The sequence below is a fragment of the Bacillus sp. L_1B0_5 genome (assembly GCF_000836715.1).
GTDB lineage: Bacteria > Bacillota > Bacilli > Bacillales > Bacillaceae_G > Bacillus_A > Bacillus_A thuringiensis_S.
On record NZ_JXIS01000024.1, the window covers coordinates 1 to 57,671 of the forward strand.

The window sequence follows — 57,671 nt, forward strand, 5'->3', positions numbered from 1 at the left end:
TCCGGTTTCACTTCTGGTTCCTTCGGCTCTTTCGGATCCTCCGGTTTCACTTCTGGTTCCTTCGGGTCTTTCGGATCCTCCGGTTTCACTTCTGGTTCCTTCGGCTCTTTCGGTATCTTAAAATCTTCTTTTGTTTTCGGTAAAATTGTAACTGTAGGCTCAAGTGGTGGATTTATTCTATCGTCCACTACTGCTTTATTTGTTATCCCTTTACTTGGTGCTGCTTTTACCTTCGCTTTAAAAATAATACTACGTTCTTTCGTATCTGTAATTTCTAGATACTTCGCTATTACTTTTCCAAACTCCATTTTTAACTCTACTGGATTTGGCTCAGCCCCTTCAAATCTAATGCTATCTTGCACGTACTCTAAACCGGCTGGAATTTCATCTTCTACCTTTACCTCAGCTAATTTTCCGTTTTCTACTGTATTTTCAAAGCTAATTCGGTATTCGATTTCTTCTCCTAGCTTCGGTTCTTTATTACTTACTGTCTTCGTTGCTTTTAACTTACCAGCTTTATATTCTGGCTTTATTGTCGCTGTCGGTTCCATAACTGGATGATTTGGGTCATCTACGTGAATAATCGCTTTATTTGTTATTTCCTCTCCAACTTTTACTGATTCTTTTACCCTTACTTTAAAGATGATACTTCTTTCTTTCGTATCCGTAATTTCTGGATACTTCACTGTTACTTTTCCATTCTCAACTTTAAGTTCTGTTGGTACAGGCTTATCACCTACGGCCTTCAGACTATCTTTCACATACTCTAAACCAGACGGAATTTCATCTTCAATCTTTACATCAACTAACTTTCCGCCATCTACTGTGCCGTTAAAAGTAATTCGATATTCGATTTCTTCCCCTAGCTTTGGTTCATGATTACTTACTTCTTTCCTTGCCTCTAGTTTCCCATCTTTATATTGCGGTGTAATTGGTATAAGTGACTCAACTGGTGGATTTGTCGGATTATTATCATCCACAACCGCCTTGTTTATAATTTCTTTTCCTACTTGTACCGTTTCTTGTACTTTCGCTTTAAAGATGATACTTCTTTTTTTCGTATCCGTAATTTCTGGATACTTTGCTGTTACTTTTCCATTCTCAACTTTAAGTTCTACTGGATTTGGTTCCGGCCCATCAGACTTTATACTATCCTGTACGTATTCTAAACCGGCTGGAATTTCATCTTCTACCTTTACCTCAGCTAATTTTCCGTTTTCTACCGTATTTTCAAAACTAATTCGATATTCTACTTCTTCTCCTAACTTCGGTTCATGGTTGCTTACTGTTTTTTCTGCTTGTAATGCACCAGCTTTATATTGAGGCTGTATAGCGACATTCGGTTTCTCTGGTGGATTTATAGTATCTTCCACAACCGCCGTATTCACAATCGCTTCGCCAATTTTAGCTTTTTCTTTCACTTTTACTTTAAAGACGATGCTTCTTTCTTTCATATCCGTAATTTCTGGATATTCTGCGAGTACTGTGCCGTTTTTCACTTTTACATGCAACGGTTTTGGATTATCCCCCTCAGCTCTTTCGCTACCTTCTACAAACTCTAAACTGTTTGGTAATTCATCCTTAATTTTCACCTTCGCTACTTTTCCATGCTCTACTACGTTACGGAACGTAATTCGATACTCTACTTCTTCTCCTAATTTTGGAGCTGGGTTATTTACTGTTTTCTCCGCTTTTATTTTTCCATTCTTATACTCCGGTGTAATAATCGCTTCTGGTTTTTGCGGAGGATTCTTTGGATTATCATCATCCACAATTGCCGTATTCACGATTTTCTTACCGACTTTTACTGCTTCCGTTACTTTTACCTTAAAGCGAATACTACGCTCAGTTGTATCAGTAATATTTTCATACTTCGCTGTGATTTTTCCAGCCTCTTCTTTTAGCTCTACTGGATTCGGTTCATTACCTTCTGCTTTTAAACTGTCCTTTACATACTCTAATCCATTTGGTAGTTGATCCTCGATTTTCATCTCGGCTAACTTTCCGTTTTCTACCGTATTTTTAAAACTAATTCGGTACTCTACTTCTTCTCCTAGCTTTGGATCTTTTTTGCTTACCTTTTTATTAGCTTTAAATTTACCAGCTTTATGCTGCGGTGTAATATCTACTTCCGGTCGCTCTGGTGGATTTTTTGTATCATCAACAATTGCTTTATTTACAATTGCTTTGTCCACTTCAACAGAATCTTTCACCTTCACTTTAAAGATAATACTTCTTTCTTTCATGTCAGTGATATTTTCATACTTCGCACTAACCTTACCAGCTTCTTCTTTCAACTCTACTGGGGCTGGCTTATCACCTTCTGCTTTTAGACTATCTTTCACATACTCTAATCCAGACGGAATTTCATCCTCAATTTTCACCTCTGCCAGCTGTCCATCTTTCACCGTATTATTAAATGAAATTCGGTATTCGATTTCTTCCCCTAGCTTCGGTTTATGATTATTCACCTTTTTATGAGCAGCAATTTTACCGTCTTTATATTGCGGTGTAATTTTCGCTGTCGGTTCAGTTATAGGGTGGTTCGGATCATCAACATGGATAATTGCCTTATTTGTAATGTCCTTCCCTATTGCAACTGAATCTTTCACCTTCACTTTAAAAACGATACTTCTTTCTTTCGTATCCATAATCTCTGAATACTTTGCCATTACCTTACCATTTTCTACTTTCAACTCCACTGGTTTTGGCTCTTCACCTTCAGCCTTTTCGCTTCCTTCTACAAACTCTAATCCAGCTGGAATTTCATCTTCTATTTTTACCTCTGCTAGTTTTCCATCTTTCACCGTATTATTAAAAATAATTCGATATTCGATTTCCTCACCTAACTTCGGTTCATGATTACTTACTTCTTTTCTCGCCTCAATTTTTCCATCTTTATATTGTGGTGTAATCGGTACATAAGGTTCTTCTGGCAAATTCTTTGTATCATCTACAATTGCCTTATTTACGATTTCTTCGCCCACTTTTACGATTTCTTTTACCTTCGCTTTAAAGACAATGCTTCTTTCCTCTGTATCTGTAATTTCTAGATACTTTGCCATTACCTTATTATTTTTCACCTGTAGCTCTACTGGTTTCGGTTTAGAACCTTCTGCTGTGATGCTGCCTTCTACATACTCTAAACCATTTGGTAATGCATCCTGTATATTTACCTCTGCTAGTTTTCCGTTTTCTATCGTGTTTTTAAAACTAATTCGATATTCTACTTCTTCTCCTAGTTTCGGTTTATGATTATTGGCCACTTTCTGCGCAGCAATTTTACCATCTTTATATTGCGGAGTAATTTCCACGTGAGGCTCTTCTGGCTCATTTTTTGTAGCTACTACGATTGCTTTATTAACAATCTCCTTGCCTATTTCTGCTTCTTCTTTTACTTTCACTTTAAAGATAATACTTCTTTCTTTTGTATCCGCAATTTCTAGATACTTTGCCATTACCTTGCCGTTTTCAAATTTCAATTCTACCGGACTAGGCTTAAATCCTTCTGCTTGTAAACTGTTCTCTACATACTCTAATCCAGCTGGAATTTCATCTTCTACTTTAACCTCTACTAGTTTTCCGTTTTCTACCGTGTTTTTAAAACTAATTCGGTATTCTACTTCTTCTCCTAATTTCGGTTTTTTATTGTTTACAAATTTCTCTGCTTTAAGCTTACCGTCTTTATATTCTGGCGTAATTGTTACTTCTGAAGTTGTTGGATCTTTTGTATCATCAACAACTACTTTATTGACAATGCCTTCACCAACTTTTACTTCTTCTTTTACTTTCGCTTTAAAGACGATACTTCTTTCTTCTGTATCCATAATTTCTGGATATTTGGCGATTACTTTTCCATCTTTCACTTTCAGTTCTACCGGATTCGGCTTAGAACCTTCCGCTCGTAAACTATCTTTCACATACTCTAATCCATTTGGTAAATCGTCTTCTATTTTTACCTCTGCTAGCTTTCCGTTTTCTACCGTGTTTTTAAAACTAATTCGGTATTCTACTTCTTCTCCTAACTTCGGCGTTTCATTATTTACCGTTTTCTTCGCTTCTACTTTTCCATCTTTATGCTGCGGAGTAATTTCTGCCGTCGGTGTTTCTGGTTCATTTTTCGTATCATCAATAATTGCTTTATTGACGATTTTTTTACCGACTTTCACTTCATCTTTTACTTTCACTTTAAAAGTGATACTTCTTTCTTCTGTATCCGTAATCTCTGGATACTTCGCCATTACCTTACCATTTTCCACTTTCAATTCTACTGGATCCGGCTTAGATCCTTCTGCTTTCACACTGTTTTCTACATACTCTAAACCTTCTGGTAAAGTATCTTCTATTTTCACCTCTGCTAGTTTTCCGTCTTCTACCGTGTTTTTAAAACTAATTCGGTATTCTACTTCTTCACCTAACTTCGGCGTTTCATTATTTACCGTTTTCTTCGCTTTCACTTTTCCGTCTTTATGTTGCGGAATAATTTCTGCTATCGGTGTTTCTGGCGGATGTTTCGTATCGCTCACAATCGCTTCATTAACAATCGAATCGCTCACTTTACCTTTTACTTTCACTTTAAAGGTAATACTTCTCTCTTTCGTATCTGTAATCTCAGGATACTTTGCCATTACCTTACCGTTTTCAAATTTCAATTCCACTGGATCTGGCTTAGAACCTTCTGCTTTTACACTATCTTTCACATACTCTAATCCATTTGGTAAATCATCTTCTATTATTACCTCTGTTAGCTTTCCATGTTCTACCGTATTTTTAAAGCTGATTCGGTATTCCACTTCTTCTCCTAACTTAGGCGTTTCATTATTTACCATCTTTTTCGCTTCAAGTTTTCCAGCTTTATACTGAGGAATAATTTCCGCTGTCGGATTAACTGGCTTATTTTGCGAATCATCAATAGTTGCTTTATTAATGATTTTTTTACCGACTTTTACTTCTTCTTTTACTTTCACTTTAAAAACGATACTTCTTTCTTCTGTATCCGTAATCTCTGGATATTTTGCCATTACCTTACCGTTTTCAAATTTCAGCTCTACTGAATCTGTTCCAGTACCTTCTGCTTTCAAACTATTTTCTACATACTCTAAACCTTCTGGTAAAGTATCCTCTATTGTCACATCTGTTAGCTTTCCGTTCTTTACCGTATTTTTCATACTAATTCGGTATTCTACTTCTTCTCCTAACTTCGGTGTTTCATTATTTACGATTTTCTTCGCTTTAATTTTTCCATCTTTATGTAATGGTGTAATTTTCGCTTCTGGTTCTTTCGGATGTTTCATATCATCAACAATTGCCTTATTGATGATTTCCTTACCCACTTCCGCTTCTTCCTTCACCTTTACCTTAAAGACAATACTTCTTTCTTTCATATCCGTAATATTTTCGTATTCAGCAATAACTTTTCCATCTTTCACACTTAACTTTAATGGAGCTGGTTTATCACCTTCAGCCTTTTCACTGCCTTTTACATACTCTAAACCGTTAGGAATTGTATCCTCTATCGTTACCTTTTCTAGTTTTCCGTTTTCTACCGTATTCTTAAAGCTAATTCGGTATTCTACTTCTTCTCCTAGTTTTGGTGATGGATTATCTACTGTCTTCGTCGAATCAATTATTCCATCCTTATATTGCGGAGTAATTCTTTCTTCCGGCTCAATCGGTGGGTTTTTCGTATCATCAACAATTGCTTTATTGACAATCTCTTTATCTACTTTTGCTTCTTCCTTCACCTTTACTTTAAAGACGATACTTCTTTCTTTCATATCCATAATATCGATATACTTAGCTTTGACTATCCCATTTTCAACAGCTAATTCTACTGGTCCAGGTGCTTCTCCTTCAGCCTTGATGCTATTTTCTACATATTCAAGACCTTTTGGAATTGTATCTTCCACTCGCACCTCTTCTAGTTTTCCGTTCTCAACCGTATTATGAAAACTAATGCGGTACTCGATTTCCTCACCTAGCTTTGGTTTCTTATTATTAACTACCTTTGTAGCAGCAATTTCACCTTTTTTACTTTGTGGTGTAATAACAACCTTTGATTCAACAGGCTCATTTTTCGGATCTTTTGCAATTGCTTTATTTACAATTGCCTCCCCTACTTTTGCCGAATCTTTTACTTTCACTTTAAAAACAATACTTCTTTTTTCTGTATCCATAATTTCTGGATACTTTGCCATTACTTTTCCGTCTTCCACTTTTAGTTCTACTGGCTCTGGTTTTATGCCTTCAGCTTTCAAACTATCTTTCACGTATTCAACACCTTTAGGTAATGTATCTTCTACTAGCACCTTTTCTAGTTTTCCATTTTCTACCGTATTATAAAATGTAATTCGGTATTCCACTTCTTCTCCTAGTTTTGGTGTTTGATTCGTTACGCTTTTTTCTACATCCACTTTACCGTATTTATAATCCGGCGTAATCTTTTCTTCTGGATGCTCAGATTGTCCATTTGGCTCACTCACAACCGCTTTATTAACAATCGTTTCTCCCGCTTTTGCCTCTTCTTTTACTTTCACTTTAAAGGCAATGCTTCGCTCTTTTGTATCCGTAATCTCTGGATATTTTGCTATTACCTTACCATTTTCTACTTTTAACTCTACTGGATTTGGTTCAGCACCTTCAGCTCGCTCACTACCTTGAACAAATTCTAAGTTAGCTGGAATTTCATCTTCTATTGTAACTGCATCTAGTTTTCCGTTTTCCACCGTATTTTTGAAGCTAATTTGATATTCAACTTCTTCTCCTAGCTTCGGCTTCTTATTTGTTGCTTTTTTCTTTGCAGCAATTTTACCGGCCTTATGCTGTGGTGTAATCTTCTCTTCTAGATCCTTTGGTGGATTTGTTTTATCACTAACGGTTGCTTTGTTAACAATTTCTTCACCAATTTTTGCAGTTTCTTTTACTTTTGTTTTAAAGACGATACTTCTTTCTTCCATATCCATAATTTCTGGATACTTTGCAATTACTTTGCCATTTTCAAACTTTAGCTCTACTGGCTCTGGTTTTATACCTTCGGCTTTCAAGCTATCTTTCACGTATTCAAGACTACTTGGTAATTCGTCTTCAATTGTCAATACATCTAGACGTCCATCTTTTGTCTTATTTTTAAATGTAATACGATACTCTACCTCGTCACCTAGCTTCGGTGTTTTATTAGAAGCTATTTTTCTCGCCTCTATTTCTCCCGGAACTTCTTTTGGCAGCGTAACCGTAACATTTGCATCATCTGCAGTTTCATAATTTACCTCGGTACTATCTTTTCCCTTTACAGCAACGATATTTTTTATTGTTGTATCTGATTGTACAGAAGCTTTCACTTTTACTTTAAATGTAATAATGGCACTTTCACCAGGCTTTAAAACACCACCGTCTTTAGCATCTGCCCCTTCACCAATACGGAAATCAATTTGATTATTTACAAACTCTGCTTCATCGTCGCTTGCATTATCTGTTTTATTTCCTTTATTACTTCCAGAAACATATTGAATAGACCCCGGAACATACTCTAAACGATCATCTAATTTATCAAAACCTTTTACATTAGATACAGGTGCTTGGTTATTTTTCGTATCATTTTTCACTTCAATTTGATACGTAAACTCTTCACCGGCTTTAATTTCCTTAACTTCTTTACCAGCACTATCTAATGCCTTTTTATCAACTTGTAAGTTTGGAGCATTATGTTCTGTTACGAATGTAGCATTGTTTAATACGTAAATATCACCAGTACCACCATTTGCTCTAAAACGCATTTTTGCTTCTTTTAAATCATTTTTTACTTGAGTAGGTCCTTCAAGATGATACGTATGAATGTCAGTACTGAATGAATTTGTCCAATCCGGGTTATATCCTGGATATTTTTTTGTAACAAACTCGTTAGTACCGTCTACTTGTACTTCTGTCATAGACGAATCATTCGCATCATTATCTTTACCGTTAATATTTTTTATCTTTATATATCCAGCACCAAAATCATATTCTCCATAATCATATGCATATCCATCTTTCTCAGCTGGATCACCTTGCGATGAAAAATAACTAAATTTCGCCTTAAAAGCACCTTCTTTTGGTGTGTTTATTTTATTAACACTAATATCTGTCCAAGCTGTGCTTTTTTGAGAGACTAGCCCTTCCCAAATCTTCATGTCTTTTACTGTTTCTTTATAGTTTTCATAAACTAATATAAGATTCCAGTTACCCCAGTAATAGCCGCCACCTGCTACATCTTTAATTTGTGGCACATTCGCAACTGTCAACGTTTGAGAAATGCCTTGCTGTGCAATTACATTTGTTACATCTGCATACGCAACATAACCAGCACCACTACCTGAGTAATTAGAAATATAAGGTAGGTAATCCGCTTTTCGTATGCTATCAGCACTTACCTCTGCATATTCTTTATTTCCCATTTTCATTTTGACTGGTTGTCGTACATCATTATCACTAACTCTTTGATTAACATTTGTACTAGTTACAGTTCCCATTGCAGCTGTCCAAAACAAATACGCCTTTTTCACTTTACTTCCGGCAGGGATGTTAGGAAATGCACCTGTTGACGAATTAAAAGTACTATCATCGTTATCAACGTTCACAGTCATTTTATTCGTTTTATAACCCATACTTTGTCTTCCATAATGATCCGTAGTCAAACCAAGCGTCACATTACCAGTTTGTACTAAATTACCGGCAGTAATAATAGAATACAGTGGGTCTCCAAATCCTTGTTTATCTCCTGTTTGGATTTGAACCTTCGAAGCATTTTCTGATGCAGCTTGTACTTCTGCATCACTCTGCTTTACTGCTAAAGGTGATTGCTTTTTCTCTTCTTTTAGTTGCTCCTCAGCTTCAGGTTGTTGTACCTTCTCTATTTCTGTTTTTTGTGTAGGTTTATTTTTATCTTCTACAGATACTTTTAATTTTCCATCTACTTCTTTAGTTTTTGAATCAGTTGTTGATCCGATAGCTTTCTTACTACTGTCAACCTCATCATCTGTATTAGCTTCCAACTTATCTTCAGAAGGAAGCCCTTCAACATCTACAGACATGCTCCCTATTTGTAGTTGATCCTTTTGCACACTAATTTTTTGCTTATACTCTTTATTAAAATGTTGTGCACGACGAGCTTTTATTAACACAGTCATTTTTTCATGTGATTTTAAATCTTGAATTTTAAGATTAGAAGAAAGAATCTTTCCTCCCTTATCTTTTTCCTCTACATAGAAATCCGCTACCTTATTTTCAGGTAACTTCTCTCCGTTTACTTTCACAGATTGCGAAGGGAACGTGATTTCATTCTCATTATTTTGTTTAATTACCAATTCTTGAATTGGTATATCTCCCGTATTTTCAATCGTATATTGAAATACGTGCTCCCTCTCCGCTACTTCTCCCTTATATATTTCAGCATTTACTTGCTCTGCCTTAATTTTCACATCATTTCCTTGTAACTCATCCCAGCTTTTTTTATTTATCTCTGTAGCAAAAGCACTGGGTGAAGGCAATATGATGGATAGGAGAAGTGTGATCATCGTTACGACATTAAAACACTTCAATACTTGCTTCATATTTTCTACCTTTCTCCTTTCTATATACTTGCTATCCGTCTACTTAATTTCAGTAACCCTTTCATTTAGTAGCCGGAGGCATAGCAATATATATCCACTCGCAACAATCCGCCCTACGAAAATGTATCGTTGAAATCCCAATTTCAACAATATAAATCTCATAGAATATTACTATTTCAATTTATCAAAAATAATATATATATCGGACACTTATACAAACCTTTACCATTTTTTAATATAGTAAAAACGCTCTACTGTATAGGTTTATATAACAGTTAAAGGATACATAAAAATCTTAACATACTCCCTAACCTATTCATACATACAATAGAATTTTTACCATTTTTTAGTTATTTCAGTTTGTTGTTTATGATTAAAATTTTCAAAAAACAATAACCGTTACATGTAAAAATATGTTACATTATAAAGGAACGTACGTTCTTATTTTGGAGGAGGAATTGTTAATGATAAACGAACCCATTATCGTAAAAAAAGAAGCTTTCCAAGCAATCGGCGTTTCGATTAAGACGACTAATGAAAAAGAGGCATCTACTCAAGGAAACATTCCCGAGCTTTGGAACCGATACTTTCAAGAACAAATGATGCATCACATCCCAAATCAACAAACGAAAGAAACATTCGCTTTCTACTCAAACTACGAATCAGATGAAACCGGTACATATACATTTACAATCGGTATGCCCGTTTCTTCATTAGAAGACGTTCCTGAAAATATGACAACTTTAACAATACCTGCCGCTACGTATGCGGTATTTACAACGAGAAAGGGACCAGTTGCTGAAGTCGTTTGCGAAGCTTGGGAATATATTTGGCAATGGTCGAAAGAAAATAAACGTGCCTTCACAACAGACTTTGAACTTTACGCCGAAAGAGCATTAGACCCAAATCATGCACAATTGGATATTTATATTGCGTTAGCCTAAAAAAAGATGCCCATTCGGCATCTTTTTTTGTCGTTAAATAGCTACTGGGCAAATCCATTATTATTGTCTACAATGAGAAAGTGCAGTATAGAAATATTAGAAACTGTATAAAGTGAAACTATACTCAGCGGAGGGCATCTCCCATTGAGTATTAGCCCTCACCAATCGGGCGTTTACTGGTTTTTCAGTTTAAATTTGTCACATAGAAAGGAAGCAATATGGAGGAACTACAACAAAATAAAACTGCTTTAGAAGGAAGCGGAAAACCGTTATTAAAAAATACGAATTTCCTTTTTCTTTGGGCAGCTACTCTTTTTTCAAGCTTTGCTTTAGCCTTTTTTACTTTTTCACAAACGTGGTACATAGCAAAAACATTAAACCTTGAAGCTTCACTCGGTGTTGTTTTCGTAGCTCTTAGTGTTCCAAGGCTTATTTTTATGATTATCGGCGGCGCTGTAGCTGATAAATTCCCGAAAAAAAACATTATGTTTTACTCCAATATTATTCGAGCGATTCTTGTCGCAACCATTCTCACATGGTTTATCGTTGGTGATGTAACACTATATACATTTGCTTTATTCGCTTTATTCTTTGGACTTGCTGATGCTTTTTTCTGGTCAGCTGACGGATCAATCTTACCTGAACTTGTAGAAAAAAGCCGTTTAACACAAGCAAACTCACTTACACAAATGACGAACCAAGCATCGGTCATCTTAGGCCCTGTACTTGGTGGAATTCTGATCAAATTTACAAACTACGAGACAATATTTTCCATTACAATTTTATTACTGATTGTCGCAGCCATACTCGTTCAAAAAATACAATTTACGATGCCAGAACTAAAAGATACAGATAAAGGTATGTTCACTTCTATTAAAGAAGGAATCTTATATGTAAAGGAATCGCCATTCCTTTCAACTTTCCTTCTTTGTAGCGCCTTTTTAAATTTATTTTTAATTGGTCCGATGCAGGTCGGTTTCCCGCTTTTCGTTAAAAATGTTCTGCACGGTGACTCGCTCCATTTCAGTTACTTAGAAGCATCTGTAGGCGGCGGAATGGCAATAGGCGCTGTCATTGTCGGTTTAAAAAATATTAATCGTAGACGCGGACTATTTTGCATTATCATGATGCTACTGTCTGGTGTATTCTTCTTATCCATCAACTTTAGCACCGTACTTTGGCAAGCATTATTAGCCGGCATGTTTTATGGTATTACAATTGCAATGGCTATCGTTCCGCTTATGGCGATGATTCAATCGACAGTAAAAGAGGAAATGATGGGACGCGTAATGAGTTTACTTATGTTATCATCAATGGGCTTTATCCCGCTCTCTTATGCATTCACATCACTCGCACTTGCAATGGGAATTCCAATCGTAACCGTTATGAAAAGCGGTGCAATTGCTGTTATCGTCTTCGTACTATTTGTAGCGATTCGTGTTCCAGTTGTAAGAAAGTTCGACTAGCTACTTGGAGTCATGTATTATACGCATGGCTCTTTTTTAAATGGATCAAATAACACTATCCCCTTACTTCTTCTCACAGCTGCTCCCCATTCTAACCCCACCTCTAAAAATAAATCTCGCACTGTACTATATAAAAGTGCCTTCACATTTTTACGGATTTCCCCGTATTTATAAGCTCTCACGACACTCTTCACTCGCCAAATGAAATTTCCATACACTTCTTCATCAGCTAATATTTGCTCTAGTAAAACACCTTGCTCTAGCAATCCGCTCTTTTTATATGCAAGTTCCACCTTACTCCAAAATATATTAATTTTCTTCGGATTACTCGTCATCGATACCAGTGCGTATATAAAAGGCTTCGGTATATCATGACGGCAATACGTCTCATCAAGCTCGTACGTTATTTTTCTTTTCTCTTTTATTTGTGGAATGTTTTTAGAAAGAATTGTTTCCCCCTCACTTTTTTGCTCCTTTCCGCTACAACCAGCTGCATAATCCTCACTTTCACATGCGGACATTTTCATACGGTCATCCATGCGGTCAATTGCAGACGCAAGAAATACATATAAGTTCGCACTATACCCACCGCGCTTATGTCTTTCTTTTGTTGCAACACGCTTTATAATTCCTAGTTCCTCTAACTTTGCAATTGAACGGCGTACTGTACGAATACTCTTTCCAACATTCTTCGCAATCGTCTCCATTAACGGACAGGCGACTCCTACTGTTTTTTGTTTCTCATTCACCGCATACTTTCCTAAAAAATGAATAATGATAGAATCAGTTTTATTCAATTGAAATCGATAGCACTTCAAAACTTGTTTTTGATATGTATTAAACTCTTCTTTACTTCGAAATTCACTGTATGGTTTCATTAAATTATATAAGCTTCCCATTTATATCACCTCATTTATAAGTAAGAGGCAGGAAGCGAAATTGGCGTGATAATTAATATTTTTTTAATGGAGATGAAAATATGATCGTAATTAGCGCTTGTTTAGGTGGTATTGCTTGCCGTTATGATGGGAATGACAATCTCGTTTCAAAAATAGAGGAGCTTCTGCAACAAGAAGATACAGTCCTCATTTGTCCTGAAGTATTAGGGGGACTACCAACGCCTCGTCCCTCAGCTGAAATTATTGGTGGGAATGGCGACGACGTTTTGGACGGAAAAGCGAAAGTGATGACAAGAAATGGTGAAGATGTCACAGAAGCTTTTGTAAATGGTGCTTATAAAGCATTAGAACAAATTAAAGATTTACAACCAGAATATATTATTTTAAAGGAACGCAGCCCATCTTGTGGCAGTTCTACGATTTACACTGGAGAATTTAACGGCAATAAGCAAGTTGGTTACGGAGTAACTACTGCTTTATTTAAAAGACACGGATTTAAAGTCATTTCAGAAGAAGAATTTGAAAACAAAAAAAGGAATTGACCCTGTTCGTCAATTCCTTTTTACCTGTCTTATTTCACACTTAATTTTTCTTTCACTTTCGCTGGAAGCTCGTCTTTCTTCACTTCTTCCCAAGCTGATACACCTTTTTTATCTGAATGATATACACGTAGAAATGCTTCTTTACGAAGATTTTTTTGTGCATTAAATTCTAATTCTTTCTCTTTACCGTCTTTATCAAATCCAGTTAGTTTATATTGATAATCTTTATATGGTTCACCATTACTAGACTTACCATTATACTCTTTTCCATCTACTGTAATTTGAACGTAATACTCATCTTTACCCATACGGTTTAAATCACAACCAACTAACAAGCTTGCGAATACAACTAAAATACTAAACAGTGCAATGTACCTTTTCATTTCCTTCACCTCATATGTTTTTTCTTATATTCTTATCTTAAAGCCCAGAGCTTAAAGAAGAAATTCAAAAACATGACATGAACATTACACTTTTGTAAGATAATAATTATTTCTTCACTTTAGAAATTGTCATTCCATCACCAATTGGAACGAGTACAGATTCTAAATGCGGGTCGTTTGCTATCATTTCATTAAACTTCTTCATAACTTCTGTATAACGTTTTTGTTTCACACTCTCATCAGCTACACTACCGCCAATAACGTCTTTCACGCCAGTTTCGCCACTTATCACGTAATTTCCTTATACCGTTTATTACGCCTTCTATTATGCCTTCAATTATAATCTCTATTACAAGATATCTTACTAAACTAATAATAGGTTTAATTACGTATCTCCCTATGAATTCAAAAATATCCTCCATCATATTTTCCTCCTTCTTTCAAAAGAAAGCTGCTACTACTCCGCGTCCTTTTACGTCCAGTTACAACTGCTGCCCTACTGCGGTATATACCAACAAGAATAATACGACAACATCCACAATAACGCTATTGAATTTGGAAGAGACTTCGGTAAATACTATAGTTAACATGGCTAATAAAATTATTTTTCCATCTATATTCGGGTATGCTCCCAAAAACTTTATAAAATCAACGACAACTTTACTACAACTCTTCCCATAACTAATTTATTATCGTGGTAAACCATCTTCCACTACATCCGTAACAGTTCCATTCGGTTCAAAGATTACACGTAATGATCCTTCTCCACCATAACCAGTATAATCATATACTGAATAAGATTTATATTTCTCAATCACATGTGGCTGTCCAATTGCAGCTTTTACCTGATTCGCGGGCATACCTTTTTTTATTTTCAAATAGTGATTGTAACTTACTGCTGCCGAATTGTTATTTACATCTTTATACCACGGTACACGATCGTTTTTTTCTTCATATTCCTTTACAGGCTCTTCAATACGTTTCGTAGATACCCGATTCTCTTTATCTTTATCTGTATCCTTTATAGCAGTACGTTCAATATTCACAACGTAACCATATGTATTTAATTCAACTATAATTTCATATGTACCATCCGTATCTTTTTCAGTATAAAATACGCGTTTTTCATTGTTATTATAATGTTTTACGTTCTCACCACCGTAGTCAATCGTATTAAGAATATCCGTATACGTCATACCTTCCTCAATCTTTTGAGATTCATCATGAGAAATATAACGCTTCTGTGATGATGAAGCGTCCTCATTTTTAATACTTTCACGTTTACTCGTAGTCATAGGTGTTTTCTTCTGATCTTTTAATACGTCACCTTCCGCCTTCACTGGTTGCTTTGCTCCTACTTTTGTTAATACGTCTGTATCGCTAGAACAAGCTCCCAAAATCGATACTGTAGTCAACGCCATCCCTACTATAAGTACTCTCTTAAATGACTTCACTCTAATCCCCCCGGTATTTTTTAATATCTAGTAATCAACGTATTTTAATTAATACGGAACTATTCAGTTCTATACAAATTGCTATAGCCTTCTCCCTCATGCACCTTTTTTATATAAAATGAAACTTTAATCAGTGGGGCTCTTACTGCCCGTTAATGCGGGATAAATCTACCTAGCAGTAATAACCGATGCAGCTACAGCTAGTCCGAACATAATCCCCAATCATCTTCGTTACAAATATTAATATTAAATATAACTAATAAATAGTATGATTCTGCTATTTATTTACATTTCTGTTGCATAATCTTGTCTTAAACGAACAATATGAAAGTCGAATTCACAACATTTATCATACATTCTATATATAATAACATTCAAATAAAATTCTAAAGTAACTTTGCACTCTTCTGGCTTACCAGCATTCGTCGCTGTACGGAAAGATGATCCAAATCTGCATGATGCGATTGCGTTTAGATAATCAATCGTGAATTATGCGTTCAATTTAAAGCAGGTTAAAAAATAATAACTCCTTATTCAATTAACATATGCATTAGTTTAACAACCTAATGCTGCTGTACCAACTGATAGTTTAGTTTTTAATATGTGAAAAGGGATTTCTAAATGATGAATTGAATATATATTTATTGTTTACTCGTTTTTAAGAGGTTCCTTTATGGGAGATAAGCTTTACTATATTCCTGTACTTCGCACAGTTCTATAATAACTAATAGTGATGCTATGACAAGATTTTCTATTAGTGAGATAAAGTATTTTTCAATTCATTTATTATAAATTGCAACTCTCGTCCTCAAGAATTATTTCTTTTGGGTGAAAGTTTTTTTATTATATAAGTTTCATTCTGTCCTAATTTAAAGGTTTCGAGAGGAGAAATGATATGAACCCTATTTTATTAGATGTTCCGTTACAAATAGAAACAGATAGACTCATTCTTCGAGCACCACTTCAAGCAGGTGAAGGGAATGTAGTACACGAAGCTATTAAAGATTCAATTAGTGAATTAAAGCAGTGGTTGTCTTTATTCCAGTCCATTCCTACTGTTGAAGAAACGGAAATTCTCCTGAGAAATGCGCATATAGATTTTTTGAAAAGAGAAAGCTTTCGCTATCTTATCTACCATAAGGAGACGAAGGATTTTATTGGAACCGCTAGCCTTCACGGAATTGATTGGAAGGTTTCTAAATGTGAAATTGGATACTGGATTAGCACGCAATTTAGTGGCAATGGATATATGACAGAAGTAGTAAATGCGTTAATAAACCTTGGATTTCAGTTATTCAAATTTAGAAGGATTGAAATACGATGTGAACGTAATAACACGAAAAGTCGTGCGATTCCTGAAAAACTAGACTTTGAACTTGAAGGGATATTACGTAATGAAGATTTTTCAGCTGACGGCAAACAACTAACTGATACTTGCATCTATGCAAAGATAAAGTGAAACTTTAATTAGCCCGTACTAATCGCACTTTTACGACAAAAAAAAGACCTTTTTAACGATTTCATCCATCGTTAAAAAGGCCTTTTTCTATTTCGGCTAAAACCTTAGCACTCTTCTGGCTTACCAGCATTCGTCGCTGTACGGAAAGATGATCCACATCCGCATGATGCGATTGCGTTTGGATTGTCGATTGTGAATCCGCCGCCAAGCATAGATTGTTTATAATCAATTTTTACTCCTTTAACAATTGGAGCACTTTCTGTATCGATAACAAATTCAACACCGAAAAACTCAAGAACTGTGTCGTCTTCTTTTGGTTCTACTTCAAATCCTAAGCCGTAAGAAAGGCCAGTACATCCGCCGCCATGTACAGCAAGGCGCACGTACTTCTCTCCATCTTCAGCATCTTTTAACATATCTTTAATTTGAAAAGCTGCTTGTTCTGTTACTTCAATCATGAAATACACCATCCTTTCTGTTCTCATTCTATTATACATCTTTACGCTTCTATCTTGTACTCATACACTCCGCGGCAAATTACTTCCGCAGGTCCTTTCATTAACACGTTTCCTTCTTCTGTCCAAGCAATCATTAAATCGCCGCCAGCTAAATGAACGGTAATTTCTTTACCACGTTCCATCTTCCCATTCAAAATAGCAGCTACAACTGCAGCGCATGCCCCTGTTCCGCAAGCTTGCGTTACACCAGAACCACGTTCCCAAACACGGAAATTCATTTCTTCATCGTTTAAAATCTCGATAAATTCAACATTCACTCGCTCTGGGAACATTTCATGTGTCTCAAGAACTGGACCAAGTGTTGTAAGAGGTGCTTTCTCTACATCCTCAACAAAAATAACCGCGTGCGGGTTCCCCATTGAAACAGCCGTAAATGCATAACGATGATTATTGTATAAGAAGTTTTCACGAATAAATGGTGTTTCACCTTCACCGAGCATCGGTATTTCTGCACGTGTTAGACGCGGTGCTCCCATATCGATTTTCGCTAATTTCACGACACCATCTTCTACTGTTACTTCAGCCGTTACAATACCAGCTAACGTTTCAATTGTGAAAACTGTTTCTTCTACTAGTTTATGCTCATACGCATATTTCGCTACGCAGCGCAAACCATTACCACAGCTCTTTCCTTCTGATCCGTCATTATTAAACATACGCATTTTCACCGGAGCTACATCAGACGGACAAATTAAAATCATTCCGTCTGCTCCAATACCAGTATTAATATTTGAAACCTTTTCCGCCACAAGAGCTAAATCTTCTTCAGGAATTTGCTCTTCAAACATATTTACATATATATAACTATTGCCAAGACCATGCATTTTTGTAAAAGAAAATTGGCTCATTTGTATTCACTCCAAAAATAATTTGTTATTTTAAGTATAGAATGCATGCTTTTAGAACACAATATGAATGTCCCCCGTTTCTCATATTTGACAACGTTTGGCGATGAGCCACTCTTACACACATTGTGTAAGAAAAAAGCCCTTCTAAAAAGGGCCTTTTTTTATTTATCTCCAGTATTAACCTACCCTCCAAAATAACGTTTTATCTAAATTAAAATAAAAAAGGCGTTGCTCATTCGCAACACCTTAAAACATTGGATTTTCATCCAAATAATCATATACATTATTTACAAGCTCTTCTACTGTCGCACCTTGTACAACTTCACCATTCACAAGTGCAAATGGTCCTTCAAAACAAATACCACAATATCCTAAACAACCATATTCCATTACATCTAAATTCGGATCTTTTTCTAATTTCTCTAACGCTGCTTGTGAACCACTTGCAAGGTTACCTACACAAAATTCAATTAATGGTTTAATCAAAATTCTCCCCCCTGTACTACAAAACAAATTACCTTCTGACTTCATCTATAAGAAGAAAACTAAGCTGTCTCTTGTTGTTTTCGTTATACATCCTAAACTATTTAGTTACTTCACTATTTCACTTCAAAGTAGATGGTTTTATTTTATATAACATGCTACTTGCAATGAAATAGTAACTAAAAAGGCAAAACAGTTTACTTTACTTTTCTTCTTATTGTACAACAGAGTATTCATTCATGCATTGTTATTTGTTCACAAATTCGATATAATTTGATTGAGTAAAGTCAAAATATTTTATTAATATAAAATTTTATGATTAGGGGATATTTCAACAGAAAAGGGGTAATCCATCATGAAACACCTCGTAATACTAGGTGGCGGCTACGGTGGAATGAGAATTCTGCAACGGCTACTTCCAAGCAACCAACTTCCGGATGATGTACAAGTGACATTAATCGACAAAGTACCATATCATTGTTTCAAAACTGAATATTATGCATTAGTTGCGGGTACTATTTCAGAAACGCATATTCGTATACCGTTTCCTGAGCACCCACGCCTCAATATTCAATACGGCACAATAACAAATATTGATCTCGAAGAAAAAGCGGTTCATCTCGATGGCGGCGAAGCGATCCAATATGATGATTTAATTATCGGGCTTGGCTGTGAAGATAAATATCATAACGTTCCTGGGGCGAAGGAATATACACATAGCCTACAATCGATTGAACAAACACGTAAAACATATGAACAATTAAATAGTCTAGAACCAAACGCAACTGTAGCGGTTGTTGGCGCCGGCTTAAGCGGCGTTGAAGTAGCAAGTGAACTTCGCGAAAGTCGTTCTGATTTAAAAATCTATTTATTTGATCGAAAAGATAGAATTTTATTCCCGTATCCAGAGAAATTAAGTAGATACGTAGAAGAATGGTTCGTAAAACATAAAGTTAATATTATAAGAAACTCTAACATTACAAAAGTGGAACCAAATATTGTGTATAACCACGATGAACCACTTGAATGTGATGCAATCGTCTGGACAGCTGGTATTCAAGCAAATGAAGTTGTTCGAAACCTTCCAGTTGAACAAGATGGTAGCGGACGGGTTGTCTTAACTAAATATCATAATATTCCAAACAACGAGCACGTTTACGTTGTAGGAGATTGCGCAGCACTTCCACATGCACCATCTGCCCAACTTGCTGAAGGTCAAGGAGAACAAATTGTTCAAATATTGTTAAAACGTTGGAATAATGAACCACTCCCTCATGAACTACCTGTTATTAAATTAAAAGGTGTTCTAGGATCTCTTGGTAAGAAGCATGGATTCGGTTTACTCGCAAATCAACCATTAATGGGACGTGTACCAAGATTATTAAAATCCGGTCTTCTTTGGATGTACAAATATCATAAGGGTTAATACTTTACAGGCTGTCTACTATGTAGGCAGCTTCTTTGCATCAGTTTTTAAAAATTATCAGACACATCTTTCTCAATATGTATAATGATTTATTTTTCATTTTAATATTAAAAACTACCGATGAATAGTGTATGCTATTTGTAAGTTGTTTTATTATTTCCTTTAAGACCGAATTCATTCGGTCTTATTTTTTATGTGATAAATACTTTTATAGGAGGCATTACATTCCACTTATGAACTTATCGAAACTAAACAATCGAATAGAAGCGAAAAAGAAAGAGTTAATCTATCTCGTTGAACGATACGGATTCACTCATGATAAAGTGATTTCTTTCAGCCAAGAATTAGATCGTTTACTTAACTTACTAATAAAACTTAAAACGAAGAAAAAACGTTGTTCGTTATAACCATTTCTCCCTCTTTTTTTGATACGATATAACTAGAATCAGAAAGGAGCGATTTATGTTTATATTAAAAGACGTTATATATAAAGATATACTACACATTCCTTATTTACAGATTCAAAAAGAAAAGATTACTTGCATTATCGGTGAAAGCGGAAGCGGAAAAAGCACGTTGCTTCGCATGTTAAACGATTTACAATCTCCAACATCCGGCACAATTGAATATAACGGAAAATTAATTTCTGATTATCCGCCTATTCAATTACGTCGTGACGTAGTTATGCTTGGGCAAACTCCACCTATTTTTGATGGAACCGTTAAAGACAACCTATTAATGGGACTTCGTCTTTCTGAAAAACCATTTCCAAATGATGATGCCCTGCGGAGCGCACTACAAACCGTTAACTTAGACAAGCAATTAGAAGATAGCGCCTCCTCATTATCCGGTGGTGAAAAACAAAGACTTGCCTTTGCACGTATCGTACTTATGGATCCGCCTGTCTATTTATTAGATGAACCAACTTCAGCATTAGACAGTGATACAGAACGCCGCGTTATGAAACAATTTACTGAACTAGCACGAAAAAAGAAAAAAACAATTATCTTCATCACACACTCACAACAACTTCCAGAAGAAATTGCAGACTACATTATTGAGATTAGTAAAGCAAACGGTGCAACTAGAAAGGAAGTGCTCTCTGTTGAAGGGCGTTATTGAACTCCAAATTTGGCAACTTGCAGCTGCCTATATTTTTATTCTTATTTTAATTGGACTTGTAAAATTAAAAGGAATACCTCGCGAAAAACAAATCGCGCTCGCAACATTCCGTATGACGATTCAGCTCGTACTTGTTGCATATGTCCTTACATACGTATTTGAAAACAGTAATCCATTTTATACAATTGCTCTTATTACTTCTATTACTACCTTTGCAATTTTTAATATTTATAAACGAGTTAACATCCCGATGTCTAAAGAATTAAAACGAGTAGCCGCCCTTTCCATGGTCGCCGGATCAATTGGGCCACTTCTACTATTTATCTTCGTTATTATCGGTCATGACCCTTGGTATGCTCCGCAATATATCGTCCCTATTACAGGAATGTTAGTTGGGAATGCCATGACTGGTGTTTCTCTCGGCGCAAATACGTTCTTAAACAATATGAAATCACAAAGAGGTCAAATTGAAGGTGCACTTATGCTCGGAGCAACACCGAAAGAAGCTGCTGCTCCGCTCATTCGAGACGCTTTTGATTCTGCTATTTTACCAACAATTAATTCTATGGTCGGAATGGGAATTATAAGCTTACCAGGCATGATGACTGGTCAAATATTATCCGGTGTATCACCATTCACAGCCATTCAATATCAAATCGCTATCATACTCGGTATTTCAGGAAGTACCGCCTTTGCTGTCATTATCTTTTTACAGCTTGGATATAAAACATTCTTTACTAAACGATGTCAGTTGAAAGAAATTGACTATGATGCACGGTGAATCGTGCGTAGTTCACGATGAATGAAATTATATTAACGATTTTTTCAATATATCTATCATAACTTGCAATATATCAACGATTTTTCAAATATATCTATCATAACTCAGAATATATCAACGATTTTGTACGAAATATCGATTTACCGACAAAAAGTGACATAATAAAAAGAGGAGGCTATTCGCCTCCTCTTTTTATTTGTACTACGCCTTCTTAACGAACTGTGATTTTAACTTCATAGCTCCGAAACCGTCGATTTTGCAATCGATATCGTGATCGCCATCAACTAGACGGATACTCTTTACTTTCGTACCGATCTTCACAACTGAAGAAGTTCCTTTTACTTTTAAATCTTTAATAACAGTAACAGCATCGCCATCTTGAAGAACGTTTCCGTTCGCATCTTTTACAACTTTTGCACCATCATTATTTTCAGCTTCTGCGTCTTGGCCCCACTCATGAGCACATTCTGGACATACGAAAAGAACACCATCCTCATACGTATATTCTGAATTACATTTTGGACAATTTGGTAAAGTAGCCATAAATTCATTTCCTCCGTTCATTATTTATACGTAAAAATCAAAATTGATGTTTACATCTCGATAAATAAAATTTGTATAGCATTTCTTTATAGTGCCATAGTCTCACGTTATTGACAAGCCTACCTCAAATTCTCATTTTTTATTGTATTTTACAAAATTTCAATTCGTATGCCTTTTTTCTATTTGTTCTTCTACTAATTTTAAAAATCTTCGTTGTGCATTTTTATTTTTTACGAGCAATCGAACTCTTAACTTACTTTGTAAATATGAGCGAACTTTGTAGTTCGTAATAAATAACTTTCGATACTTCTCGTCTTCATATATCATTCGAAACCATTCATACTGCTGCAAGTAACGTATGTTAGCATCAATCTTTTTCGTGTGTAAACCCGTACTTAAACTAATAGATCCTATTAGAGCTTCTATTAATGCTGAAATCATTTCTCTCCCCCCTAATAAATAAAAGAAGAACCTTCACAAGATTCTTCTTTTCAAAATGAACGAGTTCCCTCTAGAAACCCCAATTATTTTCTTCAATGTAAATTTGATATTCTTCTACTTCTTCTTCGCTTAACTTCTTATTATTTTCATATACCTCTTGCCACTCGAAATAATCTTCATCGAAATAAACAGCAAATTTAATTTTCACGTTTTTCTTCTCTGTATAATCATAACCAGTAAACTCTACTACATCATAATCTTTTTCTTTCTTCACAAACTTCCAGGTTGGATTATCAGTCATAATCTCTAAAGTAACCCCTTCACCAGTTGAACGAACAACGTTTTTAATATTCGGCTCAGTTGGTAAAAGAGAAAGTCCGAGCATAGCTCCGCCAAACACAATCCCGACTATAACTTGTAAACCAATCATACCAGCTACACTAGCGCCACCCTTAGATTGTAAGAAATACGCCTTCTTATGATCAGGCGCATCTTCTCCCTTACGAAAAACACGAACAGCATGCTTATAATATAAACGGTTTCCTTGCCATCCAGTAAATATCATCATTCCTAATTGAAGAGCTAAACTAAATGTTACATAAATCCCCTCTGGAATATCTATAAAAGGGGTTATAACTATACTAGGTATAGCCAATAACGCAAATATAATAAATAACTTATACATTTTGCGATAAGCTAACCAAAAGGTTGGGAAGAAAAAGGCTACCCAATTCCATGTATTCCCTTGCGCAGGGTTTTCTACTTTACCCCACTTAAAATCATAATAAGCTGTATTCTTTTGAACAACTTTATGTAATTCTTGTTGAGAAATTGTTTCTTGTAAAACAGTGTCCTTCACGTACATCATCCTTTTCTTATTTCTATATACATTTATTGTATATGGACAAAATGAAGGAATCTAACAAAAAGTACACATATTTCATAAAATTGAACGGAAATCGAATATATTCCGACAATTATCCGTTTCTTATTTCATTTTACTTTTAAATATATTAAAATAATCATGTATCATATATTTAATACACTAAGTTAATTATTTTATATATTCACTAAAAAGGATGCATCAAAATCATTTTTATACATCTTTTTTAGTGAATATATACTACTATTTTAAAACAAACATCTCGACTTAAGAGAGCTCACAAATTAACCTTCTATTATTTCAAACATATTTCCACTTACACAACTAATGAATAGTCCATTATTAACTTCCTCAATTGATACAATAAAATCTATTACAACAACATTTTTAGGAAGTTTAATTATATCTTTTACTTCGCCACATTCAGCATCAAGTATTATCAATTCTAAATTTGAAGTTGCAATGTAAATTTCTCCATCTTTATATAACAGAACCTCTGTAATATCATGTAGAATAGTATTGTTCCAAAGCACTTTACCTGTTTGAATATTAATACCACAAATTCTGCCTTCTCCTAAGGACAATACCATCATCTCTCCGATAAGAAATGGAGGCAATTCAATTTCAAAAGACATATTTACTTCATATAACTTTTGACCGCTCTTATGATCATAACATTGTATTTGTCTACTTACCCCTTCATATCCATACTCAGTTCTTGTTAATAGTATTGTCGCTTCCGTTGATCCAATGCAAGCGTACCATACCTCATCAAAAGCTTTTTCGAAAATTAAGTTACAACCTTCTTTTCCATATTCCCACTTTTGTAATACCTCTATTGCTACACATATAAAATGTTCATTAGTTAAAGTAACTGGTTCATTTGGATTACAATCTTCAATCATTTGTTTCCATAGTGTAGAAGCGTCTAATAATTGAATGGCAATTGCAACATTACTATATGCATCAACTTCCCCATCTTCATCAAAAGGATTCCCTGCTAATACATAGTAATCTGGGCCAAAATGGCACTGCAATTTTTCTCCTCCGACTCGAACATTCTTTTCCCATACTTTTACTCCACTTTCAAGCTCTAATAAAACATTGTAGCCTTCTTGTGTAATAACTAGTAAACGTGGTAACTCTTCTCCCGTAGTTTTTACATCTTGTATAATATGCCCTTCTATTTCTAAATCCCATAGAAGCTCTCCACAACTTGATGAAATAGCATACAATTTCGCAATACTTTCTCCAAATCTATTTGCATGCCAAATAATTACGACACCATTCACAGTAATGCAATTACAATCTTCTACTATTGGAATACGGCACTGCCAAATCTCTTCTTTCGTTTCACTATCGAGTTTACGAATTCTGTGGTTATTTTCCTCTACATAAAAGATACTCTTCTTATCATGAGATAGTACCGGAGTAAATATCGGTTCAACCTCTCTCCCTTTTAAATACTTCCATTTTAATTCATACTTGTCACTTGTAGAATGATAAGTTCGATACATAATTTCGTCATTTCCATTTACAAGTTTAGGAACAAATGGATCAATTTCTAACATTCTATGGTAAGCATCTTTGATTCGAAAAGAATCAACTCCACTCATGTAAATCTGCCCTATCTCCTTTTTAAGAAATGAAAAGAGTACTCGTAAAAATTGCTCGCTATCAACACTAGCTAACTTCTTGCCTCTCTGATTAATAATGAGAAACTCCCCATCTTTCTTCTTAAATTCCATCTTTTTTTCATATTCATTTAAGAAAATTGTAGCGTCATCATATTTAAAAACCTCGATACAAGCATCAAACAACTGACAAATCGGTCCTATTATGTCTGTTTTTTCTTCAAACACAATTCTCTCATCTATACTAAGTACTATTTCTCCAGCATTTTCTGTCGGCAGTTTATTTAGTTCGATTTGAAACTTTTTCATTATTTCCTCCCTCTTAATCACATTGAAATACTATTTTATTTCTCGCACATTCCCCTTCACTTTCTCAATAATATCTTCTATACGTTCCGCTATACATTCCAGCTCCCAGTCTCCCTCACCGTGCATAGCTGTATAAACTGGACAATTCTCATCATTACTATCTACAAAAATCGGGTCTCCAAGATATGAATCTATCCCTATTACAATCCATCCTTCTTTCCAATCTCCTTCTTCATTCCCGACTAAGCTTTGTCCTTCTTCATCAAAACTATAACCAAGTTGCCCTTCTTCTATTTCTTCACTATTAAACAATTCTATCGTCATAGGTTCAGATTCATACTCTAGCTCAATCTCATTATCCTCAGCACGATCTACATGTGCTAAAAGTTGTTTAATTTTATTATGGTTAATCATGATATCTTCTCCATTCTATCTTTTAAAAATCTAATTTTATTCATAATGAGCTGCCGCAAGTAACATTTGAGCAATCAACTTCCATGGAATATTTTCTGGAAACTTCTCTCCTTGATTTATATAAACCGATTCACAAGAACCTAACCAACTATTTAATGCCTCTAAATAAGTCTCTACCTATACATTCTCCCATTCATCTTTGTTCACTTTAAAATCCTTTTGGAGGTATACAAGAAATTTTAATAAATCTTCTTTAGAATTTACGTGATCAAGGTATTCATACACATCCATACTCCGTCCCTCCCTCTATTGCGTGTTATCTAAACTAACTATAATATATGACATAAGATTCTTAAAACTATTATTTGAGGTGACCGAATATGAAGAGTACAATTTGGGCAGACGATGACTATTTAAAACTAGCACCCCTTAACGATGAACTAATCAAAAAAGCAGAAGAAGTACTGAACGTAAAGCTTCCAGAATCATACATAAACCTTCTAAAAGAACAAAATGGGGGAACTCTTCGTCTTGATACTCACCCTACTTCAGAGCCGAATTCTTGGGCAGACGATCACGTTAATGTTTCTGGCTTATATGGCATTTCTTTTGATGAAAATGAATCTAGTATTTTAGAGAGCCGTTATTTAATTCAGGAATGGGAAATGCCTGAGAATATCGTACTCTTGTCTGGTGATGGACATACATGGATTGCATTAGACTATCGAAATGTAGCTGAAAATCCCCCAGTTATATTTATCGATAATGAGTTTGAGGAAATTATTGAATTAGCACCTAACTTTGAAAGTTTCTTACAAAACTTAACTACGTATGAATATGACGAAGAATAAGTCTCGCTCTAAAAAGGATCGAGATTTCATTACAAATTTACACGCCACTTTAAAACCACTCGGCTTTAAGAAAAAAAGACATACATTTTTCAAAGCTGAAAACAGATTTTATAAGCTCATTAACATACAAAAAAGCCAGTTTGGAGATGACTTCTATATAAATATAGGAGTCCACCCTATTGGTCTACCGCAGCTTATTACAAACCAATTACAATTAAAAGAAAACATTTCAATATTCGATTGCATTCTACAAACGAGAATAGGGCCTATGCATATCAAACAGAACCAGTTATTGCATAATGTTTCACATGAAACTATCGAAATTCCGAATTACCTTTCTACTATTTTCGACTGGTTTCAAACGTGGGTATCTTATGAAAATTTAGTGGAAACAAATATACATTCCATTACTCCTGTACTAGCTGTCGTTCCAATATTACGAGAAAAAGCGTTTCTACTTCTTACTTGTTTTTCTTTCTACAAATTAAAACAGTACGAACAAGCTACTCGCTACTTACAGCAATATTTACATTGCGCCGTGCATCTGAATACCGAGGAAAAAGAGCCCCTATTCTTTCATGAAGTTGATATGTATATGAAAAAACTAGTAAAAAGTGCAATGTGATTTCACATTGTGCTTTCTACTAGTGCTTTATCACAATTTTATATCCTATCCTACAACTCCCAAGTAATATTCATTTCTTCAAATAAGTCCTTACTAACTTCCAATCCTTCGCTATCTTCCGTTCCAATCATTGCTATTTCTTCTTTAGACAACTTAATTTCCTCATTTGGACTTTGGATTTTTTTCTTATACACGAGTTGTAAAAGCTCTATTTGTTCCTCTGTCAGTTCATACTCTTCTTCCAGTCTTTCTATTGCTGATTCTGTATCAAGTAATGGAATTTCTAATAAGAATCCGCCGTGCTCTTCCATCTCTTCAAATGAATCAATTGAATACGCACCGCTATCCTCAATCCAAAATGCAGTTGTAATCAAAGGAACTGTTTCGCCTTCTACTTCTTCTAATACGTATTGAAGTGCTTCTTCTTTCGCAATATCTATTACTTCCGAAGGTGCCCCTTCAAAATAATTTTTCGCATCAATCCACTCATCAATTCTCTCGCTATTCACATCTTGAAGACATACAATCGTGTAATTCGGATGAAACGTAATTGTCCCTTGTCCGCCTTGGCTATCTTGCATACTATAGTTAAATCCATCCCATGAACTTTCATGTGAGAAATCTGGACAATGCGCTACATTAATTGCATGGGCAATCGCATTTAAAATGCAGCCTTTCCATAGTTGTTCTTTATCTATATGTAATTTATATTTACTCATCATCTTCCCCCATGCGCATATTTTTTTCTATTATCTTTCCTCTACACAATACTTGTAAATACTTTTCTATCTACTACAAAATAAAAAAGACTTCCTTTTTAAAAGGCGTCTTTTTATAGTTGAAAATTTACTAATAAATAAAACGAATTATTTAATAAATGAATCCCAATTGGAACGAGTAAATTCTTCGTTTTCTTATATGTGTATGCTAAACATATGCCCATACCAAAAATATATAAAATACTCCCTACTGTAAGGGGGTGCCCTAAAGTAAATATGAAAGCACTTATAGCAGCACTACTAAGTGTAGAGAAGCGCTGAGATAATTTCATAAAAAACATACCTCGAAATACAATTTCCTCCCAAATAGGCGCAAAAGTTGTGAGCACAACTACGTATAGAATGATTTCACTTGTAGTAGGTTCTATTACTATATTAGATTCATCCACACCAAGCCCATGTGGTAAAACTACATTTAATACCGCAAGATACATAAGCATTACAATCGTTGTTATTACTATCGTTACATAATGTTTAAGATTATTGAATTGTAATGATTTTATTAAATGTAAACAGTAATTTCTCGCTGGTGCATATATTAAAATAATTATAAAAAATGTAAAAGGTGAAATGAGATGATTTACATACCACGGATATAATGAGAAGTCATATAAAAAGTTCAAATAACCAATTCCATACATTACCCCAAAAATAATTACTATCATACTGATTACCTGTAGCATACTCATTTTTACATTCTTTTCTTTATATGTAACTAATTCCGTTTCCATTATATCCCCTCCAGTATAATTAAACCTTTTAAACCATTATATACCAAATCCAACATAAAAAAAGACAATACACCCCACTGTATTGTCCATTTTCTTCCCTACCATTTCTCTCTACACGTCTCAATTAAATGCAGTAAGTACCTCTTCGTCATATCTGCCCTTCTCCACCTTGAGAGCATTCTCTTTTCTTTTGAATTCTCCCGTATTCTTGCTACTTCTTTTAATACAAGCTCCCATTCCTCCGCTGAACATTCTAACAAGTATTGCAATCCTCTATCTTTTGAAACGATTGTTTTATGATCTAGTGTATATAAAATACGTCCCATCGTAACGACAGCTGATTCTACCCACTCTTCTACAAAAAATAAATATGGCTTCTTCGCTTTTTCACTCCAGTACTGTTCTACGTTGTATGTCATCGTATTTACTACATCATTCCATTGTATTTGCAGCGGAAGATCTTCTGCTTCTTTTCCGGTAACTGTAATGCCTTGATTTTTCAACGTCCACCATGTGACCGCATTAATATCCCAATAACCAATGTCCGCTTTTCCTTCTGCACAATACACGTACTCGTTCATTTCATCATTGTATTTTCCTAAATCAACAAGCGGAATATACATACCGTCCATTCTTTTACCTAGTGTATTATCACTAAGCTTCTTATGTAGTTCCACAAGCTGCTGTTTTTCAGCTCTATTCACGGAATCATTTATCACTGTAACAAAATCAACATCGCTCGTTTCCTTATGAAATGCACCTAGTGCGATGGATCCGTAAATATATACCCCAACTATTTTTTCATCCAAAAAAATTTCTTTTAATTCTACTGTGTACCGCTCCATTAACTGTTGTACTTCCGTTGGTAACGCATGCTTCACTCCATTTTTCACATCTATCCCTCCAATAAAAAAAGCCTTTGCAAATTCGCAAAGACTTCTTGTTTTATAAATATTTCTCGATTTCTTCGTAAACATCCTTCAAACGAGGATTTCCTTCTCCAACAATTTCTCCATTTACAAGAACGACCGGATAAAATAAATCTTCCTCCACTACGCGCTCTGCGAATGCTTTTTTATCTTCATCTTCCTGTTCTTCTTGAAAATCAATATACTCGAAATTAAATTTATTTTCTTGTCCTTCATATTTACGACCAATCGCCGCTTGTAGCCACTCAAACGTTTCTGTTGAAGATGGCATTCCAACGCAGCTCGCACAAATTACTTTCGTCCCATACACTTGAACATTAACCATTTCTTCTCCCCCGCCTCTTGTTTCAACAGCATATTCAGATGTCTTATTACATAAGCACATCATTTTACAAACTTATTCCATACCCCTATACTGAAAAAACACGATAAAATATTTTGACAATAAAACAAGAAGAGAAAAAATAGATTTTCCCCTCTATCTTGATTATAATAAAACTGATGAAAGGAGTCGATAAAAATGGAAAACCCACATATGCAAGAACAAGTATTAGAAGTATTAGATAAATTACGTCCATTCTTACTTCGCGATGGCGGAGACGTTGAATTAGTAGACATTGAAGAAGGTATCGTAAAACTACGCCTTATGGGTGCATGCGGAAGCTGCCCAAGTTCTACAATCACACTAAAAGCTGGTATCGAGCGCGCGTTACTTGAAGAAGTACCAGGCGTTATCGAAGTAGAACAAGTATTTTAATCTAAAAGCGGAAGCGGCTCGTTCAGAGCCGCTTCCTAAAAAGAGACCAATTTCGGTCTCTTTTTTTATTCACATAACTATTCCGCTTTAACATCATAAAACAAAATTGGAAATCCCTCTCAAAAAATGCGATAATTAATACTATATAGTGAATCGTTCACACATATACAGTAAAAAAACATAGGGGGACGACAGATGCCAAAAATGGGGAACACTTTTGTAACAATTCAAGAACTAGAAAAGAAAAAAGAGTATTTATTAGGCCTTTCATCCGTTATACCAACATGGAATACAAGCTATCAATTTTTATTTAAAGAAATCCAGCAAGAATTATTGGGTAAAGTAAATGAAAAGCTCGAAAGGCATCAATTCGTTTTAAATATATGTACAGATCAGCAGGTAGGGGCATAATGTATTACATAAAATTGTGGTATATAAAAAAGAGACCTCACTCGGTCTCTTTTTTATATTTTTAAGATAACCAATCTAATTTTCTAATCCCAAGCTTATCTACTGGTAAACGAAGTGAGCCATAAAAATGCTTCATAAATTGCTCTGAGCGGTTCACATCGTGTAAAATGGCTTCTAAGCGATCTCTATATATGCTTTTTTGTTCTTCGTTTCCAGTTTGGTAATATCGTTCGACCGTTTCAAAATAGTGAAGCGGGAACAGGAGCCTTGCAAATAATAAGCGCCAACCAAATGAGGATAGCGAATAATTACGTTCATAATCTGTAACAAATTGAACAATTGTTTGCTCCCAGTCTTTCTTTTTTTCTATCATCATATGGCGGATCCATTCTGCAATATCTCGACTCGGGTGATCATACACCCAATCAAAAGGAAGTTTGAGCCGCTTCGTTTGATGCCATAATAAAGGTGTGAATCGTTCTTGGCAAATTGTTGCTGCATCCGTTAGTTGCGGCGTATCATCCATTTCTGTATCGACAACATATTGAATTGCATTTTCTGCAACTCCTAAGTAATACGGGAAGGATTCAATAAACAATTGATCGAATACATCTGAAGGGTGGTTCATCACTTGTGATTGCCAAAACTTTTCTAATTGATCGAGCCTTTTTTCCCATAACGCTTTCCATTCACCAATACGGCTTAATTGCTCAATTTCTTCTGGAAAGAATGCACCTCGTTTATGGAATATAGAAAGCTCACTTCCTAATGACATAGCATGTCGTTCTAACGTGCGCATACCTTTTAATAAGCAGTAATTTTGTTCTTCTATCTCACTTACATAGTAGCCGTGTATAGTCGGAACGAAAGTCGCTACAGTTATATCCCCTTGCTGGTTCATATAATCACTGAGCTTTTTCATCTCTACAAGTACTTCTTCCTCCATTTCTCCAATTGGAACAAGTACATAAATTTTGTTGCGAATCCAAAAGCTTTTATAGGGGCCAAGGGGGATTAATTCTTTAACATGCATGTGATAATGCTCATAAATATGATGAATCATCGCAGTCGCCACCTATGGTTTTTCTATATATATATGAGCTTGTGCTCGCCTTTCATTCCTATGCACATGATAAAGCAACGAAACGTATACAAATACTAAAAAGAAAAAAAGGTGATAAACATGAAAGAATCAAATCAACTACAAGAAAGAGCATTACAACTATTACAAGAACGCGGTGTAACAATTGACGATATTGCTGAACTTGTTCATTTTCTTCAAAAAAAATATCATCCAAATTTAGAGATGTCAGAATGCCGTTACAATGTAGAACGTGTACTATCAAAACGTGAAGTACAAAACGCACTGATTACTGGTATCGAACTTGATGTCCTTGCTGAAAAGGGAATGCTAAGTGCGCCGTTACAAGATATCGTAAAACGTGATGAAGGCTTATACGGAATTGATGAAGTTATCGCACTTTCTATCGTGAATGTATACGGATCTATCGGTTTCACGAACTTTGGATATATCGATAAATTAAAACCTGGTATTTTAGAATACTTAAATGATAAATCCACTGGAAAGGTGCACACGTTCCTTGATGATATCGTTGGCGGAATCGCTGCCGCTGCATCAAGCCGTTTAGCGCACCGATCTGAGCACTCAGAATAATAATGTTTTCTAGGCCGTCAGTTTCATGCTGACGGCCTTTCGTATTCCATAAGCATAAATTCTCTTCCACGACTCAAAAAAATAGGCCCTTGCTTAAATCCGATATTTTTATATAGCGTAATCGCTCTTGTATTAAATGTTGCTACACTTAATCGAAACATTTTCGAATTAAATTCCTTAGCAGCAAACGCTATTCCAGCTTGGAAAAATTCTTTTCCCATTCCTTTCCCAGTTAACGCCGGCTTCATACCAAGTCCGATATCAATCACATCTTCTCCACCATATAAATTAGCATCTCTTCCACCTGGTACTTGTGCATTTTCTCCAAAACAAAAATAGCCGATGAACTCTCCTTGATCGTCACAACAGCCATAATAAGTTCCATCTAATAATTCTTTTATTACTTCTTTCTCGCCTGAAAAACTATATAAATTATATGGTTCCTCGTACGCCCACATATTTATCTCATTTGCTTCTTCCTCTGTTAACTTATGTATATCCACTTTCTCTTTCCCCCTATTATATTTCTATTAACAATATTCGATATTCATCTTATAATTCATCTTTCTCAATATGTTTTTTTAATTTATCACTTCATTTTAATGGAAGATTTTTCTTATTATGTTACGATTAAACAGAATCATTACGAATAAGGTGGTGACAATGTGAATTACTTTTCTTACCTCTCCTTAGAAGAACGGCAAAATTTTTTCTATAAAGAACCTCTTAGTTTTTCAAAAAATATAGGGAAAGAACAACTAGCTTACGCACTAGGCGCTACACTATATACTCCTGGCACGAAAGAAACGATTGCGGAAGATATAATTAGAAAGAAACATGTGGATGCTACCTCAATTATTCTTTGTCTAGAAGACGCTATCAGCGATGAGGAAGTAAAACTTGCAGAGCAAAACATCGTCGTTCAAATACAGCAAATCGCCAACTTAGTCAGTGCCAACATACTAAATCAAGCAAACATCCCACTTCTTTTTATTAGAGTTCGACAGCCAAGTCAAATGAAGACAATTGTTACTGAATTAGGTAGTGCTGTTCATTGTTTATGTGGTTTTGTCTTTCCAAAATTCACACCGATTAATGGAAAAGCTTATATCGATCAGCTTGCATATATAAACGAGTTATACTCATTATCACTTTATGGAATGCCGATTTTAGAATCACCAGAAATTATGTATAAAGAAACACGGATAGAATCATTATTACAAATAAAGGATTTACTAGATTCCTATCGTGATCACATCTTAAATGTACGTATTGGTGCTACTGACTTTTCAAGTATATTTAGTATTCGGCGTAATAAATACACACCTATCTATCATATTACTGTTGTTCGTGATTGTATTTCGGACATTATTAACGTTTTCTCAAGGGCAACAAATGAATATATTATTTCAGGATGTGTATGGGAATATTTTTCTAATGATTATGAAGAAGGGCTCATCCAAGAGGTATCACTCGACCATGCAAATGGCTTAATCGGTAAGACAGTTATTCACCCATCTCATATTAAAGTTGTACAGGCAATGCATATTGTCACAATGGAAGATTATTTAGATGCGAGATCAATTTTACAAAATGCAGATACGTATAATGGAGTGCTAAAAAGTAGTTTTTCTAACAAAATGAATGAAGTAAAGCCACATTATGGCTGGGCTCGCAAGACCATTTTAAAATCTAATATTTACGGGGTGCTACATGAAAACAAACAATTTACCGATCTCCTTATTACAAACGCAAAGCAACACGTATAACGTTTTAAATAATATACAAGTTCATGTAGAAGTACGTGATAATCCATATAACTTAGCGCTAGACAATCTGTTTCAAATGGCTGCGAGAATAAATAAGAAACGTAGTTTTTTATTTGTGAGTACAATCCTTGGAAAGCATCTTCCTATTAAACCTGCAGTCTCTCTATCAAGTGGATTTGCTCTCGCTGCAAGATATATGGAAATGCTACATAATACTTCTCATCCATTTCAAAAAGAAATTTTAAATCTCATTTCATTAGAAATTGATGAAATCCCAGAGGAAGTATCTCGTTATCAATATCCTCTGCAAGAAGAAGTTTTGTTCATCGGATTCGCTGAAACAGCGACAGCACTTGGTCATTCTATGTTTCAATGCTTTCAAAATGCAAAGTATGTGCATACAACTAGGGAATCGATACCCAACCTAGAATCTGTCATTACATTTGAGGAAGAACATTCTCATGCAACATCGCACCGTTGTTATGTAGATGAAAGTTTTTTTCAAAACAACAATCCAATTGTTCTCGTAGATGATGAGATGACAACAGGAAAAACAGCATTAAATATTATTAGATCTATTCAAAATAAATTCCCAAGAGAAGAATATATAATTGCTTCTTTATTAGACTGGCGTTCTCATACTAATAGAAAACAATTTAAACAATTAGAAGAAGAACTTCAAATTAAGATTCATGTTATTTCTTTATTAGAAGGCAGTATTCATACAACTGGCCAACCATTAAATATTGCAAAAACAGATATTCAAATTAAAGAAACAAAACCTGATTTCAAAAAGCATACCCTTACCTGCCCAACATCACCCTATACATCAAATTATATAAAATATACTGGGCGATTCGGCATTTCAGCATATGAACAAAAGCACATTCATTCTTTCGCTCAAGAAGCAGGAAGAACTTTAAATAGAGAAAGAATTGGAAAACGAACACTTTGTCTCGGAACGGGTGAATTTATGTATATCCCAATGAAAATTGCTGCTGAAATGGGCGAAAATATTTTATATCAATCTACAACACGAAGCCCTATCCATCCTGTTTCAAATGATGTGAACTACGCCATTCATAATCATTTCTCATATCCAAGTCCTGAAGATTCTACTATTACAAATTACTTCTATAATATTTCACCTTATGATTACGATGAAGTATTTGTTTTTATTGAACGTGATTTAGGAGAAGAAGCCCTATCTCCACTTCTACAGCAGTTACAAACAGTTATTCCCTTTATTCATATCGTCTCATTTTCAAATAGCATAGAAAAGGAAGGTTGATAATTATGGTAAAAGTAAATTCTCATATTAGTAGTTACAATCCAAATGATGCTATTTTTCTATTAAAAGATATTAGTGATTTAATGAAAGAAAGCTCCACGGAAACTAGAGAACAAGCAATTCAAGCTGGCACACATTATTCCGAAATGTTACCAATGGAATATAAACCATCTAAAGCGTATATGGATTTATTCTTTTTTTCCCTGCAACAATACAAACACAAACTAGCCATCGCTGTTGGAGTTGTCGCCGAACAAATTATACAGACTAAAGGAACTAACCTTGTCCTCGTTTCATTAGCTCGTGCTGGTACACCTATTGGCATTCTTATAAAACGCTACATACGCTATCAATACAACCTTGATGTACCTCACTATTGTATTTCTATTGTTCGCGGACGCGGTATTGATGAAAATGCACTCCATTATATTTTGGAACATCACCCTAAAGAAACAATTCAATTCATTGATGGGTGGACTGGGAAAGGTGCAATAAAAAAAGAATTAGAATATGCAGTACACACATTTAACGAACGAAATAATACACACATTTCTCATTGTATGGCTGTGCTTGCTGATCCCGGTTACTGTACTTCAATTTACGGTACACGTGAAGATTTCCTTATTCCTAGCGCTTGCTTAAATGCAACCGTCTCTGGACTAATTAGCCGCACTGTACTAAATGACACCTATATCGGTCCAAATGATTTTCATGGTGTTAAATATTATAAAGAGCTAGAACAAGAAGATTTATCAAATTTCTTCATTGATGAGGTAACAGATTTATTCCCTTCTGTTCATTCTCATATAGATAATCAATTACGTTATATTGCTTCAACTTACACGGATCCCTCTTGGCAAGGATTAAAAGATATACAGTCTATCCAAAATCACTTTGAAATTGACGATATTAACTTAATTAAACCAGGAGTCGGTGAAACAACTCGCGTATTACTCCGGAGAATACCGTGGAAAATTTTAATACGTAAGCAAAACAATCCCGATTTAAAGCATATTTTACTTCTTGCTAAAGAAAAGAATGTCCCTATTGAAATCTATGAGAATATGGCTTATTCATGTTGCGGGCTCATTAAGCCTCTTAAGAGGGAAACGATATGATTTTCGCCAGTGATCTTGATCAGACGCTTATTTATTCCCGGAAATCGTTTCGTGCCCCTATAGAAGATGGATCAATTCAACTCATTGAAACTTTAGATGGGAAAGAAATTTCTTTCATATCACATAAAACCATTTCACTACTAAAAAAATTGCAACTGCACTCACATTTCATCCCAGTTACAACAAGAACTATTGAGCAGTTTCAGCGTATTTCTTTATTCCAAGACGAAATCATTCCCGAATACGCCATTACAAGTAACGGCGGTAATATCCTTCATAACGGTAAACAAGATGGTACTTGGAACAGGATAGTAAAAGAAAGACTATCGTTTGAATGTATAGAGAGAAACGACATACTAAAGGAATTTGGGCAAATAGCTCATAAAGATTGGGTTACATCACAAAAAACAGCTGATGATCTATTCCATTATTGCATCGTTAAACGAGAGAACATTCCTTATGATGAATTATCATCCTTCACTTCCTGGTTAGACAAACAAGGCTGGAATCATTCACTTCAAGGTAGAAAGCTATACTTTGTACCAAAACCAATTAACAAATGGGACGCCGTGCAATATATAAAAGAAATTTTGCAAATAGATACGATTATTACAGCTGGGGATTCTTTACTTGATTTATGCATGCTTGAAAAGGCGAGCCATGCCTTCGCACCACTTCATGGTGAATTAGGGGCAATGCATGACAACTTACAATCCCATATTTTAAAAACAGACGCAATCGGCATATATGCCGCAGAAGAAATCGTAAATAAATCACTTCAAATTATTCACAGTTCATTACCTACCTCACGGTCATAATATGCACAATTGCATACGCACCGCAATTAAACAAATGGTACAATTTATTTGAATCGCTGTTGCTACACTTCTTGATTAAAGAAAAGGCGTTAACACGGAAATTAGCGTCTTATCAACCTCAAGCAATTGGCACATTTTGTCATCTTAAAAGACACTCGAAAGAGTGTCTTTTTTTCTATATTCCACAAGGACTTACTCATTTCAAAGTATAAATACATAAAATAATGTAAATCGTTACACGAATAAATCACTTTCTAAAAGTTATGAAGTAGATTCAAAATAAAAAAGCACTCTTAACTAGAGTGCTTTTTACTTTCAAACAAGGAGGCTACATATATGGATAGTACTCTCGTATTTAACTTCGGCATTGGTATTGTCATCATTTTATTTGTTTTCTTTGTTCTTTGTATGAGTGGGGTATAGAAAGGCGATTTTGGGCGTCTTTTTATACATACATATGTCTTCCTTGACTTCCGTAATACAAGTAACCATAATAGTTACAGATATACAAATAACTATTCACTTATCCACAAATAGGAGGAAGAACAATGAAACATGTAATCGTTTATGCACATCCAAATACAGAAAGCTTCAACCATGCGATTTTAGAAACGGTAAAAAGTGAATTAGAAGAAAAAGGTCATGAAGTACGCGTTCGCGATCTATACGAATTAAACTTCAATCCAGTATTAGGCGCTTCCGATTTCATCTCATTTTCTCAAGGAAGCACACCAGAAGATATTAAAGAAGAGCAAGAGCATATCTCTTGGGCGGATAGCATTACATTCATTTATCCAGTTTGGTGGGCGGGACTTCCTGCTATTTTAAAAGGATACGTTGACCGTGTATTTAGCCACAGATTTGCTTATGCTTACGGTGAAAACGGCATTGAAAAGTTATTAAGCGGTAAAAAAGGATTGTTATTATCTACAATGGGCAATACGAAAGAAGCATACACAGCAGGCGGCATGTTTGATGCAATGAAGAAAACAGCGGATGTTGGTATTTTTGAATTTACAGGTATTGAAACACTTGAGCATACATTCTATACAAGTGTCCCTTCTGTGGATAATGATGTGCGTAAACAATATCTTGAAGAAGTAAAAGACGTTGTGAATCGTGCATTCTAATAAAATTATATCAGCGATTTTTTTAATATATCAGCGCAACTCAGATTATATCAGCGATTTTCTAAATATATCGGCGTAACTCAGATTATATCGGCGATTTTTCAAATATATCGACTTACCGACAAAAATCGACACTAGTCACAACGAAATAAAAAAAGCTGTTCCAAAGTTTGGAACAGCTTTTTTCATTACATCTTCTCAATCCACTCCGTCAAGTTATGCACAACTTGCGTCGGTTGAACTTCGTATTCTGTTAACTTCTCCACAGTTGTGACTCCAGTGTGGACAAGAAGCGTATGCATACCAGCATTTACTCCTGCTAAAATGTCTGTATCATAGTTATCCCCAACCATTAATGCTTCATCTTTTCCTATACCAAGAACTTTTAAAGCTTGTTCCATAATGATTGATTCTGGTTTTCCGATAAAGATTGGATCCACACCTGTCGATACTGCTACAACCGATGTTAATGAACCGTTACCTGGTAATAATCCTCGCTCAGTTGGGATGGCAATGTCCCCATTTGTGGAAATAAACGTTGCGCCGTTACGCACAGCAAGACACGCTTTTGCTAACTTTTCATATGTGATGTCACGATCTAAACCAACAACAACGAAATCAGGATTTTCATCCACAAGTTCAAATCCTTTTTCCACAAGAGCATCGTGTAAGCCTTCTTCACCAATCATATATACAGTTGCATCTTGTTTACGTTCATAAATGAAGTTCGCTGTCGCCATACTCGTTGTAAATACTTGCTCCGCTTTCGCTGGAATATCGAAACGAACAAGTTTTTCTGCCACTTGTTCTGGTTTGCGAGTTGAGTTATTCGTAACGAATAAATATGGAATGCCGCGCTCTCCTAATGCTTTGACGAAGTCGCTTGCTTCTTCAATTTGTTCTTCTCCGCGATACATCGTACCGTCTAAGTCAATTAAGTAACCTTTATACATCGATTATGTCTCTCCTTCTATGCTAACGTTCTCACCTTATCATACCACTTTTATATTACCCGCTTTTCCAAAAGAAAAAAACGCTTTACCTTAAAGCGCCCCATAACGTTCATTTTTTCTCTTTTATTTGGTAAGAACAACTACAATCGCCCTCGCACATGTTTGCTAGCGTTTTCACATCTGCGTTCGTAAATAAACGCTTATACATCTCTTTTTCATCTTCACATACTTGCGGGAATCTCTCTGCAATTTCTTTTAACGGACAGTTTTGTTTTTCAATTACGAAAGAATTCTCTCCGTCTCTCTTTATTTGAACCATATAACCATTTCTCTCTTGCATAGCTGCTATCTCTTGCACTTTATATGCTAAATTCTTTTGATTACTTACTCTCTTTTGCAACTGTTCTTCCATACGCTTCGTTCTCTCTTTTAAAACGTAATGAAGTATTTTTTCATCGCCCATTCGAGCTAAATCTTCTAGCATATCAATCGCAAATTGCTTATACTCTTTCGGGAATGTATCTTCTCCCTTTTCACTTAATCCATACAAATAAGTTGGTCTTCCGACATGTTGCCTTACCATCTTAGAATAAATGAGTCCGTCTTTCTCAAGATTACTTAAATGTCTTCTGATTGCCATTTCTGTAATCTCTAAAACGTCAGCCAATTCAGCTACTGTGTGCTCTCCCTTTACTTTCAACAATTGCACAATCTCGTCTTTCGTAGTACGTGCTTCCCCCATACTTCACCCTTCTCCCTTTTCTTTCTCACATACAATATAAGATCCCCAAAAGGTATTCTCTGGGGATCTTATAAGCATAATTATTCTGGTACAAATGCAGATACAGGTCCTAATTCCTTTTCTAAATAACTGCGAATATTTGCTGGGTACTTTTCTACCACTGCAATATGTTTTTGAATCGTCTTATATAATTCATCATGATTCATTTGAATATAATCTTGCGTAAGCATTTTTCGAAGAAGGATAATTTCTTTCATCCCTTGTCCATCTTCTTCACTTATCACTCGCTCGTCCATTAAAATATCAATAATATCTTCATAGCTTCCTGGATCGCGCATAATAAATCCATCAATCATCGCATTTCCTACATCTAATACAGTATCAATAATAAGATGGGCTATGCGCTCTAATGCGTAAAATTCAAACTCGGTTTCATATATCTTTTTCTTTTGAAATGTACTTGTTGCTCGTTCTAAACATACTAGCATTTGTTCTATTTTCTTTCTGTCTACAAAATACATGAATGTCACCTACCTGGAAATTAAAGCATTTACATTTTAATTGTAACGCTTTCTTCTGAAAAAATCGACAATTTTTCGAATTCACCTTTTCTCCGTTATTTGTTATAGTTATATTTGTATGATTTTTGAAATTGGAGGAATGGAATCTTGGAACGTGAACTCGCACTAGAAATTGTCCGTGTAACAGAAGCAGCAGCCTTAGCATCCGCACAGTGGATGGGCCGCGGAAAGAAAAATGAAGCAGATGATGCAGCAACTACAGCAATGCGTGATATGTTCGATTCAGTAAACATGGCAGGTACAGTTGTAATTGGTGAAGGAGAACTTGATGAAGCACCGATGTTGTATATTGGTGAAGAACTAGGAACAGGTAACGGTCCAGAAGTAGATATCGCCGTTGATCCATTAGAAGGTACAAACATCGTTGCAAAAGGTCTTGCAAATGCAATGGCAGTTATTGCAATCGCAGACAAAGGGAACCTTCTTCATGCTCCTGATATGTACATGGAAAAAATCGCGGTTGGTCCAAAAGCAGCTGGTAAAATTAGCTTAGATGATCCAATTGAAAAAACAATTGAAATTGTAGCAGAAGCTAACAATAAAAAGATTCGTGACCTAACGGTTATCGTTCAAGAACGTGAACGTCATCAAGATATTATTGACCGTGTTCGTGCAAAAGGTGCACGCGTAAAATTATTTGGTGACGGTGATGTTGGTGCGTCAATCGCAACAGCACTACCTGGAACGGGTATCGACTTATTCGTAGGTATTGGCGGAGCTCCAGAAGGTGTTATTTCTGCAGCAGCATTAAAGTGCCTTGAAGGTGAAATGCAAGCTCGCTTAGTTCCAATGAACGAAGAAGAAGAAGCTCGTTGTCGTGAAATGGGATTAGAAGACCCTCGTCAACTTCTTATGTTAGATGACTTAGTATCTGGGGATGATGCAATCTTCTCAGCAACTGGTGTATCTGCTGGTGAGTTATTAGACGGTGTTAAATTCCTTGGCGGAGATTTAGCTGAAACATACTCTATCGTAATGCGTTACAAAACAAGAACAGTACGATTCATTAAAACGCATCACCATTTAGATCATAAACCACACTTAAACTTAGATATTTAATAAAGGAGCCATGTGTATGGAAGAACGTTTCTTTCTGTACGACGACACTGTCGCTACAAAAACTCGTTTCGTTAGCTTTATGGGAGAAAATGAGCGTCATGATTTAGCGCTTTTATACTCCGATCGTCATTACGGTAAAACAATTGTACTTGATATGCAAAGTAATAAATTTGCAATTATCGGTGCTGACGATTTAAACGAACCAGGCTACTTAGAGCACGCATTTTCTATGACTGAAGAAATTGCAGAAGAACTACGCTCATTTTTATTTGAACTTATATAATTTATCGTATGCACCAGCTATTTTAGCTGGTGTTTTTTCGTTATAAGAGTTTTGAATTTTCAATCTTCTATGTTATAATTAAGAATAAATCTATTTGGATAGAAAGGACGTTATCTACGTATGCCAACATTTACTTTGTAATGGACCAGCAATCGGATAGCATTACTCTCAAAAAAGCACCTCGCTTTTTCAAGGGAGTAGTCTGCCCATTCCCATTACAAAGGAACGTAACGCATCTGTAGTATGATGTTTACGGAGGTTCCTCTTTGGGGAACCTCCTTTTATTTTTGTCTATTTCTCATGTCTTCATACTACAAAACATCCAAATAGCTGTATTACGTTTCTTTGCCACTACTATAAGAGGTGAAGAAAAATGCAGAAAGTACAACTTTCTTGGAGTTTATATGAAAACGAGCAAAACACAATCGAAAAATATTGTAAAAATTGCAGACGTACTACCCTATTTACCGACACAAATATTCGTAGGCATAACGCCAACGGAAAAAACATATACCGCTTTGCCATTTATAAATGTCCGAAAGACCATACGTGGAATCAAAAACTGCGTATTTATAAATCATTTACTGATCACGTTGAAACAGTCGATATGACGCAGCATGATCAACCAGAAACAACTACTACCATTTCCATTACGCAACATAAAGAAAGTGGCTTAGCCGAAATCACGATCGTATTAGATATCGTTTTCGGTTCCCACCGCATTGATAAAGCCTTATCCACATATATTTCCGACTGGAGCCGTACACTCATTGTGGATAAAATTAAAAATGGGGATATTCAATTGAACGGACAACAAATGAAGCCAAATACAATACTTTCTGAAGGCGATCATATCTCGATTTGTTTATAAGCGAGAATATGTAAAAAATCCTCTTACAATTGTAAGAGGATTTTTTTATTTCTTCACTTTTCGTAATACGAAGTGTGCACAACCGAAGTTACAGTACTCGTATAAATACTCCGTTAACGTACTAATTTTCGTATCATATGTCGCACGTTGGTTACTATCATCAAAGAATCCGCGCAATCTAAGTTGCTCATATCCCCAGTCTCCAACGATATAATCATATTTATTTAAAATTTCTGCATAGCGCTCTTTAAATGCTTCTTCACTAAAACCGTCACGAAAGTTTTTAATTACTTCGTACTGAACATTATTAATGCTCACCGTAGCATGAATCTCTTGCTCTTGCTTTTGCTCCATCATTAACTTCCTCTCTAAGCATTCTTCTTTTTATCGTATCACAAAGCATAACAACCAACAATTTCAAATACAAAAAATTGCAAATTAGTACATGCTATGGAGAAGGAGGTGATACATCGTGAAAAAACAAATTTTACTTTCCCTTCTCACTCTTTCCTTATTTGCAGGCTGCCAAACAAATAATAAAGCCGAAATGGAGCGCGAAGAAGGAAGCCGTGTTCTTGTTTCCAATAAAAACGACATGTATCATACAGAAAATACAAATACAAGACTCACGAGAGTCGGTTATTCTTCTAAACAAAAACATGAAGTATCTAACAAGCAAGTAGGGGCCATTAATCGCGAGAAGGTCGCTGAAATGATTACAAGCATGACAGTCAAACTTCCTGACGTTACAAACGCTGCTACACTCGTTACTGATGATGAAGTGTTCGTTGTATACCGCGCAAACACAACGGATCCAAAACTTGTAGCAGATCAAGTATATAAAACCGCTTTGTCCATCGTCCCTCGCTATTATAAAGCATATGTATCAACAGACCAAAAGTTGATTTCCCAAATTCAAGGCCTTCAATCTGGCGCATTAAATGATACAGAATATACGCAAAGCCTCGATATGTTAAAACGTGAAATGAGTAAAAATCCTCATTTGAACAATACGGGGGATCAGACTTTGAATGACATGATTAAAAAGTAAAACAGGTGGAGAAAATCTCCACCTGTTTTACTTTTTATTTTTTATTACGATCCGCATAAACCTCCATCGCATCACACATAAACTGCGCTAACCCCTCGCCAAACTTATCGATATTTTTCGTAAAGCGATCATCAGCGACGTACATTTGACCGAGGCCCTTAAAAGCGTCTAATGAATAGTGACTAAAGTTTTGCAAGTAATCGTACCATACTTTGATAGCTGCCTGCGCTTCTTTAGAATCTGGTGCATCGTGTCTAAGCGTTGCTAAATTTCTATAAATAGCATTAAACTCCTCTTGATTCTCTTTTGACATACCTTTTGCATATTCGTTCGCTTTATCTACAGCTGCGTCTCCCCATCTTTCACGTGCTTCTTCTTCATATGGGTTATGGCTGAAATCGAATCCTTCAAATTTCTCTTTATTCGTCATTTCAATCTCTCCTTTTGTATGCTGAATTGTTTTATCAATCGTCGCAATCACCTTATCTAATCTGGAACGCTTTTCAAGAAGCATTTTCTTATGAAGCTGTAGTGCCTCTTCGCGATCGAATGATGGACTCATGATAATCTCTTTAATTTTCTTCAAAGGGAAGCCAAGCTCTTTAAAAAACAAAATTTGCTGCAATGTCTCTAAATTTTCATTGGAATACAAACGATATCCAGACTCTGTCGTCTCGTCTGGGGTTAATAACCCAATTTCATCGTAATGATGCAGTGTGCGCACACTAATTCCAACTAAATCAGCTACTTCTTTTACTCTCATTGTCATTTGTATCTCCCCCTTAGTACATACGATAAAGTATGACGCAACGTTAGAGTCAATAAGTAAATTCATTTTCTTTCTAAAAGTTTCATCTCTCCCATATTTCATGCATAATAGATATGTACATATATTAGAAAGCGGTGAAAGTATGGTTTCAAATACTGTAATTGCCAGCATCATCTTTCAACTCATTGTCTCGATTCTGGTCCCAATTATCGTACTCGTTTATTTCCGTAAAAAATATAATATTAATTGGAAAGTGGTCGGCGTTGGTGTTCTTATCTTTATCGGATTTACCCAAATTCTTGAAACACCATTCCACTTATTTATGCGCGGTAATCCAACAATCGCTCCATTTTTAGAAAATCCGTTTGTCTTCGCAATTTATGGCGGATTGACTGCTGGTATTTTTGAAGAATTAGGACGCTTCGTTGCCTTCTTCTTCTTACTAAAAAAATATCTAGAATATAAAGATGGCTTCGCTTATGGAATTGGTCACGGCGGAATTGAATCTATTTTAATTGGCGGTTTTTCTGCATTACAAGCATTAATCTTTGCTAATTCTATTAACGATGGTAGCTTCGCTCGACTGATTGAACAAAAACCCGAGCTCAGCATTTTACAGGACATGCTAATTCAGCAACCTGCCTACTTATACTTCCTTGGTAGCTTAGAAAGAATTATGGCACTCGTGCTTCAAATCGCCTTTACAATGCTTGTTTTATACGCAGTAAAACAGAAGAAATACATCTTCCTAGTATACGCTATACTATTCCACGCATTTGTAGACTTTTTCGCGGCACTTTACCAAACAAAAACAATCAACATCTTTGTTGCCGAAGGAATTACACTTCTCTGTACAATTGGCGCTGTCGTTCTTATTCGCAAAATGAAAGAGAAATTAATGAGTGTACCGGAGTAAAAAATAAACCACCAAAATTGGTGGTTTATTTTTCATATGGATTACCACACTGATGATAACTTTTACCCTCCCGCAACTCCCTCTTTGTTTCTGCATCTATAACGATGTACCTATGAAACTCTTCTACTGCATTTTGAGTAAAAGAAGCGAAAAAATAAACTTGGCGATCAGGGTGAACAAAAAAATCTTGAAGCACCACTCTACTTCGACAACCGACTGCTGTTTTTTGTAAGAAAGAAAATTCCTCATCAGCCACTTCTTTAAATGAAATTTTTTTACGAACACTATATGCTGCATTTTTGTACTCTTTATAAATTTTCTTATCTAACTGTTTATAAAAAACATCCTCACTCACAAATGACTTATTTCGATTGCTTGGATAATTTAGTTTTCGGTTGGATTCTGCATATATTGTGGACAATTGCGCAAGAAAACAAATAATGATTACGATACATATCATTTTTTTCATCATTGCACCTCAATTTTTTATTATCCACATTACTTTTCCACATATTTAAATCCATATGCTGTTTCCAATAAAAAGGAATTATTTCCACATTTGTCGAAGTATATAGCGTCAACTTGAAAGATGGGGATGAATTATGAAGAAAATTATTGTAATACGACATTGTTCAGCAACTGGACAAGAATGTGATGCTGAATTAACGACCGATGGAAAAGACCAAGCAAATACCCTTGCTACATTCCTCTTAGAAAATACTCTACAAATCGATCATATTATTTCAAGCCCATTTGTCCGAGCTATCGATTCCATTCGGCCCTATGCGCTCCAAGCCAACTTATCTATCCAAGAAGATGAACGATTAACTGAACGCATATTGAGCAACGTTCCAATGGATGATTGGATGCAAAAACTAGAATCCACTTTTACAAACATAGATATTGCCTTTTCAGGCGGAGAGTCAACAAAACAAGCAACAGACCGTGCCATATCGCTTATTCAAGACGTTTTACAGTTAAACCATACGACAACACTACTTGTTACACACGGCAATTTACTTACGCTCATTTTAAAGCATTTTGATCATACGATTGGCTTTAATGAATGGAGAACTTTAACGAATCCTGATATTTACGAAATTACAATCGACGAACAATGTATCATAACACGCTTATGGGAAGCATCGTCCAAGTAATATCCCTTTCCAAAACATTCAGTTGACGCCACGAGAAGAGACTGTTCTAACAATAGAAAGGGGTATTATTTCATATGTATGAAGACGTACTTGCTCTACTACATAAAACAAATGTTTCTTATGAAAAATTCGAACACGAACCGGTACTCGATTATGAGACAGATCGGATTGTACGTGAAAGACTTGGCTTACAAGGTGCTCCAAGTAAAAGCTTATTTTTAAAATCAGCATTTGGAAATTTTTACGTGTTTTTTACGTTAGAAGGAACTCGGCTTAACCGAGGAGAAATGAAAGAAATAACCGGAGAACGCTTATCGCTCTGTTCCCCTGATGAACTAAGAATGGAAACTGGCTGTACTCCAGGATGTGTAGCTCCTTTTGGTTATTCACAAGAAGTAACAATTATTGTGGACAGTTCCGTTTATACGTACGATAAAATTGTAATTACACCTGGTGTACCTGAATTTACAATTGAATTATCCACAGAAGAATTAAAAAAGATTTTATTAACATGTACAAATACCGTTTTAGAGTATAAACAAAAAGAGAGCTAATCGTTAGCTCTCTTTTTTCATTATTTAGCTTCTGCTGTTTTTTCTTTTGCAGAACGTACTTGCTCGTCCGCATGGTAAGAAGAACGCACAAGTGGGCCAGCTTCACAGTGGCTAAATCCTTTGCTAAGTGCAATTTCTTTAAGCTCTGCAAATTCTGCTGGTGGATAATATTTAATAACTGGTAAATGCTTCTTAGATGGTTGTAGATATTGTCCAAGAGTTAAAATATCCACATTGTTTGCACGTAAGTCATCCATTGCTTCAATTAAATCTTCTCTTGTTTCACCTAAGCCGACCATAATGCTCGATTTAGTTGGAATATCAGGCTGCATTTCTTTTGCTCGACGTAAAAACTCTAATGAACGATCATATTTTGCTCTAGCGCGAACTCGGTTAGATAATCGACGTACTGTTTCAATGTTATGGTTTAAAATATCTGGTTTTGCATCCATTAACATTTTTAAGTTTTCTTCTACCCCAGCCATATCAGATGGTAATACTTCGATAGACGTGAATGGGTTTTTACGGCGTACTGCTCGTACTGTTTCAGCAAAAACAGCTGCTCCGCCGTCCTTTAAATCATCACGTGCAACCGCTGTTATAACAACGTGCTTTAAGCCCATTTGTACTACTGAATCTGCTACGCGTTCTGGCTCTTGTAAATCAAGCTCAGTTGGTAAGCCTGTTTTAACCGCGCAAAAACGACAAGCACGTGTACAAACCGCACCTAAAATCATAAATGTTGCTGTTTTTCTTACAGCCCAGCATTCATGAATATTCGGACATTTTGCCTCTTCACAAACGGTATGAAGATTTTTAGAACGCATCATTTTCTTTAAGCCTGTATAGTTTTCATTCGTGTTTAACTTAATTTTCAACCATTCGGGCTTGCGCTTATATTCTGTTTGTTTTGTCATGGTTATCAACTCCGCACAATATGAAATAGTTTACCGTGTTCGCTTCTTTCAATGTAACATATCTATTCTAACGTATGAAAGCGATTTGCTCAAATGAAGATTCTAAGATTTTTTCCAATCGTTCCCTATAATGAAATACTCCGTATATCCCACACTAAAAAGAGTGATGTTGTGAAAGGAGTCTATTTCATGCTTCGAAAAATTTCTCTTTTGCTTTCTATTTGTTTTCTTCTCCACCAAAACATCGCTTACGGTGAAGATAATCAGCAAAGCATATATGAAAAGCGCATGGCACTATATAAAGAAACCGAGCAGTCTTCAGGCATTCCATGGTATTACTTAGCTGCAATGGATCAATATGAAAGAAATATACGGAGCGTAAGAAAAGATATTCCAAAAAAACCAGATGCCATCATTTCCCTTTATTTCAAACCAGAAATATGGGCTGGACCTATTAATAGCAACGATACTCTCCCCCATACAATTTCTCTATTTGGCGGAATAGGTTTAGATGGTGACAAAGATGGATTTGCAAATGCAAATAGCGACCGTGATCTTCTGCATACCGCAGCGACTATTTTAAGGAAACAAGGAACTTCAGAAGACCGTATTAAAATTATGCTCTGGGAATATTATAGACGTGCAAAAACAGTTGATTTAATTAGCGAATACGCCCAAATTTATAAACATTATGGACGTATTAATTTAGAAGGAAATGCTTTTCCTCTTCCGATCCGTAGTGACCATAGCTACCGTAGTACTTTCGGTGCTGGAAGAAGTTTTGGCGGCAGACGAGTTCATGAAGGAACCGATATTTTCGCCGGATATGGCGTGCCAGTAAGATCGACTTGCTATGGCATTATTGAAACAAAAGGCTGGAACCGCCTTGGTGGATGGCGCATTGGTATTCGAGACCTTCATAACAATTACCATTATTACGCTCATTTAGGCGGGTTCTCAAAAGAAATACAGCTTGGACAAATTGTCGAGCCCGGAAAAGTAATCGGATTTGTTGGTAGCACCGGTTACGGCCCTCCTGGTACAGCCGGAAAATTCCCACCCCACTTACATTTTGGCATATATAAAGACAATGGCTATACAGAATGGGCCTTCGATCCATACATGCATTTAAGCCTTTGGGAACGCAAAGAACGAGCAAATACAAAAAGATAACCGTAGCTGCATTGCTACGGTTATTTTTTATCCAGTAAAAGCCAGGCTGAGCCGAGTTTCACTTTATATGCAACTAACTATCTGTTTTCTTTTTATCAGGTACAGCAACACTTCCGCTTCCATAATACGTAGGCACTTCCCCTTGAACGATGCGCGTCGCAATCGGAACATTTTGTTTCACAGTTATCTCTTTCGTATGAAATGGAATAATTACTTGCAGCGTTACTTCCATTTCCATAACAATTTGAATCGCTGTAGTATTAATCCCATGCGGCTCAATTTTTTGTTTAATATCTGTATTCACATGCCCAATTGGCGTGAAATGAATCGGAATATCTGGTCCTATATTACCAAGAAGCGCATTATCAGTTACACGCCCAAAAGGCACTGCCATAGTCGCCCCGTTTTTTCCTGAAATACCTAGCTCCTTCAAATTCCCTTGTTCTACTTGCTGCAAATATTTTTCTATGTACGTGGTCGTTGACGTTACGATTTCATTTACTTGCTTTGTATTTAAATTAATTGTGGATACTTTCCCGTTTTTATCATTCTGTACTTTCATTAATGAATCGACATCGAATCCTTCATTAATTCTATCCTTTACCGCCTTCGTCATAATTGCTGTCGCCATTTTATGTGTCTCTACTTCCCCATATTTAATTAAGGTCGGCTGAATACTATTATTCACAATCCACAACCCTTGCGTAAGTAATATAACAAAAAGAATAAACGACATAAGCAGTATATACCGAAAGGCAATAGGTCCCCTTCGAAACCGCGAATTTTTCGAGCGAAATATACTCATAAAAAAACCTCCTTCTTATATCATTTCTATGCAAGAAGGAGGGACGATATATGCTTATCTCATTTTTAATAATGCTTCTTTTCCAATCGTTCCTGCTGGAATGCCTAATGCTTCAGCTCCAGTCGTTACCGATTCTAGTGGCGCTTCAAGAAGTTGTTCAATCGTTCTTACACCAACCGCACGACCAGCAATAATTCCCCGATCACCTAACTTCTCATTTAAAAGACCTACATCTAATGCACCACACATAATATATCCTTTATCGCTCATTACAGCTAGCAAATTCGTCTTTGGAAGTTTCACGCTAACCGCAATAAACGTATAATTATCAATTATAATTGGCTCCACATTAACCATAGTTCACACTCCTCTCTTTCTTATCTGTATGACAAGAGAAAAATGAGTGTTACAAGTTAACTAGCCTATAGTTTAACGGAAGTTGTATGAGTTATTAACATATCCGTTAACACATCTCTAAGTAGTTCTGGCATATAATATTGTTTGCCAGAAAGTGTGGATAGCTCTGGGTATAAGTATCCAAACGTAAACATATCAATTGTTCCTACTGTATATATACGATCTAACTCCAGCGATTCGCCGTTAATCAATACATCTTCTAATAAAATTTTATTGCCAGGAATCGTATCTGGAATGACTTCTACACCAGCATAAATCATTTTCCCCATCACTTTTCCCCGAAATCCGAATCCTTTCACCTCAAGATTCTCCATATTCGGCTTACGTGCTTTCAAAATAACTTCTCTTAATATCTTTCCTGGAACTTTCAAAGCACACGGATTAATTGGATGTGGACAAATTCTGTGAATATCTCCGCGCGTTACAACACCCTCTTCTAATCCTTCAAGAAGTACACCGGCATTCACCATTCCAATTTCTGCACCGCACCATGTTTTCAGTGCACTTGCTAACATATGAGAAAACGGCGTCTCATGAAACCAATCAACCGGTAATGACTCTTTTAAATGAACGACAGGCTCTGCCATTATATGCTTACTTTCTTCCTGCAGTATTTCAATTGTGGATAACGGTTCGCTATAAGCACCTAACCGTTCCGTCTTAATCGCTCTACCGTCTTTTTTCAACAGCTTCTTCGTCTCTATATCCACATTAAGCTGCACGTGACCAACGTAGCGCCCCCACTTTTCACAACAACAAAGTAAAGTATTGTTCAGTAGAACACCACGCTCAAATAAATGATGCGTATGCGCACCTAAAATAACATCTATATCATAATGCTCCGCCATATACTCATCCATACTTTTCCCAAGGTGAGATAGGACAACTGTAATATGCGCCTCATCTTTCACTTCTTCTAAAATAGACTCTAAATGGATAAGCGGATCTTCAATATGCCAATCGAGCATATGATAAAACTCTGGATAAGCTACCGTCAATCCGATAAAAGCGATCGTAACCCCATCCGTCGTTGTATGCAATTTATAAGGCCTTGCCCATGATGGACGTACACCTTCTTTTTCAAATAGATTTGCGACAAGCACTTCAAATCCAGCATCATCATATAGACGATTTAAATGTTCCTTCGCTAACGTAATGCCTTCATTATTTCCGATTGTTACATAATCATATAACGCCTCATTTAAAAGCTTCGTATTCCCAAGCCCATTTGTCGCTTCCGAAATACTATGAAAACGATCCACATGATCGCCGATATCAACCGTCAAAACAGTCTCTCCCGCTTCCTGTCTTCGCTTTTTCTCCCCTAGAACAAACCGAGAAATTTGCGGCCAATTTTCAAAATGACTATGTATATCGTTTGTATGATAAAGGTGGATGATTGTTTCTTTATTTGTATTCAGAGAAAAAACCTCCTCTCAGTTCCTTACTGCCATTTACGCTATGCGCACACAATAATCCTGTAAATACTTTTCGTCTTTTCTTGCTATTTTACATTGTACTCGCATTGTGAGAAAAAGCAAAAGATTGTCCTTTTTTATATGAGAAACTTTTGCTAATGCAGGAAAGAATTCCAGATAGTGGAGGGAGGGGTGGATTTGTCAAAAAGTTTAATAGAGAATTCAGTGGATGGTTGTTCAAGTGGATTTGTCAGTATCTTTGTCTTAAACCTAGTCGTTCTCTGTTCTTATAAAATGTTTGGGGTATGTGAGGATTTTCTTTTGTCTTATCTTGTCGACAAATCGATATTCCTTGTCGAAACGTTGATATATTGAAATAATCGTTGATATATTCCCGTTTATGATCGATATATTTGAAAAATCGTTGATATATTTAGCTGAACACCCACCCGGGTATCCTCTCCCAAGCCAAGACAAATCCGCAAAACAAAAAAGCGCCCTGCACAGCAGGGCGCTTTCTCCATACATATATTATCCAGTTCCAGCGGCTAGAATGTTCAGCCGCTTCCACTTTTAAATATTAACCAATAGAACCTTCCATCTCAAACTTGATTAGACGGTTCATTTCAACTGCGTATTCCATTGGAAGTTCGCGAGTGAATGGCTCGATGAAGCCCATTACGATCATTTCTGTAGCTTCTTGCTCAGAAATACCACGGCTCATTAGGTAGAATAATTGTTCTTCTGATACTTTCGATACTTTCGCTTCGTGCTCAAGTGAAACGTAATCGTTTTTGATTTCGTTGTAAGGAATTGTATCAGATGTAGATTGGTTATCCATGATTAACGTGTCACACTCGATGTTAGAGCGAGAGTTTTTCGCTTTTGGTCCGAAGTGTACGATACCACGGTAAGTTACTTTACCACCATGCTTCGCAATCGATTTAGAAACGATTGTTGAAGACGTGTTTGGTGCTAAGTGAATCATTTTCGCACCAGCATCTTGGTGTTGGCCTTTACCAGCAATCGCGATTGATAATGTTAAACCACGAGCGCCTTCGCCTTTTAAGATAACTGCTGGGTATTTCATCGTTAATTTAGATCCGATGTTACCGTCAATCCATTCCATCGTTGCGTTTTCTTCACAAACCGCACGTTTTGTAACTAGGTTGTATACGTTGTTCGCCCAGTTTTGGATTGTTGTATAACGGCAATACGCATCTTTTTTAATGATGATTTCTACTACCGCACTGTGAAGTGAGTTAGTAGTGTAAACAGGTGCTGTACAACCTTCTACGTAGTGTACGTGTGCGCCTTCGTCTACGATGATAAGCGTACGCTCGAATTGTCCCATATTTTCAGAGTTAATACGGAAATACGCTTGAAGTGGTGTATCAACTTTAATACCTTTTGGAACGTAGATGAATGATCCACCAGACCAAACTGCAGAGTTTAATGCAGAGAATTTGTTGTCTGTTGGTGGGATTACTTTTCCGAAATGCTCACGGAAAATATCTTCGTTCTCTTTTAATGCGCTATCTGTATCTTTGAAGACGATTCCTAGAGCTTCTAGGTCTTCTTTCATGTTGTGGTATACAACTTCAGATTCGTACTGTGCAGATACACCAGCTAAATATTTTTGCTCAGCTTCTGGAATACCTAATTTATCAAATGTTGCTTTAATTTCATCAGGTACTTCATCCCAAGACTTCTCAGATTTCTCAGATGGTTTTACGTAGTACGTAATTTCATCGAAATCTAAGTCGTTTAAGTCGCCGCCCCATTGTGGCATTGGCATTTCATAGAACTTATCCAGTGATTTTAAACGGAAGTCTAACATCCACTGTGGTTCTTCTTTCATACGTGAAATCTCTTCAACGATCTCTTTTGTTAAACCGCGTCCAGCACGGAAAATCGAAACGTCTTTGTCTTTGAAACCATATTTGTAATCGCCGATATCTGGCAGTTGCTTCGCCATGTTGGTGTGTCCCTCCTTAGATAACCTCATTTTTAGGAACCTTTAACATTACTTATCTTCGTTTAAGCCCTTTTCTAACGCTTTCCACGCTAATGTTGCACATTTAATACGTGCAGGGAACTTGCATACGCCTTGTAATGCTTCAATATCTCCTAAATCGATGCTGTCATCGTACTCTTTTCCTAGCATCATGTCAGAGAAAATTTTCGAAAGCTGAAGTGCTTCTTCAATTTTCTTACCTTTTACTGCTTGTGTCATCATTGAAGCTGAAGACATTGAGATTGAACATCCTTCGCCTTCAAACTTCGCCTCTTGCACAATACCTTCTTCTACTTTCATCGTAAGTTGAATACGATCGCCGCAAGTTGGATTGTTCAAGTTAACGGTAACACTATCTTCTAACACGCCATGGTTACGAGGATTTTTGTAATGATCCATAATAACTTGACGATATAACGTATCTAAATTATTAAATGACATTTGTGAAATACTCCTTTGTCTTGATTAGCGATTCAACAAATGTATCAATTTCTTCTTTTGTATTATATAAATAGAAGCTCGCACGTGCTGTTGAAGAAGCTTTTAGCCACTTCATAAGCGGTTGTGCACAGTGATGTCCTGCGCGAACTGCAATGCCTTCTACATCTAATACAGTCGCTACATCGTGAGGATGTACGTCTTCAATATTAAATGTAACAAGACCAGCGCGATGCTTTGGACCATAAATTGTAACGCCATCTACTTCTGATAGTCTTTCTAAAGCGTATTGCGCTAATTCATGCTCATGCTTTTCAATATTATCAAGACCGATTTCTTCTAGGAAATCAATTGCCGCACCAAGTCCGATTGCATTACCGATAATCGGTGTACCCGCTTCAAACTTCCACGGAAGCTCTTTCCAAGTAGATTCTTGTAAATCTACGAAATCAATCATTTCACCACCAAATTCAATTGGCTCCATATTGTTTAGCAATTCTTTCTTACCATATAATACGCCGATACCTGTAGGTCCGCACATCTTATGAGCAGATAATGCGTAGAAATCACAGTTTAAATCTTGTACATCCACTTTCATGTGAGGTGTACTTTGTGCACCATCAACGACCATAATTGCTCCGTTTTCGTGTGCGATTGCTCCGATTTCTTTTACAGGGTTAATCGTTCCAAGTACGTTTGATACTTGCATAATAGAAACGATTTTTGTATTCGGTGTAACAGTTTGACGAACATCTTCTAAAGAAATTGTACCGTCTGGTTGAAGCGGAAGGTATTTCAAAGTTGCGCCAGTTTTCTTCGCAACTTGTTGCCACGGAATGATGTTACTATGGTGTTCCATGTAAGAAATAACGATTTCATCGCCTTCTTTTACATTTTCAAGGCCATAGCTAGCCGCTACTGTATTTAATGCAGTTGTCGTTCCGCGCGTGAAAATAATCTCTTCCATTGATTTCGCGTTAATAAACTTGCGAACTTTCTCACGTGCACCTTCATACGCGTCGGTAGCTTTCGTACCGAGCGTATGAACACCGCGATGCACGTTAGAATTATATTCTTTATAGTAACGTTCTAACGTTTCAATGACTTGAATTGGTTTTTGAGAAGTTGCTGCACTATCGAAATAAACAAGTTGTTTGCCGTTCACTTTTTGATCAAGAATTGGAAACTGTTTGCGTATTTCATGAATATTCATTAGCGAACTTTCCTTTCAATTACCTCAACAAGCTGTGCTTTTACTCCTTCAATTGGAAGCTCATTAACTACAGGTGCTAAGAATCCATGGATGACTAAACGTTCTGCTTCGCGTTTTGGAATACCACGGCTCATCAAGTAGTATAATTGGTACGGATCTACGCGGCCTACTGAAGCTGCGTGACCTGCCATTACATCATCTTCGTCAATTAAAAGAATTGGGTTCGCATCACCGCGAGCTTTCTCATCTAACATAAGAACGCGAGAAGATTGTTGTGCATTTGATTTAGATGCACCGTGTTCAATCTTACCAATTCCATTAAAGATAGATGTTGCACTATCTTTTTGTACACCGTGTTTTAAAATCCAACCTTCAGAGTGTTTACCGAAGTGAACAACTTTAGTTGTAAAGTTTTGTGTTTGGTTACCACGGCCAATTGTTACTGTTTTCGTATCAGCATATGAACCGTCGCCCATTAAGTTCGTAACGTTCTCTGAAATTGTGTTTCCGTCATTCATAAGGCCTAGAGCCCAATCAATACGGCCGTCGCGTCCAACAACACCGCGGCGGTTAACGTAAGTTGTTACGTCTTTTGCTAATAGATCAACCGCACCGAATTTCACTTGTGCGCCTTGTTCCACGATTACTTCTGCTACGATATTTGCAATACCTTTAGCATTTTCATTTGCAACATAGTTTTCTACATAAGTTGCAGTACTGTTCGCATCAGCTACGAATAATACGTGGTTATATACGTTAGCTTCTTCGCCGTCTACTAAGAATACAGCTTGAAGTGGAGTTTCAAGAACAACGTTTTTCGGAACATATACGAATGCACCGCCGTTGATTAATGCAGCATGAAGTGCAGTTAGACGATGCTCGTCTACTTTCACGCCGTCTTTCATTAAATACTTTTGTAGTAGTTCAGCATGCTCTGTTGCAGCTGTTACGATATCTGTGAAAATAACACCTTTGTCTTTTGCTTCGTCTGCTAAAGAAACGAACGCAGTTGTACCAGTACGTTGCACTAATACGCTGTTATTTTCATCGATTAAGTTTTTCACTGCTTCTGGAAGCTCTGTTAAAGAACTTACAGGCTCTTGCTTAGCAGCGTCGCCTTTTCCGATAAAGTCCCATTTTTCAATTTTCGTTTTATCAGGCGTTGGCATTGGAAGTTCTGTTGCTTGTGCAAGAGCTTGTAAGCGGAACTCAGTCAACCAAGCAGCTTCGTTTACTTCGCTTGCGCGTTGACGGATTGTTTCTTGATCGAAAGGTAATGTACCGATTGTCATGTTTATGCTCCTCTCTTACGCTTCTTGC

General features: G+C 36.1%; 60 protein-coding genes and 2 pseudogenes (1 of these 62 running past the window's edge). 26 read left to right on the top strand and 36 right to left on the bottom strand.

Annotation, left to right across the window (positions count from 1 at the left end):
- A partial coding sequence (locus RT27_RS07370) for an isopeptide-forming domain-containing fimbrial protein (RefSeq protein ID WP_043935748.1) occupies positions 1–9,584 on the bottom strand: 9,584 nt, incomplete at its 3' end.
- A gap of 464 nt (positions 9,585–10,048) precedes the next feature.
- Here RT27_RS07370 and RT27_RS07375 point away from each other — a divergent pair.
- Positions 10,049–10,528 carry a GyrI-like domain-containing protein gene (locus RT27_RS07375; protein WP_029443505.1) on the top strand — a complete coding sequence of 160 codons (480 nt, stop codon included), beginning with the start codon at positions 10,049–10,051 and terminating at the stop codon, positions 10,526–10,528.
- Between the two features lie 218 nt (positions 10,529–10,746).
- Positions 10,747–11,994 carry an MFS transporter gene (locus RT27_RS07380; protein WP_043935750.1) on the top strand — a complete coding sequence of 416 codons (1,248 nt, stop codon included), beginning with the start codon at positions 10,747–10,749 and terminating at the stop codon, positions 11,992–11,994.
- Between the two features lie 17 nt (positions 11,995–12,011).
- On the opposite strand, the gene RT27_RS07385 is transcribed toward RT27_RS07380, so the two are convergent.
- On the bottom strand, positions 12,012–12,893 hold the full coding sequence (locus RT27_RS07385; RefSeq protein ID WP_016079870.1) for a helix-turn-helix domain-containing protein: 882 nt from the start codon (positions 12,891–12,893) through the stop codon (positions 12,012–12,014).
- 80 nt (positions 12,894–12,973) lie between these two features.
- On the opposite strand from RT27_RS07385, the gene RT27_RS07390 reads away from it, so the two are divergent.
- Positions 12,974–13,435, top strand: a complete 462-nt coding sequence (locus RT27_RS07390) for a DUF523 domain-containing protein (protein WP_016079869.1) — start codon at positions 12,974–12,976, stop codon at positions 13,433–13,435.
- Positions 13,436–13,464: 29 nt separating this feature from the next.
- On the opposite strand, the gene RT27_RS07395 is transcribed toward RT27_RS07390, so the two are convergent.
- The 4 genes and pseudogenes from RT27_RS07395 to RT27_RS32965 form a co-directional block, all read right to left on the bottom strand.
- The gene (locus RT27_RS07395) at positions 13,465–13,818 is read right to left on the bottom strand and encodes a YxeA family protein (RefSeq protein ID WP_016079868.1); all 354 of its coding nucleotides are present in this window, start codon (positions 13,816–13,818) and stop codon (positions 13,465–13,467) included.
- 106 nt (positions 13,819–13,924) lie between these two features.
- Complete coding sequence (locus RT27_RS07400) at positions 13,925–14,110, bottom strand: methyltransferase (protein WP_043935752.1); 186 nt, start codon at positions 14,108–14,110, stop codon at positions 13,925–13,927.
- A 397-nt stretch (positions 14,111–14,507) separates the two neighbouring features.
- A complete protein-coding gene (locus tag RT27_RS07405) occupies positions 14,508–15,272 on the bottom strand; it encodes a hypothetical protein (protein ID WP_043935753.1) in 765 nt (254 codons plus the stop codon).
- A gap of 399 nt (positions 15,273–15,671) precedes the next feature.
- Positions 15,672–15,761, bottom strand: a pseudogene (locus RT27_RS32965) (iron-sulfur cluster assembly accessory protein); the annotation flags it as partial.
- 406 nt (positions 15,762–16,167) lie between these two features.
- Between RT27_RS32965 and RT27_RS07410 the strand changes: the two are divergent.
- Positions 16,168–16,731, top strand: a complete 564-nt coding sequence (locus RT27_RS07410; RefSeq protein WP_043935754.1) for a GNAT family N-acetyltransferase — start codon at positions 16,168–16,170, stop codon at positions 16,729–16,731.
- Between the two features lie 104 nt (positions 16,732–16,835).
- On the opposite strand, the gene RT27_RS07415 is transcribed toward RT27_RS07410, so the two are convergent.
- The 3 genes from RT27_RS07415 to RT27_RS07425 all read right to left on the bottom strand — a co-directional run bounded on the left by RT27_RS07415 (position 16,836) and on the right by RT27_RS07425 (position 18,583).
- Entirely contained in the window at positions 16,836–17,189 is a 354-nt protein-coding gene (locus RT27_RS07415) for an iron-sulfur cluster assembly accessory protein (RefSeq protein ID WP_000573830.1), read from the bottom strand.
- 41 nt (positions 17,190–17,230) lie between these two features.
- Positions 17,231–18,097 carry a diaminopimelate epimerase gene (gene dapF / locus RT27_RS07420; RefSeq protein WP_043935755.1) on the bottom strand — a complete coding sequence of 289 codons (867 nt, stop codon included), beginning with the start codon at positions 18,095–18,097 and terminating at the stop codon, positions 17,231–17,233.
- A gap of 246 nt (positions 18,098–18,343) precedes the next feature.
- On the bottom strand, positions 18,344–18,583 hold the full coding sequence (locus RT27_RS07425) for a YuzB family protein (RefSeq protein WP_000595025.1): 240 nt from the start codon (positions 18,581–18,583) through the stop codon (positions 18,344–18,346).
- A gap of 352 nt (positions 18,584–18,935) precedes the next feature.
- Here RT27_RS07425 and RT27_RS07430 point away from each other — a divergent pair, with 352 nt between their 5' ends.
- The 4 genes from RT27_RS07430 (at position 18,936) to fetB (ending at position 21,909) form a co-directional block, all read left to right on the top strand.
- On the top strand, positions 18,936–20,006 hold the full coding sequence (locus RT27_RS07430) for an NAD(P)/FAD-dependent oxidoreductase (protein WP_043935756.1): 1,071 nt from the start codon (positions 18,936–18,938) through the stop codon (positions 20,004–20,006).
- A 233-nt stretch (positions 20,007–20,239) separates the two neighbouring features.
- Positions 20,240–20,413 carry an aspartyl-phosphate phosphatase Spo0E family protein gene (locus RT27_RS07435; protein ID WP_001054089.1) on the top strand — a complete coding sequence of 58 codons (174 nt, stop codon included), beginning with the start codon at positions 20,240–20,242 and terminating at the stop codon, positions 20,411–20,413.
- A 55-nt stretch (positions 20,414–20,468) separates the two neighbouring features.
- Positions 20,469–21,128: an ABC transporter ATP-binding protein gene (locus RT27_RS07440; RefSeq protein ID WP_043935757.1), complete on the top strand. Its 660-nt coding sequence runs from the start codon at positions 20,469–20,471 to the stop codon at positions 21,126–21,128.
- Positions 21,112–21,909, top strand: a complete 798-nt coding sequence (fetB, locus tag RT27_RS07445; protein WP_016079861.1) for an iron export ABC transporter permease subunit FetB — start codon at positions 21,112–21,114, stop codon at positions 21,907–21,909. Before RT27_RS07440 ends, fetB begins: the two co-directional genes overlap by 17 nt.
- A 201-nt stretch (positions 21,910–22,110) precedes the next feature.
- On the opposite strand, the gene phnA is transcribed toward fetB, so the two are convergent.
- From phnA to RT27_RS35715, 6 genes and pseudogenes are all read right to left on the bottom strand, one after another.
- The gene (phnA, locus tag RT27_RS07450) at positions 22,111–22,452 is read right to left on the bottom strand and encodes an alkylphosphonate utilization operon protein PhnA (protein WP_000212735.1); all 342 of its coding nucleotides are present in this window, start codon (positions 22,450–22,452) and stop codon (positions 22,111–22,113) included.
- Positions 22,453–22,611: 159 nt separating this feature from the next.
- Positions 22,612–22,893, bottom strand: coding sequence for a hypothetical protein (locus RT27_RS07455; protein WP_033687535.1), 282 nt, complete (start codon positions 22,891–22,893; stop codon positions 22,612–22,614).
- Between the two features lie 70 nt (positions 22,894–22,963).
- Positions 22,964–23,761, bottom strand: a complete 798-nt coding sequence (locus tag RT27_RS07460) for a DUF2628 domain-containing protein (protein WP_140163890.1) — start codon at positions 23,759–23,761, stop codon at positions 22,964–22,966.
- Positions 23,762–24,060: 299 nt separating this feature from the next.
- Positions 24,061–25,719: a PQQ-binding-like beta-propeller repeat protein gene (locus RT27_RS07465; protein WP_043935759.1), complete on the bottom strand. Its 1,659-nt coding sequence runs from the start codon at positions 25,717–25,719 to the stop codon at positions 24,061–24,063.
- 30 nt (positions 25,720–25,749) lie between these two features.
- Positions 25,750–26,133: a hypothetical protein gene (locus RT27_RS07470; protein WP_043935760.1), complete on the bottom strand. Its 384-nt coding sequence runs from the start codon at positions 26,131–26,133 to the stop codon at positions 25,750–25,752.
- 36 nt (positions 26,134–26,169) lie between these two features.
- Positions 26,170–26,424: pseudogene (locus tag RT27_RS35715) on the bottom strand (hypothetical protein).
- An 89-nt stretch (positions 26,425–26,513) separates the two neighbouring features.
- Between RT27_RS35715 and RT27_RS07475 the strand changes: the two are divergent.
- Positions 26,514–26,984, top strand: coding sequence for an SMI1/KNR4 family protein (locus RT27_RS07475; RefSeq protein WP_029443517.1), 471 nt, complete (start codon positions 26,514–26,516; stop codon positions 26,982–26,984).
- Positions 26,971–27,609, top strand: coding sequence for a DUF4304 domain-containing protein (locus RT27_RS07480; protein WP_043935783.1), 639 nt, complete (start codon positions 26,971–26,973; stop codon positions 27,607–27,609). The genes RT27_RS07475 and RT27_RS07480 overlap by 14 nt, the downstream gene beginning before the upstream one ends.
- Positions 27,610–27,659: 50 nt before the next feature.
- On the opposite strand, the gene RT27_RS07485 is transcribed toward RT27_RS07480, so the two are convergent.
- From RT27_RS07485 to RT27_RS07500, 4 genes are all read right to left on the bottom strand, one after another.
- A complete protein-coding gene (locus RT27_RS07485; RefSeq protein ID WP_043935761.1) occupies positions 27,660–28,328 on the bottom strand; it encodes a hypothetical protein in 669 nt (222 codons plus the stop codon).
- Between the two features lie 113 nt (positions 28,329–28,441).
- Entirely contained in the window at positions 28,442–29,119 is a 678-nt protein-coding gene (locus RT27_RS07490; RefSeq protein ID WP_029443520.1) for a type II CAAX endopeptidase family protein, read from the bottom strand.
- 98 nt (positions 29,120–29,217) lie between these two features.
- On the bottom strand, positions 29,218–30,012 hold the full coding sequence (locus RT27_RS07495) for a nucleotidyltransferase domain-containing protein (RefSeq protein WP_043935784.1): 795 nt from the start codon (positions 30,010–30,012) through the stop codon (positions 29,218–29,220).
- A 52-nt stretch (positions 30,013–30,064) separates the two neighbouring features.
- Positions 30,065–30,373 (bottom strand): YuzD family protein, encoded by a 309-nt coding sequence (locus RT27_RS07500; protein ID WP_000248590.1) that lies wholly within the window; start codon positions 30,371–30,373, stop codon positions 30,065–30,067.
- A gap of 195 nt (positions 30,374–30,568) precedes the next feature.
- Here RT27_RS07500 and RT27_RS07505 point away from each other — a divergent pair, with 195 nt between their 5' ends.
- Together RT27_RS07505 and RT27_RS07510 are read left to right on the top strand one after the other, a co-directional pair.
- Positions 30,569–30,805, top strand: a complete 237-nt coding sequence (locus RT27_RS07505) for a NifU family protein (protein ID WP_000431159.1) — start codon at positions 30,569–30,571, stop codon at positions 30,803–30,805.
- A 195-nt stretch (positions 30,806–31,000) separates the two neighbouring features.
- Positions 31,001–31,216, top strand: a complete 216-nt coding sequence (locus RT27_RS07510; RefSeq protein WP_001125507.1) for a hypothetical protein — start codon at positions 31,001–31,003, stop codon at positions 31,214–31,216.
- Between the two features lie 61 nt (positions 31,217–31,277).
- On the opposite strand, the gene yutH is transcribed toward RT27_RS07510, so the two are convergent.
- Positions 31,278–32,279: a spore coat putative kinase YutH gene (yutH, locus tag RT27_RS07515; RefSeq protein ID WP_016079853.1), complete on the bottom strand. Its 1,002-nt coding sequence runs from the start codon at positions 32,277–32,279 to the stop codon at positions 31,278–31,280.
- Positions 32,280–32,399: 120 nt separating this feature from the next.
- Between yutH and RT27_RS07520 the strand changes: the two genes are divergently transcribed.
- Positions 32,400–32,891, top strand: coding sequence for a phosphatidylglycerophosphatase A (locus RT27_RS07520; protein ID WP_016079852.1), 492 nt, complete (start codon positions 32,400–32,402; stop codon positions 32,889–32,891).
- Positions 32,892–32,914: 23 nt separating this feature from the next.
- On the opposite strand, the gene RT27_RS07525 is transcribed toward RT27_RS07520, so the two are convergent.
- On the bottom strand, positions 32,915–33,394 hold the full coding sequence (locus RT27_RS07525; RefSeq protein WP_016079851.1) for a GNAT family protein: 480 nt from the start codon (positions 33,392–33,394) through the stop codon (positions 32,915–32,917).
- Positions 33,395–33,556: 162 nt separating this feature from the next.
- Here RT27_RS07525 and RT27_RS07530 point away from each other — a divergent pair, with 162 nt between their 5' ends.
- From RT27_RS07530 to RT27_RS07550, 5 genes are all read left to right on the top strand, one after another.
- Positions 33,557–34,660 (top strand): HpcH/HpaI aldolase/citrate lyase family protein, encoded by a 1,104-nt coding sequence (locus RT27_RS07530; RefSeq protein WP_043935762.1) that lies wholly within the window; start codon positions 33,557–33,559, stop codon positions 34,658–34,660.
- Entirely contained in the window at positions 34,605–35,951 is a 1,347-nt protein-coding gene (locus RT27_RS07535; protein ID WP_042969147.1) for a phosphoribosyltransferase family protein, read from the top strand. The genes RT27_RS07530 and RT27_RS07535 overlap by 56 nt, the downstream gene beginning before the upstream one ends.
- A 5-nt stretch (positions 35,952–35,956) precedes the next feature.
- Complete coding sequence (locus RT27_RS07540) at positions 35,957–37,069, top strand: cysteine protease StiP family protein (protein WP_043935763.1); 1,113 nt, start codon at positions 35,957–35,959, stop codon at positions 37,067–37,069.
- Complete coding sequence (locus RT27_RS34775; protein WP_043935764.1) at positions 37,066–37,887, top strand: HAD hydrolase family protein; 822 nt, start codon at positions 37,066–37,068, stop codon at positions 37,885–37,887. The genes RT27_RS07540 and RT27_RS34775 overlap by 4 nt, the downstream gene beginning before the upstream one ends.
- A 548-nt stretch (positions 37,888–38,435) precedes the next feature.
- Complete coding sequence (locus RT27_RS07550) at positions 38,436–39,017, top strand: NAD(P)H-dependent oxidoreductase (RefSeq protein ID WP_043935765.1); 582 nt, start codon at positions 38,436–38,438, stop codon at positions 39,015–39,017.
- A 188-nt stretch (positions 39,018–39,205) separates the two neighbouring features.
- Here RT27_RS07550 and RT27_RS07555 read toward each other — a convergent pair whose 3' ends face one another.
- From RT27_RS07555 to RT27_RS07565, 3 genes are all read right to left on the bottom strand, one after another.
- Positions 39,206–39,970, bottom strand: a complete 765-nt coding sequence (locus RT27_RS07555; RefSeq protein WP_000276470.1) for a TIGR01457 family HAD-type hydrolase — start codon at positions 39,968–39,970, stop codon at positions 39,206–39,208.
- Positions 39,971–40,079: 109 nt separating this feature from the next.
- On the bottom strand, positions 40,080–40,712 hold the full coding sequence (locus RT27_RS07560) for a metalloregulator ArsR/SmtB family transcription factor (RefSeq protein ID WP_016079845.1): 633 nt from the start codon (positions 40,710–40,712) through the stop codon (positions 40,080–40,082).
- Positions 40,713–40,792: 80 nt separating this feature from the next.
- On the bottom strand, positions 40,793–41,233 hold the full coding sequence (locus RT27_RS07565) for a DUF86 domain-containing protein (protein WP_016079844.1): 441 nt from the start codon (positions 41,231–41,233) through the stop codon (positions 40,793–40,795).
- Between the two features lie 147 nt (positions 41,234–41,380).
- Between RT27_RS07565 and glpX the strand changes: the two genes are divergently transcribed.
- From glpX to RT27_RS07580, 3 genes are all read left to right on the top strand, one after another.
- A complete protein-coding gene (glpX, locus tag RT27_RS07570; RefSeq protein ID WP_000439090.1) occupies positions 41,381–42,352 on the top strand; it encodes a class II fructose-bisphosphatase in 972 nt (323 codons plus the stop codon).
- 16 nt (positions 42,353–42,368) lie between these two features.
- Entirely contained in the window at positions 42,369–42,635 is a 267-nt protein-coding gene (locus RT27_RS07575) for a DUF3055 domain-containing protein (protein WP_000392611.1), read from the top strand.
- 373 nt (positions 42,636–43,008) lie between these two features.
- Entirely contained in the window at positions 43,009–43,506 is a 498-nt protein-coding gene (locus RT27_RS07580; protein WP_016079843.1) for a hypothetical protein, read from the top strand.
- A gap of 45 nt (positions 43,507–43,551) precedes the next feature.
- Here RT27_RS07580 and RT27_RS07585 read toward each other — a convergent pair whose 3' ends face one another.
- The gene (locus RT27_RS07585) at positions 43,552–43,860 is read right to left on the bottom strand and encodes a YutD family protein (protein WP_000435946.1); all 309 of its coding nucleotides are present in this window, start codon (positions 43,858–43,860) and stop codon (positions 43,552–43,554) included.
- Positions 43,861–43,978: 118 nt separating this feature from the next.
- On the opposite strand from RT27_RS07585, the gene RT27_RS07590 reads away from it, so the two are divergent.
- Positions 43,979–44,557 carry a YhcN/YlaJ family sporulation lipoprotein gene (locus RT27_RS07590; RefSeq protein ID WP_016079842.1) on the top strand — a complete coding sequence of 193 codons (579 nt, stop codon included), beginning with the start codon at positions 43,979–43,981 and terminating at the stop codon, positions 44,555–44,557.
- A gap of 34 nt (positions 44,558–44,591) precedes the next feature.
- Here the strand turns inward: RT27_RS07590 and RT27_RS07595 are convergent, their stop codons facing one another.
- The gene (locus tag RT27_RS07595; RefSeq protein WP_043935766.1) at positions 44,592–45,326 is read right to left on the bottom strand and encodes a MerR family transcriptional regulator; all 735 of its coding nucleotides are present in this window, start codon (positions 45,324–45,326) and stop codon (positions 44,592–44,594) included.
- Between the two features lie 100 nt (positions 45,327–45,426).
- Here RT27_RS07595 and RT27_RS07600 point away from each other — a divergent pair, with 100 nt between their 5' ends.
- Positions 45,427–46,242 carry a YhfC family intramembrane metalloprotease gene (locus tag RT27_RS07600; protein WP_016079840.1) on the top strand — a complete coding sequence of 272 codons (816 nt, stop codon included), beginning with the start codon at positions 45,427–45,429 and terminating at the stop codon, positions 46,240–46,242.
- A 25-nt stretch (positions 46,243–46,267) separates the two neighbouring features.
- Here the strand turns inward: RT27_RS07600 and RT27_RS07605 are convergent, their stop codons facing one another.
- On the bottom strand, positions 46,268–46,711 hold the full coding sequence (locus tag RT27_RS07605; protein WP_043935767.1) for a hypothetical protein: 444 nt from the start codon (positions 46,709–46,711) through the stop codon (positions 46,268–46,270).
- Between the two features lie 133 nt (positions 46,712–46,844).
- Between RT27_RS07605 and RT27_RS07610 the strand changes: the two genes are divergently transcribed.
- Both RT27_RS07610 and RT27_RS07615 read left to right on the top strand, forming a co-directional pair.
- Positions 46,845–47,399, top strand: coding sequence for a histidine phosphatase family protein (locus RT27_RS07610; protein WP_029443527.1), 555 nt, complete (start codon positions 46,845–46,847; stop codon positions 47,397–47,399).
- A gap of 74 nt (positions 47,400–47,473) precedes the next feature.
- Complete coding sequence (locus RT27_RS07615) at positions 47,474–47,953, top strand: YbaK/EbsC family protein (protein WP_043935768.1); 480 nt, start codon at positions 47,474–47,476, stop codon at positions 47,951–47,953.
- Between the two features lie 20 nt (positions 47,954–47,973).
- On the opposite strand, the gene lipA is transcribed toward RT27_RS07615, so the two are convergent.
- Positions 47,974–48,870: a lipoyl synthase gene (lipA, locus tag RT27_RS07620; RefSeq protein ID WP_000166367.1), complete on the bottom strand. Its 897-nt coding sequence runs from the start codon at positions 48,868–48,870 to the stop codon at positions 47,974–47,976.
- 189 nt (positions 48,871–49,059) lie between these two features.
- Between lipA and RT27_RS07625 the strand changes: the two genes are divergently transcribed.
- A complete protein-coding gene (locus RT27_RS07625; RefSeq protein ID WP_016079836.1) occupies positions 49,060–50,043 on the top strand; it encodes a M23 family metallopeptidase in 984 nt (327 codons plus the stop codon).
- A gap of 73 nt (positions 50,044–50,116) precedes the next feature.
- Here the strand turns inward: RT27_RS07625 and yunB are convergent, their stop codons facing one another.
- The 8 genes from yunB to sufC all read right to left on the bottom strand — a co-directional run.
- Complete coding sequence (gene yunB / locus RT27_RS07630; protein WP_043935769.1) at positions 50,117–50,848, bottom strand: sporulation protein YunB; 732 nt, start codon at positions 50,846–50,848, stop codon at positions 50,117–50,119.
- A gap of 54 nt (positions 50,849–50,902) precedes the next feature.
- Positions 50,903–51,205 (bottom strand): DUF1805 domain-containing protein, encoded by a 303-nt coding sequence (locus RT27_RS07635; RefSeq protein ID WP_000248466.1) that lies wholly within the window; start codon positions 51,203–51,205, stop codon positions 50,903–50,905.
- 65 nt (positions 51,206–51,270) lie between these two features.
- The gene (locus RT27_RS07640) at positions 51,271–52,686 is read right to left on the bottom strand and encodes a bifunctional UDP-sugar hydrolase/5'-nucleotidase (RefSeq protein WP_276577470.1); all 1,416 of its coding nucleotides are present in this window, start codon (positions 52,684–52,686) and stop codon (positions 51,271–51,273) included.
- A gap of 577 nt (positions 52,687–53,263) precedes the next feature.
- A complete protein-coding gene (gene sufB, locus RT27_RS07645) occupies positions 53,264–54,661 on the bottom strand; it encodes a Fe-S cluster assembly protein SufB (RefSeq protein ID WP_001118824.1) in 1,398 nt (465 codons plus the stop codon).
- 48 nt (positions 54,662–54,709) lie between these two features.
- Positions 54,710–55,141, bottom strand: a complete 432-nt coding sequence (gene sufU / locus RT27_RS07650; RefSeq protein ID WP_000009523.1) for a Fe-S cluster assembly sulfur transfer protein SufU — start codon at positions 55,139–55,141, stop codon at positions 54,710–54,712.
- Positions 55,131–56,351, bottom strand: coding sequence for a cysteine desulfurase SufS (gene sufS / locus RT27_RS07655; protein ID WP_001020767.1), 1,221 nt, complete (start codon positions 56,349–56,351; stop codon positions 55,131–55,133). The genes sufU and sufS overlap by 11 nt, the downstream gene beginning before the upstream one ends.
- Positions 56,351–57,643, bottom strand: coding sequence for a Fe-S cluster assembly protein SufD (gene sufD, locus RT27_RS07660; RefSeq protein ID WP_000152173.1), 1,293 nt, complete (start codon positions 57,641–57,643; stop codon positions 56,351–56,353). The genes sufS and sufD overlap by 1 nt, the downstream gene beginning before the upstream one ends.
- Positions 57,644–57,658: 15 nt before the next feature.
- Positions 57,659–57,671, bottom strand: the end of a protein-coding gene (gene sufC / locus RT27_RS07665; RefSeq protein WP_000929163.1) for a Fe-S cluster assembly ATPase SufC. The gene runs 773 nt beyond the window's last position; only the last 13 of its 786 coding nucleotides appear in the window; its start codon lies beyond the right edge, outside the window; its stop codon occupies positions 57,659–57,661.

Excerpts from the sequence above, each read along its gene's own strand:
- RT27_RS07375 (WP_029443505.1), top strand. The coding sequence starts at position 10,049 with ATGATAAACGAACCCATTATCGTAAAAAAAGAAGCTTTCCAAGCAATC.
- RT27_RS07380 (WP_043935750.1), top strand. The coding sequence starts at position 10,747 with ATGGAGGAACTACAACAAAATAAAACTGCTTTAGAAGGAAGCGGAAAA.
- RT27_RS07385 (WP_016079870.1), bottom strand. The coding sequence starts at position 12,893 with ATGGGAAGCTTATATAATTTAATGAAACCATACAGTGAATTTCGAAGT.
- RT27_RS07390 (WP_016079869.1), top strand. The coding sequence starts at position 12,974 with ATGATCGTAATTAGCGCTTGTTTAGGTGGTATTGCTTGCCGTTATGAT.
- RT27_RS07395 (WP_016079868.1), bottom strand. The coding sequence starts at position 13,818 with ATGAAAAGGTACATTGCACTGTTTAGTATTTTAGTTGTATTCGCAAGC.
- RT27_RS07410 (WP_043935754.1), top strand. The coding sequence starts at position 16,168 with ATGAACCCTATTTTATTAGATGTTCCGTTACAAATAGAAACAGATAGA.
- RT27_RS07415 (WP_000573830.1), bottom strand. The coding sequence starts at position 17,189 with ATGATTGAAGTAACAGAACAAGCAGCTTTTCAAATTAAAGATATGTTA.
- dapF (WP_043935755.1), bottom strand. The coding sequence starts at position 18,097 with ATGAGCCAATTTTCTTTTACAAAAATGCATGGTCTTGGCAATAGTTAT.
- RT27_RS07430 (WP_043935756.1), top strand. The coding sequence starts at position 18,936 with ATGAAACACCTCGTAATACTAGGTGGCGGCTACGGTGGAATGAGAATT.
- RT27_RS07435 (WP_001054089.1), top strand. The coding sequence starts at position 20,240 with ATGAACTTATCGAAACTAAACAATCGAATAGAAGCGAAAAAGAAAGAG.
- RT27_RS07440 (WP_043935757.1), top strand. The coding sequence starts at position 20,469 with ATGTTTATATTAAAAGACGTTATATATAAAGATATACTACACATTCCT.
- phnA (WP_000212735.1), bottom strand. The coding sequence starts at position 22,452 with ATGGCTACTTTACCAAATTGTCCAAAATGTAATTCAGAATATACGTAT.
- RT27_RS07455 (WP_033687535.1), bottom strand. The coding sequence starts at position 22,893 with ATGATTTCAGCATTAATAGAAGCTCTAATAGGATCTATTAGTTTAAGT.
- RT27_RS07460 (WP_140163890.1), bottom strand. The coding sequence starts at position 23,761 with ATGATGTACGTGAAGGACACTGTTTTACAAGAAACAATTTCTCAACAA.
- RT27_RS07465 (WP_043935759.1), bottom strand. The coding sequence starts at position 25,719 with ATGAAAAAGTTTCAAATCGAACTAAATAAACTGCCGACAGAAAATGCT.
- RT27_RS07470 (WP_043935760.1), bottom strand. The coding sequence starts at position 26,133 with ATGATTAACCATAATAAAATTAAACAACTTTTAGCACATGTAGATCGT.
- RT27_RS07475 (WP_029443517.1), top strand. The coding sequence starts at position 26,514 with ATGAAGAGTACAATTTGGGCAGACGATGACTATTTAAAACTAGCACCC.
- RT27_RS07480 (WP_043935783.1), top strand. The coding sequence starts at position 26,971 with ATGACGAAGAATAAGTCTCGCTCTAAAAAGGATCGAGATTTCATTACA.
- RT27_RS07485 (WP_043935761.1), bottom strand. The coding sequence starts at position 28,328 with ATGAGTAAATATAAATTACATATAGATAAAGAACAACTATGGAAAGGC.
- RT27_RS07490 (WP_029443520.1), bottom strand. The coding sequence starts at position 29,119 with ATGGAAACGGAATTAGTTACATATAAAGAAAAGAATGTAAAAATGAGT.
- RT27_RS07500 (WP_000248590.1), bottom strand. The coding sequence starts at position 30,373 with ATGGTTAATGTTCAAGTGTATGGGACGAAAGTAATTTGTGCGAGCTGC.
- RT27_RS07505 (WP_000431159.1), top strand. The coding sequence starts at position 30,569 with ATGGAAAACCCACATATGCAAGAACAAGTATTAGAAGTATTAGATAAA.
- RT27_RS07510 (WP_001125507.1), top strand. The coding sequence starts at position 31,001 with ATGCCAAAAATGGGGAACACTTTTGTAACAATTCAAGAACTAGAAAAG.
- yutH (WP_016079853.1), bottom strand. The coding sequence starts at position 32,279 with ATGATTCATCATATTTATGAGCATTATCACATGCATGTTAAAGAATTA.
- RT27_RS07520 (WP_016079852.1), top strand. The coding sequence starts at position 32,400 with ATGAAAGAATCAAATCAACTACAAGAAAGAGCATTACAACTATTACAA.
- RT27_RS07535 (WP_042969147.1), top strand. The coding sequence starts at position 34,605 with ATGAAAACAAACAATTTACCGATCTCCTTATTACAAACGCAAAGCAAC.
- RT27_RS07540 (WP_043935763.1), top strand. The coding sequence starts at position 35,957 with ATGGTAAAAGTAAATTCTCATATTAGTAGTTACAATCCAAATGATGCT.
- RT27_RS34775 (WP_043935764.1), top strand. The coding sequence starts at position 37,066 with ATGATTTTCGCCAGTGATCTTGATCAGACGCTTATTTATTCCCGGAAA.
- RT27_RS07550 (WP_043935765.1), top strand. The coding sequence starts at position 38,436 with ATGAAACATGTAATCGTTTATGCACATCCAAATACAGAAAGCTTCAAC.
- RT27_RS07555 (WP_000276470.1), bottom strand. The coding sequence starts at position 39,970 with ATGTATAAAGGTTACTTAATTGACTTAGACGGTACGATGTATCGCGGA.
- RT27_RS07560 (WP_016079845.1), bottom strand. The coding sequence starts at position 40,712 with ATGGGGGAAGCACGTACTACGAAAGACGAGATTGTGCAATTGTTGAAA.
- RT27_RS07565 (WP_016079844.1), bottom strand. The coding sequence starts at position 41,233 with ATGTATTTTGTAGACAGAAAGAAAATAGAACAAATGCTAGTATGTTTA.
- RT27_RS07575 (WP_000392611.1), top strand. The coding sequence starts at position 42,369 with ATGGAAGAACGTTTCTTTCTGTACGACGACACTGTCGCTACAAAAACT.
- RT27_RS07580 (WP_016079843.1), top strand. The coding sequence starts at position 43,009 with ATGCAGAAAGTACAACTTTCTTGGAGTTTATATGAAAACGAGCAAAAC.
- RT27_RS07585 (WP_000435946.1), bottom strand. The coding sequence starts at position 43,860 with ATGGAGCAAAAGCAAGAGCAAGAGATTCATGCTACGGTGAGCATTAAT.
- RT27_RS07595 (WP_043935766.1), bottom strand. The coding sequence starts at position 45,326 with ATGACAATGAGAGTAAAAGAAGTAGCTGATTTAGTTGGAATTAGTGTG.
- RT27_RS07600 (WP_016079840.1), top strand. The coding sequence starts at position 45,427 with ATGCATAATAGATATGTACATATATTAGAAAGCGGTGAAAGTATGGTT.
- RT27_RS07605 (WP_043935767.1), bottom strand. The coding sequence starts at position 46,711 with ATGAAAAAAATGATATGTATCGTAATCATTATTTGTTTTCTTGCGCAA.
- RT27_RS07610 (WP_029443527.1), top strand. The coding sequence starts at position 46,845 with ATGAAGAAAATTATTGTAATACGACATTGTTCAGCAACTGGACAAGAA.
- RT27_RS07615 (WP_043935768.1), top strand. The coding sequence starts at position 47,474 with ATGTATGAAGACGTACTTGCTCTACTACATAAAACAAATGTTTCTTAT.
- lipA (WP_000166367.1), bottom strand. The coding sequence starts at position 48,870 with ATGACAAAACAAACAGAATATAAGCGCAAGCCCGAATGGTTGAAAATT.
- RT27_RS07625 (WP_016079836.1), top strand. The coding sequence starts at position 49,060 with ATGCTTCGAAAAATTTCTCTTTTGCTTTCTATTTGTTTTCTTCTCCAC.
- yunB (WP_043935769.1), bottom strand. The coding sequence starts at position 50,848 with ATGAGTATATTTCGCTCGAAAAATTCGCGGTTTCGAAGGGGACCTATT.
- RT27_RS07635 (WP_000248466.1), bottom strand. The coding sequence starts at position 51,205 with ATGGTTAATGTGGAGCCAATTATAATTGATAATTATACGTTTATTGCG.
- sufB (WP_001118824.1), bottom strand. The coding sequence starts at position 54,661 with ATGGCGAAGCAACTGCCAGATATCGGCGATTACAAATATGGTTTCAAA.
- sufU (WP_000009523.1), bottom strand. The coding sequence starts at position 55,141 with ATGTCATTTAATAATTTAGATACGTTATATCGTCAAGTTATTATGGAT.
- sufS (WP_001020767.1), bottom strand. The coding sequence starts at position 56,351 with ATGAATATTCATGAAATACGCAAACAGTTTCCAATTCTTGATCAAAAA.
- sufD (WP_000152173.1), bottom strand. The coding sequence starts at position 57,643 with ATGACAATCGGTACATTACCTTTCGATCAAGAAACAATCCGTCAACGC.